General features: G+C 37.5%; 55 protein-coding genes and 1 pseudogene (2 of these 56 running past the window's edge). 31 read left to right on the forward strand and 25 right to left on the reverse strand.

Annotation, left to right across the window (positions count from 1 at the left end):
• From ACG9ZL_RS03840 to ACG9ZL_RS03855, 4 genes are all read right to left on the reverse strand, one after another.
• A protein-coding gene (locus tag ACG9ZL_RS03840) for a hypothetical protein (RefSeq protein ID WP_419359142.1) crosses the window boundary here: on the reverse strand, positions 1-331 show its 5' end (the start). Its footprint begins 641 nt before the window's first position; the window shows 331 of its 972 coding nt (coding positions 1-331); the start codon lies at positions 329-331; the stop codon falls past the left edge of the window.
• Positions 332-788: 457 nt separating this feature from the next.
• Positions 789-1448 (reverse strand): hypothetical protein, encoded by a 660-nt coding sequence (locus ACG9ZL_RS03845; protein ID WP_419359143.1) that lies wholly within the window; start codon positions 1446-1448, stop codon positions 789-791.
• Between the two features lie 15 nt (positions 1449-1463).
• On the reverse strand, positions 1464-1904 hold the full coding sequence (locus ACG9ZL_RS03850) for a ClpXP protease specificity-enhancing factor (RefSeq protein WP_004722950.1): 441 nt from the start codon (positions 1902-1904) through the stop codon (positions 1464-1466).
• A gap of 26 nt (positions 1905-1930) precedes the next feature.
• Complete coding sequence (locus ACG9ZL_RS03855) at positions 1931-2584, reverse strand: glutathione S-transferase N-terminal domain-containing protein (protein WP_419359144.1); 654 nt, start codon at positions 2582-2584, stop codon at positions 1931-1933.
• Between the two features lie 122 nt (positions 2585-2706).
• On the opposite strand from ACG9ZL_RS03855, the gene ACG9ZL_RS03860 reads away from it, so the two are divergent.
• A complete protein-coding gene (locus ACG9ZL_RS03860; protein WP_419359145.1) occupies positions 2707-3171 on the forward strand; it encodes a hypothetical protein in 465 nt (154 codons plus the stop codon).
• Positions 3172-3241: 70 nt separating this feature from the next.
• Here the strand turns inward: ACG9ZL_RS03860 and rpsI are convergent, their stop codons facing one another.
• On the reverse strand, positions 3242-3628 hold the full coding sequence (gene rpsI / locus ACG9ZL_RS03865; protein WP_004647927.1) for a 30S ribosomal protein S9: 387 nt from the start codon (positions 3626-3628) through the stop codon (positions 3242-3244).
• A 12-nt stretch (positions 3629-3640) separates the two neighbouring features.
• Positions 3641-4069 (reverse strand): 50S ribosomal protein L13, encoded by a 429-nt coding sequence (gene rplM, locus ACG9ZL_RS03870; protein ID WP_004722943.1) that lies wholly within the window; start codon positions 4067-4069, stop codon positions 3641-3643.
• 380 nt (positions 4070-4449) lie between these two features.
• On the opposite strand from rplM, the gene ACG9ZL_RS03875 reads away from it, so the two are divergent.
• The 4 genes from ACG9ZL_RS03875 to ACG9ZL_RS03890 all read left to right on the forward strand — a co-directional run bounded on the left by ACG9ZL_RS03875 (position 4450) and on the right by ACG9ZL_RS03890 (position 7698).
• On the forward strand, positions 4450-4824 hold the full coding sequence (locus ACG9ZL_RS03875; RefSeq protein ID WP_419359147.1) for a hypothetical protein: 375 nt from the start codon (positions 4450-4452) through the stop codon (positions 4822-4824).
• Positions 4825-5026: 202 nt separating this feature from the next.
• Positions 5027-5998 carry a 4-hydroxythreonine-4-phosphate dehydrogenase PdxA gene (gene pdxA / locus ACG9ZL_RS03880; RefSeq protein WP_336953321.1) on the forward strand — a complete coding sequence of 324 codons (972 nt, stop codon included), beginning with the start codon at positions 5027-5029 and terminating at the stop codon, positions 5996-5998.
• A 38-nt stretch (positions 5999-6036) separates the two neighbouring features.
• Entirely contained in the window at positions 6037-6849 is an 813-nt protein-coding gene (gene rsmA, locus ACG9ZL_RS03885) for a 16S rRNA (adenine(1518)-N(6)/adenine(1519)-N(6))-dimethyltransferase RsmA (RefSeq protein ID WP_336953320.1), read from the forward strand.
• Positions 6850-7698: a symmetrical bis(5'-nucleosyl)-tetraphosphatase gene (locus ACG9ZL_RS03890; protein WP_419359149.1), complete on the forward strand. Its 849-nt coding sequence runs from the start codon at positions 6850-6852 to the stop codon at positions 7696-7698.
• 130 nt (positions 7699-7828) lie between these two features.
• Here ACG9ZL_RS03890 and ACG9ZL_RS03895 read toward each other — a convergent pair whose 3' ends face one another.
• From ACG9ZL_RS03895 to hflX, 5 genes are all read right to left on the reverse strand, one after another.
• Positions 7829-8275 (reverse strand): DUF2147 domain-containing protein, encoded by a 447-nt coding sequence (locus ACG9ZL_RS03895; RefSeq protein ID WP_336953316.1) that lies wholly within the window; start codon positions 8273-8275, stop codon positions 7829-7831.
• Positions 8276-8327: 52 nt separating this feature from the next.
• A complete protein-coding gene (locus tag ACG9ZL_RS03900) occupies positions 8328-8771 on the reverse strand; it encodes a DUF2147 domain-containing protein (protein WP_336953314.1) in 444 nt (147 codons plus the stop codon).
• Between the two features lie 94 nt (positions 8772-8865).
• Positions 8866-9534 (reverse strand): LrgB family protein, encoded by a 669-nt coding sequence (locus ACG9ZL_RS03905; RefSeq protein ID WP_336953312.1) that lies wholly within the window; start codon positions 9532-9534, stop codon positions 8866-8868.
• A gap of 9 nt (positions 9535-9543) precedes the next feature.
• Positions 9544-9915 (reverse strand): hypothetical protein, encoded by a 372-nt coding sequence (locus ACG9ZL_RS03910; RefSeq protein WP_034610058.1) that lies wholly within the window; start codon positions 9913-9915, stop codon positions 9544-9546.
• Positions 9916-9958: 43 nt separating this feature from the next.
• Positions 9959-11290 carry a ribosome rescue GTPase HflX gene (hflX, locus tag ACG9ZL_RS03915; RefSeq protein ID WP_336953311.1) on the reverse strand — a complete coding sequence of 444 codons (1332 nt, stop codon included), beginning with the start codon at positions 11288-11290 and terminating at the stop codon, positions 9959-9961.
• Positions 11291-11628: 338 nt separating this feature from the next.
• Between hflX and ACG9ZL_RS03920 the strand changes: the two genes are divergently transcribed.
• On the forward strand, positions 11629-12441 hold the full coding sequence (locus tag ACG9ZL_RS03920) for a lysophospholipid acyltransferase family protein (RefSeq protein ID WP_336953310.1): 813 nt from the start codon (positions 11629-11631) through the stop codon (positions 12439-12441).
• Between the two features lie 532 nt (positions 12442-12973).
• Here the strand turns inward: ACG9ZL_RS03920 and ACG9ZL_RS03925 are convergent.
• Positions 12974-14602, reverse strand: coding sequence for a phospholipase D family protein (locus ACG9ZL_RS03925; RefSeq protein ID WP_419359151.1), 1629 nt, complete (start codon positions 14600-14602; stop codon positions 12974-12976).
• A 166-nt stretch (positions 14603-14768) separates the two neighbouring features.
• On the opposite strand from ACG9ZL_RS03925, the gene ACG9ZL_RS03930 reads away from it, so the two are divergent.
• Positions 14769-15779, forward strand: a complete 1011-nt coding sequence (locus ACG9ZL_RS03930; RefSeq protein WP_419328039.1) for a metallophosphoesterase — start codon at positions 14769-14771, stop codon at positions 15777-15779.
• Positions 15780-15795: 16 nt separating this feature from the next.
• Here the strand turns inward: ACG9ZL_RS03930 and ACG9ZL_RS03935 are convergent, their stop codons facing one another.
• Together ACG9ZL_RS03935 and ACG9ZL_RS03940 are read right to left on the reverse strand one after the other, a co-directional pair.
• Entirely contained in the window at positions 15796-16116 is a 321-nt protein-coding gene (locus ACG9ZL_RS03935) for a hypothetical protein (RefSeq protein ID WP_336953306.1), read from the reverse strand.
• A gap of 402 nt (positions 16117-16518) precedes the next feature.
• Positions 16519-17277, reverse strand: a complete 759-nt coding sequence (locus ACG9ZL_RS03940; protein WP_419359153.1) for a ribosomal protein L7/L12 — start codon at positions 17275-17277, stop codon at positions 16519-16521.
• A 209-nt stretch (positions 17278-17486) separates the two neighbouring features.
• On the opposite strand from ACG9ZL_RS03940, the gene ACG9ZL_RS03945 reads away from it, so the two are divergent.
• The 4 genes from ACG9ZL_RS03945 (at position 17487) to ACG9ZL_RS03960 (ending at position 19503) form a co-directional block, all read left to right on the forward strand.
• Positions 17487-17855, forward strand: coding sequence for a ribonuclease E inhibitor RraB (locus tag ACG9ZL_RS03945; protein ID WP_336953304.1), 369 nt, complete (start codon positions 17487-17489; stop codon positions 17853-17855).
• Between the two features lie 136 nt (positions 17856-17991).
• Entirely contained in the window at positions 17992-18438 is a 447-nt protein-coding gene (locus ACG9ZL_RS03950; protein WP_336953303.1) for an SRPBCC family protein, read from the forward strand.
• Between the two features lie 254 nt (positions 18439-18692).
• Positions 18693-19046 (forward strand): DUF488 domain-containing protein, encoded by a 354-nt coding sequence (locus tag ACG9ZL_RS03955; protein ID WP_419359155.1) that lies wholly within the window; start codon positions 18693-18695, stop codon positions 19044-19046.
• A gap of 112 nt (positions 19047-19158) precedes the next feature.
• Positions 19159-19503 carry a zinc ribbon domain-containing protein YjdM gene (locus ACG9ZL_RS03960; RefSeq protein WP_336953300.1) on the forward strand — a complete coding sequence of 115 codons (345 nt, stop codon included), beginning with the start codon at positions 19159-19161 and terminating at the stop codon, positions 19501-19503.
• Between the two features lie 46 nt (positions 19504-19549).
• Here the strand turns inward: ACG9ZL_RS03960 and ACG9ZL_RS03965 are convergent, their stop codons facing one another.
• A complete protein-coding gene (locus ACG9ZL_RS03965; protein ID WP_336953299.1) occupies positions 19550-20110 on the reverse strand; it encodes a LuxR C-terminal-related transcriptional regulator in 561 nt (186 codons plus the stop codon).
• A gap of 473 nt (positions 20111-20583) precedes the next feature.
• Between ACG9ZL_RS03965 and ACG9ZL_RS03970 the strand changes: the two genes are divergently transcribed.
• The 3 genes from ACG9ZL_RS03970 (at position 20584) to ACG9ZL_RS03980 (ending at position 24399) form a co-directional block, all read left to right on the forward strand.
• Positions 20584-21924, forward strand: a complete 1341-nt coding sequence (locus ACG9ZL_RS03970; protein WP_419359157.1) for an MFS transporter — start codon at positions 20584-20586, stop codon at positions 21922-21924.
• Between the two features lie 74 nt (positions 21925-21998).
• Positions 21999-22883, forward strand: a complete 885-nt coding sequence (gene mmsB / locus ACG9ZL_RS03975) for a 3-hydroxyisobutyrate dehydrogenase (protein ID WP_419359158.1) — start codon at positions 21999-22001, stop codon at positions 22881-22883.
• Positions 22884-22896: 13 nt separating this feature from the next.
• The gene (locus ACG9ZL_RS03980; protein WP_419359159.1) at positions 22897-24399 is read left to right on the forward strand and encodes a CoA-acylating methylmalonate-semialdehyde dehydrogenase; all 1503 of its coding nucleotides are present in this window, start codon (positions 22897-22899) and stop codon (positions 24397-24399) included.
• 187 nt (positions 24400-24586) lie between these two features.
• On the opposite strand, the gene ACG9ZL_RS03985 is transcribed toward ACG9ZL_RS03980, so the two are convergent.
• The 5 genes from ACG9ZL_RS03985 to ACG9ZL_RS04005 form a co-directional block, all read right to left on the reverse strand.
• On the reverse strand, positions 24587-25003 hold the full coding sequence (locus ACG9ZL_RS03985; protein WP_419359160.1) for an ExbD/TolR family protein: 417 nt from the start codon (positions 25001-25003) through the stop codon (positions 24587-24589).
• A gap of 19 nt (positions 25004-25022) precedes the next feature.
• Complete coding sequence (locus ACG9ZL_RS03990) at positions 25023-25448, reverse strand: ExbD/TolR family protein (RefSeq protein ID WP_336953294.1); 426 nt, start codon at positions 25446-25448, stop codon at positions 25023-25025.
• A gap of 14 nt (positions 25449-25462) precedes the next feature.
• Positions 25463-26329 carry a MotA/TolQ/ExbB proton channel family protein gene (locus ACG9ZL_RS03995; protein WP_419328033.1) on the reverse strand — a complete coding sequence of 289 codons (867 nt, stop codon included), beginning with the start codon at positions 26327-26329 and terminating at the stop codon, positions 25463-25465.
• A gap of 26 nt (positions 26330-26355) precedes the next feature.
• A complete protein-coding gene (locus ACG9ZL_RS04000; protein WP_419359162.1) occupies positions 26356-27057 on the reverse strand; it encodes an energy transducer TonB in 702 nt (233 codons plus the stop codon).
• A 145-nt stretch (positions 27058-27202) separates the two neighbouring features.
• Positions 27203-29878 (reverse strand): TonB-dependent receptor, encoded by a 2676-nt coding sequence (locus ACG9ZL_RS04005; RefSeq protein ID WP_419359164.1) that lies wholly within the window; start codon positions 29876-29878, stop codon positions 27203-27205.
• A 723-nt stretch (positions 29879-30601) separates the two neighbouring features.
• On the opposite strand from ACG9ZL_RS04005, the gene ACG9ZL_RS04010 reads away from it, so the two are divergent.
• From ACG9ZL_RS04010 to ACG9ZL_RS04035, 6 genes are all read left to right on the forward strand, one after another.
• Positions 30602-32392 (forward strand): ABC transporter substrate-binding protein, encoded by a 1791-nt coding sequence (locus ACG9ZL_RS04010; RefSeq protein WP_419359206.1) that lies wholly within the window; start codon positions 30602-30604, stop codon positions 32390-32392.
• A gap of 82 nt (positions 32393-32474) precedes the next feature.
• Positions 32475-34220: an ABC transporter substrate-binding protein gene (locus tag ACG9ZL_RS04015; RefSeq protein WP_419359208.1), complete on the forward strand. Its 1746-nt coding sequence runs from the start codon at positions 32475-32477 to the stop codon at positions 34218-34220.
• 67 nt (positions 34221-34287) lie between these two features.
• Entirely contained in the window at positions 34288-36297 is a 2010-nt protein-coding gene (locus ACG9ZL_RS04020) for a M3 family metallopeptidase (RefSeq protein ID WP_336953287.1), read from the forward strand.
• A gap of 14 nt (positions 36298-36311) precedes the next feature.
• A complete protein-coding gene (locus tag ACG9ZL_RS04025; protein WP_004722891.1) occupies positions 36312-37250 on the forward strand; it encodes an ABC transporter permease in 939 nt (312 codons plus the stop codon).
• 8 nt (positions 37251-37258) lie between these two features.
• Entirely contained in the window at positions 37259-38398 is a 1140-nt protein-coding gene (locus ACG9ZL_RS04030) for an ABC transporter permease (RefSeq protein WP_419328030.1), read from the forward strand.
• Positions 38399-38409: 11 nt separating this feature from the next.
• Complete coding sequence (locus tag ACG9ZL_RS04035) at positions 38410-40146, forward strand: ABC transporter ATP-binding protein (RefSeq protein WP_419359166.1); 1737 nt, start codon at positions 38410-38412, stop codon at positions 40144-40146.
• 382 nt (positions 40147-40528) lie between these two features.
• Here the strand turns inward: ACG9ZL_RS04035 and rluB are convergent.
• The 3 genes and pseudogenes from rluB to ACG9ZL_RS04050 form a co-directional block, all read right to left on the reverse strand.
• Positions 40529-41422 (reverse strand): annotated as a pseudogene (gene rluB, locus ACG9ZL_RS04040) (23S rRNA pseudouridine(2605) synthase RluB); the annotation flags it as partial.
• Positions 41423-41463: 41 nt separating this feature from the next.
• Positions 41464-42054, reverse strand: coding sequence for an SMC-Scp complex subunit ScpB (scpB, locus tag ACG9ZL_RS04045; protein WP_336953283.1), 591 nt, complete (start codon positions 42052-42054; stop codon positions 41464-41466).
• Positions 42051-42842 carry a segregation and condensation protein A gene (locus ACG9ZL_RS04050; protein WP_336953281.1) on the reverse strand — a complete coding sequence of 264 codons (792 nt, stop codon included), beginning with the start codon at positions 42840-42842 and terminating at the stop codon, positions 42051-42053. The genes scpB and ACG9ZL_RS04050 overlap by 4 nt, the downstream gene beginning before the upstream one ends.
• 673 nt (positions 42843-43515) lie before the next feature.
• Here ACG9ZL_RS04050 and ACG9ZL_RS04055 point away from each other — a divergent pair.
• The 6 genes from ACG9ZL_RS04055 (at position 43516) to ACG9ZL_RS04080 (ending at position 48485) form a co-directional block, all read left to right on the forward strand.
• Positions 43516-43770, forward strand: a complete 255-nt coding sequence (locus tag ACG9ZL_RS04055) for a type II toxin-antitoxin system Phd/YefM family antitoxin (protein WP_234622515.1) — start codon at positions 43516-43518, stop codon at positions 43768-43770.
• The gene (locus ACG9ZL_RS04060; protein WP_419359168.1) at positions 43767-44024 is read left to right on the forward strand and encodes a Txe/YoeB family addiction module toxin; all 258 of its coding nucleotides are present in this window, start codon (positions 43767-43769) and stop codon (positions 44022-44024) included. Before ACG9ZL_RS04055 ends, ACG9ZL_RS04060 begins: the two co-directional genes overlap by 4 nt.
• A 548-nt stretch (positions 44025-44572) precedes the next feature.
• Complete coding sequence (locus ACG9ZL_RS04065) at positions 44573-45550, forward strand: DUF1852 domain-containing protein (RefSeq protein WP_034610135.1); 978 nt, start codon at positions 44573-44575, stop codon at positions 45548-45550.
• A gap of 28 nt (positions 45551-45578) precedes the next feature.
• On the forward strand, positions 45579-46607 hold the full coding sequence (locus ACG9ZL_RS04070) for a methionine synthase (protein ID WP_336953273.1): 1029 nt from the start codon (positions 45579-45581) through the stop codon (positions 46605-46607).
• Positions 46608-46802: 195 nt separating this feature from the next.
• The gene (locus ACG9ZL_RS04075) at positions 46803-47294 is read left to right on the forward strand and encodes a flavin reductase (protein ID WP_004722874.1); all 492 of its coding nucleotides are present in this window, start codon (positions 46803-46805) and stop codon (positions 47292-47294) included.
• A 636-nt stretch (positions 47295-47930) separates the two neighbouring features.
• Positions 47931-48485, forward strand: a complete 555-nt coding sequence (locus ACG9ZL_RS04080; protein WP_419359170.1) for a TetR/AcrR family transcriptional regulator — start codon at positions 47931-47933, stop codon at positions 48483-48485.
• Positions 48486-48840: 355 nt separating this feature from the next.
• On the opposite strand, the gene ACG9ZL_RS04085 is transcribed toward ACG9ZL_RS04080, so the two are convergent.
• A complete protein-coding gene (locus tag ACG9ZL_RS04085) occupies positions 48841-49491 on the reverse strand; it encodes a hypothetical protein (RefSeq protein WP_419359172.1) in 651 nt (216 codons plus the stop codon).
• Positions 49492-49558: 67 nt separating this feature from the next.
• On the opposite strand from ACG9ZL_RS04085, the gene ACG9ZL_RS04090 reads away from it, so the two are divergent.
• The 5 genes from ACG9ZL_RS04090 to ACG9ZL_RS04110 all read left to right on the forward strand — a co-directional run bounded on the left by ACG9ZL_RS04090 (position 49559) and on the right by ACG9ZL_RS04110 (position 56783).
• A complete protein-coding gene (locus ACG9ZL_RS04090) occupies positions 49559-49861 on the forward strand; it encodes a hypothetical protein (RefSeq protein WP_004722868.1) in 303 nt (100 codons plus the stop codon).
• Positions 49858-50865 (forward strand): hypothetical protein, encoded by a 1008-nt coding sequence (locus tag ACG9ZL_RS04095; protein WP_419359173.1) that lies wholly within the window; start codon positions 49858-49860, stop codon positions 50863-50865. Before ACG9ZL_RS04090 ends, ACG9ZL_RS04095 begins: the two co-directional genes overlap by 4 nt.
• 3 nt (positions 50866-50868) lie before the next feature.
• Positions 50869-51288, forward strand: coding sequence for a hypothetical protein (locus tag ACG9ZL_RS04100; protein WP_419359175.1), 420 nt, complete (start codon positions 50869-50871; stop codon positions 51286-51288).
• Between the two features lie 454 nt (positions 51289-51742).
• The gene (locus tag ACG9ZL_RS04105; RefSeq protein ID WP_419359177.1) at positions 51743-53374 is read left to right on the forward strand and encodes a hypothetical protein; all 1632 of its coding nucleotides are present in this window, start codon (positions 51743-51745) and stop codon (positions 53372-53374) included.
• Between the two features lie 166 nt (positions 53375-53540).
• Positions 53541-56783: a hypothetical protein gene (locus tag ACG9ZL_RS04110; RefSeq protein ID WP_334379125.1), complete on the forward strand. Its 3243-nt coding sequence runs from the start codon at positions 53541-53543 to the stop codon at positions 56781-56783.
• 170 nt (positions 56784-56953) lie between these two features.
• Here ACG9ZL_RS04110 and ACG9ZL_RS04115 read toward each other — a convergent pair whose 3' ends face one another.
• A protein-coding gene (locus ACG9ZL_RS04115; protein WP_419359179.1) for a hypothetical protein crosses the window boundary here: on the reverse strand, positions 56954-57671 show its 3' portion. 449 nt of this gene lie beyond the right edge of the window; the window shows 718 of its 1167 coding nt (coding positions 450-1167); its start codon lies beyond the right edge, outside the window; its stop codon occupies positions 56954-56956.

Consider the following 57671-nt stretch of genomic DNA (forward strand, 5'->3'; position numbering starts at 1 on the left):
TCTTATGCAGTAATTTGATGTTGACCCAGTTTTTCAGTGTGAATTCGTCATAAATAGGGATGCAGAGTAAATTATCTTCAGCACTTTCTTTATGTTCACTATGTTTTGAAATTTTCAAATAAGGAATATTTTTATTTTGGATAATATTCTGGATATTATTATTTTCAAAAAACTGCTCATTGATCAAAATACAATTTATATTTTGATCTGAAACACTTGTCCAATTTATACCAATATTGGTTGGTAAAATTTTTCTAAGCCTTATTTTAAGATCGTCAGAGGTGGTTAAACCTAAGCCTGAAATTGCGATATTGATACATTGATTGTTCATAATATCACTTATCTAATATTAAAAAATTAAAGTGTAAACTGTTTTTTAACGGTCGTAATTAGTTTAAGTTAACGCTAGATTTGTTCTTTTTCCAGTAAAATCATTTTTTTAATGTTTAATTGCTTGGCATTTAATCAGTATATTTCTTACATTATTATCCTCCTGTGTAAACTGTTAATTTTTCTTAAAGTTTAGAGAGTTTCATTGCTTTAAATTAACATTAGTTATTATAAAAAATCTATCTCAAAGTTAAATAAATTGCTTAGTTATTTTTATCAATAAAAGCTTAACTTAATAGTGAATTAAATATTTATTATGTTTGTGCATGTTTTATCATTTATAATATTATTACTGTGATTTTAATCACATGAAATGATTAAAATTACTAAAGTATTTTTTACATGAAAAAAAGCGATCATTTCGATCGCTTTTTATAATTTTTGATTATCAAACTAAATTAAGCAAAAAGCTTTGTCGCTGCTTCAAAAAGAATATATAAAACTACAAGTGCTACCACAGGTTCTGCAATTTTAGCCCAGGTTGGATTTGCGGTTTCGGTTACTATGACTTCTTTGTGATCAGCATGAAGATCTACTTTTTGAACATTGACCATTTGATTAAACTCCTTCATCGTTTCATCTAATGATATCTCTTCTTCAGGCACAGGTTGAGAGCCAATCAGTTCGGTTAGTTCGTTTGTTGACCAAACCCAATCTTTTGCCTGACCCGATAGGTGCTCAATTTGACCAATCACCAATTCTCGAAGACCTCGCTTACCTAAACTTCCTGCTGTTTCAAGTTGCTTTAATTCAGCAAGCTGTAGTTCAAGAATTTCCGTTGTTACAGGTTCAAGTATAGATTTATCTAAACTGGATTTATTCTGAGTAGAGGTGGTGAGGTGTCGAGAAATTTCTTGGCTGTATAACTGATCTTGCGAAAGAATTTCTTGATATAAAGCATCATCATCCTTACGCCATAGCGTAATGAGTTTACCCAAGGTTAAAGCATTGAGTTCTTCAATATGTGCAATACGTTGGGCAGGCTCTAATTGAGATAATAGCTGAGGCTTTTGAATCTTTATCTGCTCAGCAAAGTATTGTACGAGATCAAAAGCCATTCAGTTCTCCTTGTTCTATTCTAAAATTCTTAAACTTGGTTTTTTCTTTGGTGCCTCAGTTTTAGTTTCTACTTCTTCACTTGTATTTGATTCTAAAACATCTTCATCAATTTGCACATTGGCATATTCATCTGGATCAAAGAATAATCCTTGTCCATTTTCACGTGCATACAAGCCTAATACCGCATTTATAGGCACATAAATATCTTTGGATGCGCCGCTAAAACGAGCAGAGAAGGTAATTGCTTCATTGGTCATATTTAACATATGTACAGAATGTGGTGCGATGTTCAATACAATTTGTCCATCTTGTACAAATTGTTGTGGTACATCGGTATAGGGTTTAGTTGCGTCAACAAGTAAGTATGGCGTTAAATTGTTGTCGCAAATCCATTCATATATTGCGCGTGCAAGGTATGGTCGAGTTGGGGTTAAGTTCAATTCTTGTTCAGACATTAAAAAATACTCTATTGATTTGCGATCTAGAATTTTGCCAAAAATTCACTATATCTGTGTTTCTCTTTAAAAGTCATCGACTTTAAAAAAGCAGGGCGGCTAAAAATCCGTTGGCAATATAATAAAATTGGACGAGATTGCTGTTTCGGTAATTCAATTCCCATATGTTTTAACCGTATGAAAATTGGCGCTAACATGCAATCTAAAATTGTAAAGTTTTCAGACATAAAATAAGGATAATGTTGAAACAGTGGGGTCAGGGATACCAAAGTATCTTTTAATTGTTTTTGTGCATTCTTTTTTGCGGCTTCATTAAGTGTATCTGGGTGGCGTAGCATAATGTCTGCAAGTTTAAGCCAATCTTGTTCAAAGCGCCAAATATACTGTCTTTGCTCTGCGCGTGGTGCTGGGGCATCCGCATAAAGTTTGTTTTGTCGATAACGGTCATCTAAGTATTCAGAAATAATACTAGTATTAAACAGCTTTAAATCGTTTTCAATCAGCATAGGTAGTTGATTATATGGATTTAAACTGGCTAAATCTTCATCATCTTCTTCGACAATGATTAAGGTATGTTTAATTTGTTTTTCTACAAGAAGAAATCTAATCCAATGTGAACGAAAGTCATCCTCGTGGCTATACAATGTAATCCCTTGTTGAGGCGCATTTTCGACAGGCATATTCCAAAAACTAAGTGAAGTGAATAGAGTAGAATACTAAAAATAGACAATAAAATCATCTTAACTTTAATAAGCTTATGGTGGGTATTGCTATCAAATAGATAGGAAACAAGGATAAACCTATGAATTTAATAAATAAGCACAGTAAATTGGCGTTGGCATTGCTGTTAATGATGGGTATTTCAAATACATATGCAAAGATGCAACCTTTGGATACTCAAGTACAAGAGGCTGCCACTGAAGCAATCGAAGCTGCAGGAGCAGAAGTGGCTGGAGAAGGAACCTTATGTAGTGCTGATGAGGCCTGTGATGTTGCGTCTGCTGCTTCTGAAGAAGAAATGTATGGTGGGATCAAACAAGAATATGTCGTAAAAGGTTGTAAGGTGACGATCTACAATGATGGACCCGTGAAAATGGTCAATGTAAAGACCGATAAGCCGTGTAATGCACCGCTTCCGAAAGATCATAAGTTCTCTAAGGAAACTCGAACTTATCAGGAAAATGGCTGTACGATTACAGAATCAAAAGCTGCCGATGGGATTTCTGACGCTGTCATGGACTGCTCTAAACGAGATAAAACAAAATAACTTCAAATAGTTAACACATAAAAAAACCTCGGCAAATGCCGAGGTTTTTTTGTCCGATTCGGTAAACGAATTAACGTTTAGAGAATTGAGGACGTTTACGAGCTTTACGTAAACCAAGTTTCTTACGTTCAACTTCACGAGCATCACGAGTAACGAAACCAGCTTGACGAAGAGCAGGTTTTAAAGTCTCATCAGAAGCGATCAATGCACGAGTAATACCGTGACGGATAGCGCCTGCTTGACCACCGATACCACCACCAGCAACAGTGATGTAAAGGTCAAATTTTTCAGTAACTTCTAAAAGCTCAAGTGGTTGACGAACAACCATACGAGCAGTTTCACGACCGAAATACTGTTCAAGAGTGCGGTTGTTGATTACGAGTTTACCAGTACCAGCTGATAGGAAAACACGTGCAGTTGCGGTCTTACGGCGACCTGTACCATAGTTAGTAGCCATGTGCTGTATCCCTTAGATGTCCAAAACTTGTGGCTGTTGAGCAGTATGAGGATGCTCAGTACCAGCGTACACTTTCATTTTCTTGATCATCGCGTAACCAAGAGGACCTTTTGGCAACATGCCTTTTACAGCACGTTCGAAGATTTCTTCTGGTTTGTGAGCAACTAATTTTTCAAAATTAGTTTCACGAATACCACCAGGGAAACCAGTGTGGCGATAGTATTTCTTATCAAGTGATTTTTTACCAGTCACTTGTACTTGTTCAGCATTGATCACAACGATGTAGTCACCAGTGTCAACGTGAGGCGTATAAGAAGTTTTGTGTTTACCGCGTAAACGACGAGCGATTTCAGTCGCAAGGCGACCTAAAGTTTTGCCAGAAGCATCAACAACATACCAGTCGTGTTGAACTTCAGCTGGCTTAGCGCTGAGAGTTTTCATTAAACCACTACCTATTATAGTTGGTTTGGACTATGGAATCTGTCCAAACAAAAAGGAGTGCGAATTCTATCTGAAAAGAGTTAGAGTCGCAATTGAAATATTGAATTTCAAGCGCATCATTATATTGATAAACGTAGCCAAAAGCAAAGCTTAGTTTGGATAAAATGTTGTAAGGTTTTCTGATTTATATTGGAATTGTGACAGACTTTATGAATAATAAAAGTGATATAAAGAAAATAAGTCAGGCAAAAATGAAAATAATAAATTCAATAAAATTCCTTCTACTGATAGTGGGTGGAGGCAACTTAAACCTTAGTTTTGCTCAAGCTGATTTTCTGGATTAGGCCTCATCTTTACCGGAACTTCATCCAACTGCTCCTGTGCATTATCAAAATCAAGCTGATCTTGGAGACAGGATTATCTCTGTTCAATGGATGACGGTCGATTTTAGTGAAGAAATTCAATCCGCATATCCTTGCCAAGCGGTTGGATTACTTATTCAAACACAACATATCCCTATTGGTGAGGAAGTCGATGCTGTCGTGCAATGGGGGGATGATGATGATAAAAGCCGAAGTGGCGAATATACAGTCTATGGAAAAGTTGAACCAGACCATCGAGTCAGAATAATCTTTGATCAACATATTGCCCCAGCCAAGTGTGGGAAAGAGGTTGAATCGATGTTTGATTTCTCTGAGATTGATCAACAGCAAGCTCAACCAGAAACTCGGCCAGCCTCTAAAAGTCAGCTCTAAAGCATTTTAAGTTTCCATCATCTAAGTCTGATGAAATATAAAAATTGTTTGCAATGGTCTTATATAGGTGGTTTGAGAAATATTTTTGGTTCATTTTTTACGTGATTTAGTTATATTCGATATAAAAAATGAACTTGAATTGGAAATGATAATTTAGAACCGATGTATACTGTCTATGCAAGGTCTATTAAAAGAGTTCTAGATGCTTCCTTTATATATAACCAGTGGTGAGCCTGCTGGCATTGGCCCAGATATTTGTTTAGATTTGGCAGATCGTATTGATGATCGTCCAGTTGTTGTATTGGCTGATATCAATATGTTGAGGGATCGTGCCAAAATTTTAAACAAAAGTGTTCAGCTCATTGAGTATAAAGGACAGACGGAGCGTTTGGCTCAAGGTCAAGTCTATATTGAACATGTTCCTTTAGCTGTAGATGTTATTTTAGGGGAGTTAAACCCACAAAACTCTGCATATGTGATCGAGCAATTGCGTCGAACTGCGTACTATGCGATGCGCGGGCTGAGTGTTGGTGTTGCTACAGCGCCAGTACAAAAGTCAATTATCAATGATGCAGGGATCCACTTCAGTGGCCATACAGAATATTACCAAGAGTTTGCGGGTGTGGAGCGTGTGGTTATGATGCTTGCAACAAAAACGTTAAGAGTCGCTTTAGTGACCACCCATTTACCATTGCGGGATGTTGCAGATGCCATTACCAAACAACGTCTCCATCAGGTGATTGATATTCTGATTCATGATTTAAAAACAAAATTTAAAATTAATCATCCGCGTATTTTGGTGTGTGGTTTAAATCCTCATGCAGGTGAAGGTGGTTATTTAGGTCATGAAGAAATTGATACGATTAATCCTGTACTTGAAAGTTATCGAGCGCAAGGCATAGACATGAGTTTAAGTATGCCTGCTGATACTTTATTTACTGTGGATCATTTAAAAGGTACTGATGCTGTTTTAGCGATGTATCACGATCAGGGGTTACCTGTGTTAAAATCGCAGGGATTTGGCGAAGCCATTAATATTACTTTAGGTTTACCTTTTATTCGGACCTCGGTCGATCATGGTACTGCGCTCTCCCTTGCAGGTACAGGCCTTGCAAAAAGTTCAAGTTTGCATGTCGCTGTCGATTTAGCACTTGATCTAGCTCGTTCGAATTAAGTTGTAAACAACCTTATTTATCACGTTGGATATTTTTTATGTATCAAATTAATGCCTTAAACCCAAAAGATGAAGGGCATCATACGCGCAAGCGTTTTGGACAAAACTTCTTACATGACCAACGTGTGATTGCCAAAATTGTTCGTTCTGTCGCCCCGCGAGCAGGAGAAAATATTGTTGAAATTGGGCCAGGTTTAGCTGCTTTAACTTCGCCTTTAAATGGTGAATGTGATGCTTTGACTGTGCTAGAGCTGGATCGTGACTTGGCAGCAGGCTTACCGGGTCGAGTACCACATCCTGAACGTCTAACTATCATTGAAACTGATGCATTAAAATATGATTTTACTGAATTATTTCAGGAAGGTCGTCCTTTACGTGTAGTCGGAAACCTACCTTATAATATTTCAACACCTTTGCTTTTTCATCTCTTGGAATTTGGTGACAAAGTCAAAGACATGCATTTTATGTTGCAAAAAGAAGTGGTTGATCGTATTACAGCATCTCCAAACACCAAAGAGTATGGTCGTTTGTCAGTCATGATTCAATACTTTTGCAAACCTACTTTCTTGTTTGAAGTACCACCGGGATCATTCAATCCACCACCAAAAGTAACGTCTGCGGTATTTCGTTTAGAGCCATATGCAACTAAACCGATTGTTGCTAAAAGTGAAAAAGCTTTGGCACGTTTAGTATCGCATGTGTTTACACAACGCCGAAAAACATTACGTAATAGCTTAAAAGGCATGTTGGTTGAAGACGGTTTTGAAAATGCTGGTGTAGATCCAATGGCACGTCCAGAAACCTTAACATTGGCTCAGTTTGTTGCATTATCTGACCAAATGGTGGCTTAAATGGCACTGGAAAAAGTTAGATATAATTATGTGATTGGCGACGTACAAGGGTGTTTTGAAGCACTGAAAGCACTACTCAAAGAAATCCAATTCGATGCTGATCAAGATTTTATTTGGTTTGCGGGCGATTTAATCGCCCGTGGTGAAAATTCAGTGGGTGCAATACGTTTTATCAAAAAATTATGCGAACAAGGCAATGCTGCAACAGTCCTTGGTAATCATGATTTAAATCTGCTGGCGGTTGCACGTGGGATTAAAAAGCTCAAAGAAAAAGACCATATTGCTGATGTCATTCATGCTTTAGAAAGTGATGAATTGATTGATTGGTTACGTAAACAGCCTTTGTGCTTATTTCCCAATGAAAAGACGATTTTGACTCATGCGGGTATTCCGAATATTTGGGATGCGGAAAAGACCGTAGCGTTGGCCAAAGAAGTGGAAGCAGTCTTAGCGCATGATGACTTTACTGTGCTTGATTCATTTCTGAAAGAGATGTATGGCACTGAGCCAGATTTATGGGTAGATGATTTACAAGGTCATGCTCGCTTACGCTGTATTACCAATTATTTAACCCGTATGCGTTTGACCGATGCCCAAGGTCGTTTAGAGTTTAGCTTTAAAGATGCTTTAGATGAGCCGATGCCAGTCGGTTTTCAGCCATGGTTCAAATTTGAATCGCAGACAGCAAAAACTCATCAGATCGTTTTTGGACATTGGGCAGCGTTGCAAGGTGAGCGCATCAATGCTCAAATCCAAAATGTCGATGGTGGGTGTGTTTGGGGGCATCAACTGCTGGCTTATCGACTAGAGGATCAAAAACTTTTCAGTGTAGATAACCCTTTTTTTTGATATGAATAAAGCCACAAGATGTGGCTTTATTTTTTGGCAATGTCACGAGATTCAAGCATAATATCAATGCGCCATTTTAAATGATTTTAATCTTTTAACTGGCGAATTCATCTACCAATTGAAAAGTAAATTATTCTTGTCGAATCCAAGTCTGACTTCGACCAATGAGTGAAATACCAAGATAGCCACGTAAGGTCAGGCGGTTTCCACTTGCATTTAAGCGGGCTTTACCGTGATAAATTTTTCCTCCGCGAGGATCCAGAACTTCGCCACCAATATAGTTGTTTGGATTATTTGGATCAGCTTTTAACTTTTGTAAAATGGTTAAGCCAATAATCGGTTTATTGGTAAAGGGTGCGGGGCAATTGCGGCATTGTGTTAAAACCGTTTCTCCGGGTGCGGGAAAATCTTTAATGATTTTACCGACATAAGTATCATCTTTTTGTTTCTCGATTTGAATATGTGCACGCACATAACCTGTTTTATCATCGACAGTGCGCCATGTGCCAGTAATGTCAGCTGCATGTGTCCAGCTGATCATTCCCAGTAGCATACAACTGAAAATTCCTTTTTTCATAAGCATACCTATTTTCTTTTAAGTTTAAATGTTGTGATCTGTGAATAAGGCCTTATTCACGAATCCAAGTTTGACTACGACCGAGCGCAGACACTCCAACATAACCTCTTAACATCAAGCGATTACCGTTTGAGTTGAGTTTGGCTTTCATGGAATAAATTTTACCTGTAAGTGGATCGATAATTTTTCCACCGACATAGTCTTCATCACTGGTTTGTTTGAGATTTTTAAGAACATCCATACCTAAAATGGGTTTATTGGTATAAGGCGCTGGACAGTCTATACAGGTTTCTTTTGGGGTATAACCAGGACGCGGGGTAATTTTGATGATTTTACCAGTATATGTGCCATTGGCTTCTTTGCGTATTTCAAGCACAGCTTTAGATGAGCCAGTTTTATCATCGATATTTTTCCAAATACCAGTGATATCTTTTGCCATACTGCTACAGCTTAAAACAGAAAATAATGTCCCTAAGATGAACTTATTAAACCTCATTTATTGATTCCTTATCAAAATGGGGGAAAGAATAGTTCATCTTAAGCTGAATAATTACTCTAGGCAATCATGTGAAAAGTAAAATAAATCACATTTATTTTATAAAAAGTATAAAAGTTGGCAACCAGATGGCTGTGAACACCGCATTTACTGCCATTCCAAAGGCTGCATAACGACCTGCAACCGCTCCACGTTGCCAAGCTTGGGCCGTTCCGATGGCATGTGCAGCCAGTCCTAAAGCCAAGCCAGATGCGCGTTCATCATTAATATTACGTAAAATAATCGATGAAAATGCTGCCCCAATCACGCCCGATAAAATTACGATCAAAATCACTAATGTGACTGGTGAGTGCAGTAAAGTTGCAATATTAATTGCAATTGGCGTTGTCACAGCACGTGTGGCAAAGGCCATAATGGTCGGTTCTGACATATGCAGTAAATAAGCTAAGCTCATAGGTAATGCAACAGCACTGATACTGGCAAAGACCAAGATCCCTACGACAGATTTCAGTGGTAAATCATCATAACGCATTGCGGCTAATGGAATAGCCAATGCCACAGTGACATAACCGAGTAGGTGGCTAAATAGACCATTCATATCGGTATTGTATTTTTCGTAAGGAATTTTAAAGATCATTAAAATTCCAATCACAAAAAACATGCCAATAACCAGAAGCGGAATTTGAGGAAAGCGTTTATTAATTGGTTTCGCTGCCAAGTAGGCAATTAGTGTGATTAAAAAACCAGTGATTACACTTAACATATCAGCCTCCTATAGCCACTTCTTCGCCATTTTTGCATAAATCCAGAGTGGAATCAGTGTACTGACAAACATCACAACCAAGAATAAGGGGATTTCTTTTCCCATACTGACCAGCATGATTAATGAACCCGCACATATCGGTAGGAAAGCAAATCCACTTTCTCTCATTAATTTATTGTTGGTATCGACCAGACGGGCAGGGATTTTCTTGAATCTACGCCATAAAACCAACACAAATAGTAGGCTGAGTAGACCTGTTAAATTGCCCAATTCAGGATGATTAAATTGTGACATCACTAACACAGAAGCTTCACGAAAGAAGATGATAAGTCCTATTGTGAAGATCCATGCTTGCCAATCGATACCTTTTAACTGATCCATGTGTGTTTATTTATAAAAATTGATCTTTCACGTTTTAACCGATTTAGCGCTTTATTTCAAACTCTTCTAACGGTCTTTTAAATTGCTCTGCCTTATTTCCAAGTATTTCAACGAGTGGTATATGTGCCTGATTGATGAGCTGTTCCAGTTTTTGTGGTGCCATGGCAACCACCAATTGTAGGTTGCCTTCATCGTCATAATGTTCAGATTCGATGACGTTAAGATCGTAAAGTTGATTTTTTAACTTACCATAAGCGGGTTTTAATTGTAGTTCAAAACGTTGAATTTGGCCCATCAAACATTCATGTACCGCTTTACGTAACAGGTCTAAACCTTGTTGTGTATGGGCTGAAACATAAACACGCTCAGGTTGGTGCGGTTTGGCATAAATGATTTTGGCTTCTTCTCCGCTTTGATCGATCTTGTTATAAACTCTTAATATTGGAACATCTGCGCCAATTTCATTTAACACCGTTTCTACGGCATCAATTTGTTCCATGACATCAGGACTACTCGAATCGATGATATGTAGCAGTAAAGTGGCTTCTAAAGTTTCTTCCAAAGTTGCCTTAAAGGATTCGACTAAAGAATGAGCTAGATTGCGCACAAAACCAACAGTGTCTGCAAGAACAAGCGTGCCAATACCATCCCAATCTAAACGGCGTAAGGTTGGGTCAAGTGTGGCAAATAATTGATCTGCTGCATAAACATCACTATTTGCCAAAATATTAAAAAGTGTTGATTTGCCTGCGTTGGTATAACCGACTAAAGACACAGTTGGAATATTGGCTTTTTGGCGAGCAGCACGGCCTTGAATACGTGTTTTTCGGACTTTTTCTAGACGATCTTTGAGCTGTTCCATACGGATGCGTAATAGACGTCGATCTGTTTCAAGTAAGGTTTCACCTGGTCCACGTAGACCAATACCACCTTTCTGACTGTCTAGATTGCTACGACTGCGGACTAAACGTGATGAAAGGTGATCTAACTGAGCCAATTCAACTTGTAGTTTACCTTCATGGGTACGGGCACGTTGCGCAAAAATATCAAGAATCAAACCTGTACGGTCGATCACACGACATTTTAAAATACGTTCTAAATTGCGTTCCTGAGCGGGCGATAGTGCTTGGTCAAAAATGACCAATTCCACTTCATCTGCCTCAACTTGCTCAGCAATTTCTTCTGCTTTACCTGAACCAATAAAAAACTTAGGGTCGGGTTTAATCCGTTGTACGCTTAAATGCTCTAATATATCCGCGCCCGCAGATTTAGCCAGTAATCGAAATTCTTCTGCATCAAGATCTTCTAAGATTTGAACATTCACACTGACTAAAATGGTTTTTTCACCACCTTGATTTTGATCAAAGTATTCCACAGATTGTAAAACTCAGACATTAGATTAGAAAAATCATTCTAAAGGATATTCTGTGTTAAATCCTTAGCCGTATGCAAAGTATTGGAATAAATTTATAACCATTTGAATTTGTTTTAAAATGTTTATTTATATTTCTCTAGTGATTTTTTAGATGTTCTGAAAAAGCTAGCTGCGCGATTGATACTCCATCTTCTTATAATTTAGGATTGTGCTTATCTGAATATTCATTTAGCAAAGTTAATCAGGGTTAATGTCATCTATGATGAATGCAAGTTGGTTTAGATATGTATACAATAGTGCCAGTTTAATATGAAATACATTTTGTTTAGTGAATATCTATGACTCAACAACAAGCAATCAAAAAGTCAAAACCATCGAAATTAAGCGCTTTATCTAAAGTCTTTTTGTACAGTAAAAAACTGGTATCAGGAACATCTGCTGTTGCAGAAGGCTTTTATCTGGTTTACCGCCATCAACTCTATAAAGATCCCAATAATCCTAAAAATACCCGTTATGTTCAATATTTTTGTCGCCGGCTAAGTGAAGTATTTAATGTTGATGTACGTGTACATGGCGATATTCCTCGTGAACCTGCATTGTGGGTGAGTAACCATATTTCATGGTTGGATATTGCTGTTTTAGGTTCTGGGGCAAGGGTATTCTTTTTAGCGAAAGCTGAAATTGAAAAATGGCCAGTTTTTGGCAATTTGGCTAAAGGTGGTGGAACCCTATTTATTAAACGTGGTTCAGGGGATTCGGTGCGTATTCGAGAGCAAATCGCTGAGTTCTTAAGTAAAGATATTCCAGTTTTGTTTTTCCCTGAAGCAACGACCACCGATGGTTCAAAAGTCAAAAAAGTACATGGTCGGATCTTAGGTGCAGCGATTGAAGCTAAGAAACCCGTACAAGTGTGTGTGATTTGCTATGTAAATCAACATGGGAAATTAGATACCGTGGTGCCTTTTATTGGCGAAACCACATTTGTTGAACATGTTCAAGCTGTGCTGGAAATGCCAAAGGTTGTGGCGCATCTCAAAACCTTTCCTGCGATTGCAACAGAAGGGCATACAGTTGAAAGCCTGACTCAACAAGTGCAAGTGATGATGCAAAAAGGCTTGGAAGATCTACAGAAAGAAGTCCTAACAGATTGACGATCTATTCAAAATGATGTTTCTGACTGTTTTGAATAGCTCAAAAGCTGTCTGCAAGAGTGTGTAGGTTTATAAAATATCTTTATTTTTTATCAGAATAGATAATCATGATTTTTACTCAGCAAGCCAACATATTTGTCTCTGGAGCAGATTCACAACGAGGATTGTTCGAAAAAGCAAAAAATAATAAGTGAGGACGATTGATTCTAGATTCAAAAATACAGTGAAGGCATTATTGTTTCTCAACGATTTTACCAGAGATGGCTATCGCATTTGTCGGCATGGATGCCGCCGTTGGTCAAGGGCGATAAGGATTGCCCCTTTGACAAACATGAGCAAAAACAAAGCACGGCTTTGTTTGCAGCGTAAGTTTTGGCATTGCCCGAGAAAAGTAGAGCATCGCTTATGCAAATTGATCGAAACTTTTCTCAAAATATAAGGCAGTGAATACACCTTATATTATGCGATTTTTCATGAATTGTATTACTTTGCTTATTCAGTGCTTATACCATATCTATGAAACTATTCAGGATTACATAAAGCCCTCAATCGGCAACCAAGAAATCACCTTAATTCCTGCTTTTTGCCACCAATTCATTTTTGGTTCTTTTCTTAAAGTGACAATACCTTGAGGTGTTTCTTTGAGCCAATTGATTTTATTCTGTGAATCTAGAACCAACTTATAAGCATATTTTTTTAAATTATCGTCCATGGTTTTATGTACAGCAATTGCCAACGGTGGACTGTTGATAATGACGCCAATTTCAGTATTTAAGTTGGCTGAACGTGGGTCGAAATTAAATGAACCAATAAATACTTGCTTATTATCCACAGCCATCAGTTTGGCATGCAAGCTAGAACGGCTTAAGCCCTTTAAACTGACTTTGGCTTTCTTTGAGATTTCTTCTGAATTGGCATAGAGATTCTCCTCAGAAACGGCAGGCAGGAACTCATAAAGCTCGACACCATTTTTTAATAAGTTATCTCGATATTTTGCATAAAATGCATGCACCAATGCGACATCATTGGCTTTAAATGAATTGGTCAGGATACGTACTTTGACGCCCTCATCTGCCAGCTCAACCAGTTTCTTTGCGCCTTTTTTTTGCGGAACAAAATAAGCAGAGATCAGATCGACATTTTGAGTTGGGATATCTAAGCGTTTCACCATTTGGAAGTTGAGATGCTGTTCTTTTTTTGCCTTGGCCTGAATTTTATCAGGGGCATCTTTGACCACCTCTGCTTTGACCCAATCAAGTTGAATATTCTGATTGAGCCACTGATCAAAAGCATGCGTACGATTACTTAAATTTAAATAATTTTGAACCGTAATTTCTTGGTAATGGTGGGTTAATTGTTCTTTTAGGCTGTCATAACGTAAGGTGTAGGTACTGTGATTGACAATATTTCTTACCGGATAAGCATAGCTATGATTCCAATATTCATCAAAAGAATGGGTAATATCATCTACCGCTTGGCCTACAAGCATGACATCAACATCTGAAAATTGATAATTGTCACTAACATTGTAATATTGATTACTCATATTACGTCCGCCAATTAATGAAATCTGATTATCAGCAGTAAATGTTTTATTATGCATACGACGATTAATACGTTTTAAATCCAGCACCATATCGATTGGACGAATACTTCTAAAACGGTAAGGGTTAAATAATTTTACTTCTATGTTTGGGTGTTGATCTAAGGCGAGATAAACCCCTTCCATTTGTTTAGCATTATTATCATCGATCAGTAAACGAACTTTAACACCGCGATCTGCGGCTTCAATAATTTTGTATAAAGCCAATGAGCCAATTTTGTCATTGTCCCAAATGTAATATTGCAAATCTAATGTTTTTTGTGCTTTTTCAATCAAATTGATGCGTGCTGCGATTGCTTCCAGCGGATCATACAGAACGTGATAACCAGTTAACTCTGGATTTTGCGCTTTTAATGGGGAAATAATTTGTGCTAAAGGGGTGTCTTTGGTTTCTATATCGTAAGCATATTCGGGTTTAATATTTTCTTGTCGGGGTAGAGTTGAACAGGCAGAAAGGCTGAGTAAGAGGCAAGAACCGATCATCACCCAAAATTTTGACACATGGTGATTGTGAGCTTTTTGCTGTAATTGGGTATTACGATTGATCGTTCTTTGCATAATATTTTCTAAGATTTCTCAGAGCTAGAGTATAATTGCCTGAGGATATATTGACAATTCATTGATGTTTGCTGAAATGCAATCCATTTATGAAATGCCAATATCCCCTTTTCAAAAGATAAATAGAGAGATGACAAGTACATACACAGTACTTGAGAGATTGAATATGTTTCCAACCCTAACCGTTACATCAATTTTTTATCTCTGCTTCATTGTGCTTGCAATATGGGGAATGAGCCAAGCATGGTTAAGTCAATCTAGAACTGAAACGATCCATCCTTTTAAGTCTTTCGTCCATTTACTCGCATTCTACCTATCTTATTTATTAATTCCGTTGTTATTTTTTAGCATTTATGCAGGTTACATCGGAAAATTCTCATTACATGAAAGTATTTTTGTTTTTTTGCTCAGTGCATTACTGATTTATGCTCGTTTTATTGAACCACATACAGTTCATGTTCAGCATATGGGTTATTGTTTGGGTCAAGAGAAAACATTTACTCAACCGATTAAAGTTGCGCTGCTTGCTGATTTACATATCGGACTATTTTCTGGACATGAGCGTCAGCTGAAAACAATTGTCAAAAAAATTAATTTAGCTCAACCCGATTTTGTTGTAGTTGCGGGAGATTGGACCTATGAGCCTGAAAATAAATTGGTTGAAGAGTTGGCGATCTTAAAAGAGATTGAAGCTCCTATTTATTCAGTGAATGGCAATCATGATGAGCAATATCCGGGACCACCGATTCAAGGGTTATTGGCAAAAGCTTTAGCAGCCAATAATGTTATGGATATTGAAGGTAAAATTGTTGAATTTGATGATTTTCGTTTAATCGGTGTGGGTGATTTATGGGCAGGTAAAGCGGATATGCGCTATATGCCTGACTTACCTCAAGACAAACCGTGGTTAATTTTGTCACATAACCCCGATACGGTAGATATGGTTCCGCAATTACCTACACGTCCGCTGATGCTGTCTGGGCATACACATGGCGGGCAAGTTGAATTGCCGTGGTTGACCAGCTATGTGATGAAAAAAGTGTCTATCCTCGGTCATAAACGTGGTTTATATCAGCATGAAAATGCCGATGTATTTGTCAGTGTCGGTACCGGTATGGTGGGTGTACCTTTTCGGTTTAGAGTACCACCAACTATTGATATTATTGAGCTGAGTTAATTTTCATACTGATCAATCATGTTTTAAAATCGTAAAAGGCTGCAATCCCAATCAAAACAAGAAACCCAATCAATAACAGCATGCTGCTGGATATATTCTGATGACTCAAGTCTTCCACCCCTGAGGTTTGAACCGAAGCGTAAGTAGGGCTTGTTGAATCATAAGATGAAGACTTTGCTTGTGATGAGGTATTTTGCGTCTGTCCTTGTATAAAGTTTTCGGCAAATTTGGATAAAGCATCTGGTTGAGTCAAATCGATTTGGAATTGTTTTTTGATCTCTTGCCAGTCGGGATGTTGATCATTGATTTCAATGGTTTTACCATCCTGATGGGGCATTTTCACCGTACTAGATGAAAAGTTGAATTGAAAAGATTTGCTTTCATTTTTTATATTTGGTATTTCGCCCGATAAAATTTGAGGGTTTGCTTTAAAAGCATGAAACGCATCGGGTGATTCATGTAGGATGCGGACTAAATTTTGTGCTGCGGTAGGATCTAGTTGAAGTTGTGCAATAAGGAATTGTTCTGTTGGTTCTATTTAATGGTATTTAAGTAGATCAAGCAATGCTTGTAATTATATTTGATTCAATGGGTAGATGCTTACCCCGAATAATTTAAGTGATCAGAACAAGAGCTTTTAGTCGAAAGGCTTTCTTTTGACTGTTTTAAACTTTATTAGACATTTTGCATTGCATATTCAATCTTATTGCTGTGTTAAATTTTATCGCGGCGTTGCATTTTATTGCTTGATAAAAAATTGATATGCAAGCACAGCAACAATCGCAATAACAATAAGCATAAAAATAGGTAAGCCTTTTTTCTGGGTTTGATCTTCAATACCGACCGGTTGTGTTGTCACGCTGGATGGGCGGGGAATTGAATGAATATTATGTGTCGAATTGACAGCGCTATCACGTGCTTTGGCTTTCATTGCAGCAATGTAGTCAGCAGCCGAATCATATGTTTCACCTTGCGTAAAATGATGCATAATTTCATTCCAGTCAGGATGATGTTCATTTATCAACACTTTTTGATGATCTTGATCTAACACATAGATTTCGCCAGTTTCAAAATTCGACTGAATTGCCTTATAGCGTGGATGCTGACTATCATAAAAATCATCATCGAACTGAAATTGATTGATTGCTAAATGAGGATTTTCAGTGAGCTGTTCTACAAAGTCTTTGGCATCTTTTAGCCCAAGGTTTGAATTTTCCATGACCAGTTTAATCGCTTCAATTTTACGATTTTGTTGAATCAGGACAAGAATGTCTTGTTGTGGAGTTTGCAAGTGTATATCACGAGAAATAACACTTTGGGCAGTATCTGAAAATGCAAAGTCGTATGAGTTTTCTGTCAGGTTTTCTACATAATCCTTCGCGTCTTTCAAGCCTAAGTCTGAGTGGTCTTTGACCCATTTAACTGCTTCAACTTTACGACCTTGTTGAATCAGTAAAAGAATTTCTTGTCGTTGTTGTTGGCTAAAGTCTGGCATCATGCACCTGTCATTATTAGTTTAATCGTCAATGAATATAGGTTAACAATAGATATGAGTTTTATTAATCATAGAATTAATTCAATTTTTATTACAAATTGACGTCAAATAAAAGTAGTAATTTGTGTGCGAATGGGCAATATTTTAAAACTGTCATAAAACTTTGATATTGTAAACTCATAATATTTATAACCTTAAAAGAGGGCTTAGCCATGACTCGTGATTTTGAAAAATTCCCAGAAGATGATAACGGTAATCTACTTTGGCAAATGCACGAAGATGGTGATGATTTGGAAGAGGTACATGAAATCGAGTTTTCTGTGTATTTTAAAACACAAGAACTTGCTGAAAAATGTGCAATTTATCTTTTACACGAAGAGCAAAAAGTTTCACTGTATTTGGACGAAGAAGTACAGCCAAATGAATGGGTGATTACAATTTATGTTCATCTTCTTCCAGACTACGAAGACATTGTGGATTTAGAGCAATGGTTTACTAAAATTGCTGAGCAGTTTGAAGGTGAGTATGATGGTTGGGGATGCACAACCTATATATTTGATGATGAAGACGATGAGGAATAGATGACTGATATTGTTTTAAAAGCATATCCTTGTTGATCTGCTTTTTTAAGTTTCAGACTACTCAAACCATACATATGAAAGCTTTATACAGCGCTAAACTTGATTTTCAACAAGAATAATAGTCAAGGATATGAGTATGAGTAACACGGTAAAATTGCATCGCGTTTTTAGTGCACCACCAGAGCGAGTCTATAAAGCATTCTTAGACCCAGACGCGATTGTAAAATGGATGCCACCCCATGGATTTACCGCAAAACTTTACCAAATGGATGCGAAAGTTGGCGGTTCTTATCGGATGTCTTTTACCAATTTTTCTACAGGTTCAACTCATTCATTTGGTGGAACTTACGCGGAGCTTATTCCAAACCAGCGCATACGATATTTTGATCGCTTTGATAATCCCGAATTAGCTGGAGATATTGAAGTGATCATTGAAATAAAAGGGGTGCTTGTCGGAACTGAAGTCAATATTACCCAGTCAGGCATCCCCAAAGTGATTCCTGTTGAAGCCTGTTACTTGGGATGGCAAGAGTCTTTGCAGTTACTTGGGTTATTGGTCAATCCAACCATTCCAGACCAATAAAATAGTGCTAGTGAAATAATGAAAATAATCGTTTTCGAGAGCAAATGGTGCACCGCTATCCTCAACAATAAGTGGGCAATTCAATCATCGATTGTCTAGATTGCGTAAGCAAGTATAAGATAGTGCTATGTTTTTAGTGCAACAGCTAAGGTGGGGCGTGCATATTTATTGTTACTCCAGTATTACCTTGTGAAAGGATATTTCTCATTATTTAGAATCACTTCGGTTAAGTACAACTCCAGTTTGGAAAAATAATGACGATTTATAGTAAGCGGATTTATGATGCTGTTTCAGAAACAGATGGTAAAAGGATTCTCGTTGATCGCTTATGGCCATGCGGTATCAAAAAAGAAGATGCTAAGATTGACTTATGGCCAAAAGACGTTACACCATCTAATCAACTGAGAAAATGGTATCACGAGGATATAGAAAGCCGTTGGGATGAATTTCAAAAACGATATCGGGTTGAATTATCTCAGGTTACAGTATCGTTAGATGAATTGCGGAAACTTACAGCACAAGGTCCTATAACCTTATTAACGGCGACCAAAAATCAAGGTCGAAATCATGTCAGTGTTTTGCTGGATGTGTTAAATCCTAAAGCTTAGTTTAATGATCGCGGTTGATTTTTAAATTATTCCTTATATTTATTATGGTTTTTAAGTTGATGAAAAATCTTAAAATGCTATGATTGTGATTTGATCCTAAGCTGAGCTTATTATGTCGTTGCCCCATTGTCCGAAATGTAATTCAGAATACACCTATCAAGATAGTGATTTATTGATTTGCCCAGAATGTAGCTATGAATGGAAAGATGGTGAGCAAGTAACAGCAGATGACAACGTGACGATTAAAGATGCTGTTGGAAATATCTTGGCAGATGGCGACTCAGTGACGGTGATTAAAGATTTAAAAATTAAAGGTTCTTCTTCAGTGGTCAAGGTAGGAACGAAAGTCAAAAGTATTCGGTTACTTGTAGACAGTAATGATGGTCATGATATTGATTGTAAAATCGATGGGATTGGTCCAATGAAATTGAAATCAGAATTTGTGAAAAAAGCTTAATTTCTTAGGCTCATACATGATCACAGTATAATGACTGTGATCATTTTTAGTAGCTATCATTTTCTCGAATAATAATTTTTGAGGTTAGTTCTGCTTTGGAGCGAACGCCCAACTTTTTCATTAAATTTGCTTTATGTACTTCTATGGTCCGGTGTGATAGCTCTAATTTCCGGGCAATTTCTTTACAGGTAAACCCATTGACAATCAATTGGGTAATTTCAGATTCACGTTTTGTGAGTTTTTGCTTAGAAGATAACACCTGATCTTTTCGTTCAAAATGCCAGACCATTAATTTAAATGGATCTTCAGGCGTCAATGTTTGCCCATGAGTATGTGTCCAAAAGATTTCGCCATTTTTGTGCTGCATAAAACGCTGATCGGAATAGTAATGGCTTTTTTTTAACAGTAAACTTTGTAATGCATCATTGCCAACTTTTTCATAATCCTCAAGGCTAGGAAAAATTTTCACAATAGATTGCTCGATCAATTCCCCACGCTCATAGCCAAACAAAGTGGCAAATGCAGAATTCATTTCCATCATATGTCTATAACTTAATACAACGATCGGTGCAGGGCTAAAATCAAATGCGATTTTATTATAGTTCATAATAAGCATCCTTACTTAGTATAATAATAAATATAGCGAGCTAGATGGAAATAACAAGTATTAAACCGTTATTTTTTTATAATATGATGAAAATTAAATAGATTATTTTTATATGACTATGTATATAAATTTAGTATTTTAAATACTATGCAATGTATCACATTTTTTATATTTAACTTTAGTCTATATTTAGGTTTTTAATATAACTAGTTGTATTTGCTTTATTTGTTTTATTTTTAAAACTACTTAAGTAATTAAGGGTGTTGACTGAAAAAAGCAATTGATTCACATTGATGATGAGAAGCCTGTAGGTTATTTAGAATTTTTTATCAAAATAAATCAATATTAATCTTGGCTGCTTATTTTAACTTGTTTATGTAAAAAGAATGAGCTCACCTTAATTAATATAATCAGGATAGATTATCTCTAAGGTGATGAATGGATGACAATACTAAAAATTGGGCGAGGTAGCGATGGAGCACATACAAGGATCAGGTCCTCAACAACAGAAAAAATCTTCACACCGTTTAGCAGGTATATCCAGCATGGTGGGAACGACAATTGAATGGTATGACTTTTTTATTTACGGTGCAGCCGCAGCGTTGATTTTCAATAAATTGTTTTTCCCAAATCTTGATCCATTAACAGGCGTACTGGCTGCATTTGCCACATACGCAGTTGGTTTTATAGGACGTCCGTTGGGAGGTATTATCTTTGGTCATTTCGGGGACAAAATTGGTCGAAAAACAATGTTGCTCACTACCCTGATTATGATGGGGATTCCTACCGTTTTAATTGGCCTATTGCCAACCTACGAAAGTATTGGATATTGGGCGACCTTTTTTCTGGTGATTTTACGCTTTGTTCAAGGTATGGCAATGGGTGGCGAGTGGGGTGGTGCCGTGTTGATGGCTGTGGAGCATGCACCTGAAGGCGGTAAAGGCTTTTGGGGGAGTTTACCGCAAGCGAGTGCCGGTGGTGGTTTAATGTTGGCCTCTATCGCACTGGGGTTGGTTTCACTTTTACCCGAAGCAAGTCTATTTAGTTGGGGCTGGCGTTTGCCTTTCCTTGCCAGCATTTTATTGTTAGGTGTGGGGTGGTATATCCGTGTCAAAGTACCTGAGTCACCAGATTTTGAAAAAGTAAAACAACAAGCACAAGAAGTTAAAGTTCCAGCAATGCAGGTCTTTAAAAATCATCCGCGTGAATTACTCACGATTATCTTTGCCCGTGCTGCTGAAAATGCATGGTTCTATATTGCTTCAACTTTTGCCTTAGCCTATACCACAACCAAGTTAGGTATTCCTCGCCAAGACATTTTGTTTGCAACGATTTGTGGTGCAGGCTTAATCATGGTGATGACGCCATTGTGTGGACATTTATCCGATAAAGTGGGGCAGCGGAATATGTTTATGTTTGGTCTAGTGGTCCTTGCATTGTATTGCTATCCGTTCTTTAGCATGCTGGATACCAAAGATCCTGTGTTGGTCTGGACCGCAATTGTTTTAGCAATCGGCGTGGTGTTTCCGATTATGTATGCGCCACAGTCTCAGTTGTTTGCTCGACAGTTCCCTGCCGAAATTCGCTACAGTGGCATCTCGATTTCAGTTCAATTTGCAGGCGTGTTAGGCGGTGGATTAGCGCCATTGATCGCCACCAAACTACTCAGTATTGGTAATGGTAGTCCTCATTTGATTGTTATCTACATCGTAAGTATGGCGATTTTCGCAATCTTCTGTAGCTTGTTTATGAAGCGTGATGATCTCAGCCTAGCGCGACATCGTAAAACGGTTAAAAGCAAATTGTCTGTTTAGAGTAGATGATTGATTTAAAGAAAATCATTGCAATCAATGATCAAATTTACAACACTTAATTTTTAGGAATAAATATGAATATTTCCTTTATTGGTCTTGGGAATATGGGGCTTCCTATGGCTAAAAATTTGCTCAGTGCACAGTGGAAGGTGACAGGCTTAGATTTATCCCCCGAGGCTGTTGCAGCATTTAAATCCTTGGGTGGTGTAGCCGTAGATCACAAGCACGTTCTTCAAGATGCAGATGTTGTGATCACCATGTTACCCAACTCAGAAAGTGTCAGAAATTTTTATCTTGGTGATCAAGGTATTTTAAAAAGTTTAAAAAAGGGTTCGTTGATTATTGATTGTTCGTCGATTGCAGCTTTAACCAGCCGAGAAGTCTCAAAGTTTGCAGAATCTATGGGAGTCGACTGTGTAGATGCACCTGTTTCAGGTGGAACTTTAGCTGCCCAAGCAGCAAGCTTGACCTTTATGGTGGGTGGTTCAAAGCTGCAGTTTGAGCGAGCGAAATCTATTTTAGAGAAAATGGGTAAAAATATTTTTCATGCTGGAGAACATGGTGCAGGGCAGATTGCCAAAGCCAGTAATAACATGCTGCTGGCAATCAATATGATTGGTACCAGTGAAGCTTTGAATCTGGCAATGCGACATGGTTTAGATCCCAAAGTCATGTCTGAGATTATTCAAAACAGTTCCGGGGCAAATTGGTGTGTGGAGAAATATAATCCTGTCCCAGATGTTTTGGAAAATGTGCCTTCAAGTCAAGGTTATATTGCGGGCTTTATGACCGATTTAATGATGAAAGATTTGGGATTATCCCTAGATGCAGCATCCGAAGTCGATGCACAGGTGAGTTTAGGAACATTGGCTCAAACGATTTATAGTAAGCATAGTCAAAGTGGTCATGGAAAGACCGACTTCAGTAGTATTTTTAATTTAGTTTCAGTCGCAACGTGAAGGAAAAATCAGGATGAGTACTTTAATCGGACATTATATTTCAGGTCGTCATATCACAGAAACTCAACATTCAGGCCCAGTATTTAATCCCTCTACAGGTGAAGAAATAGCACGTTGTGCTTATGGCGATGCAACAGTGATTGATACTGCCGTAAAAGCTGCGACATCAGCAAATGCAAAAAAATGGGCAAAAGCTTCACATGCTACACGCTTGCAAGTTCTTTTTAAATTACGTGAGTTAATGATTGCCAAAACATCTGAATTAGCAGAAATCATTGGTCGTGAACATGGCAAAACTATTGCCGATGCAATCGGTGAAATTGGCCGTGCGATTGAAGGAATTGAATTTGCTTGTAATGCCCCACAGATTACTAAGGGCGAATATGCACGTAATGTTGCTGGCGACATCGATGTGTTTTCTGTACGTGTTCCTGTGGGTGTGGTGGGCTGTATTACCCCGTTTAATTTCCCCATCATGATTCCTGCTGTTATGATGGCAATGGCTGTGTCTGTGGGTAATTCAATTGTTTGGAAACCATCTGAAAAAGTGCCTTCGGCTGCATTATTTTTTGCAGAGTTATGGAAAGAAGCTGGTCTTCCAGATGATGTATTTAATGTTGTACAAGGGGATAAAACCGCAGTCGATGCATTACTTGAACATCCTGAAATCGCAGCTGTGAGCTTTGTGGGTTCTACACAGATTGGTGAATATGTTTACCAAAAAGGCACCTCACATAACAAACGTGTTGCCGCATTTACAGGCGGGAAAAATCACATGGTGGTGATGCCTGATGCCGATCTTGAAGCGGCTGCAAATGCCTTTGTTTCAGCAGGGTTTGGATCAGCAAGTCAACGTTGTATGGCGGTGTCATTGCTCATTCCCGTCGGTGCTGAAACGGCAGATCGCTTACGTCAACGTATCGTGGAAAAAATCAATGCATTGAAAGTTGGCGCATATAATGATCCAACTGCAGATTTTGGTGCGGTGATTAGTGCGCAATCGCAACAGTCTGTTTTAAAGGCGATTGATCAATGTATTACAGATGGTGCTGAGTTGGTATTAGATGGTCGTGATTTTAAACATCCAGAGTATTCAAATGGCTATTATATTGGGCCAACTCTATTTGATTATTTGTCTACAGATATGGATTTTTATCAACAAGAGGTTTTTGGCCCAGCGCGAGGAATTTTACGCGTCAATAGTTTAGATGAGGCAATTGCTGTGACCAATAGCCATGAATATGGCAATGGTTCGGTGATTTTTACCCGTGATGGAAAGTCAGCACATCGCTTCTTTATGGAAGTTGAGTCGGGCATGATTGGTGTTAATGTGCCTGTACCACTCCCAGTGAGTTATTTTAACTTTGGTGGTTTGCGACGTTCAAAATTTGGTGAGTCGCATTTATATGGTCCAGATGCCGCTCGTTTCTATACGAAGTTAAAATCTGTTTCACAAAAATGGCCTGATCCTGAAGAACAAGATCAAGCCATTTCTTTGGCATTTAAAATCACTTAATTGATTGAATGCTTATGATCAGCCAGCAGATGCTGGCTTGTTTAGATGTGAGTGAAAGTCAGATATATTGAGTATTGTGTTCTTTATAATGTCGCACTATGAATAAAACGTCTTGAAACATTGCATAGATCAAGGGCTCAAAGCTGCAAGTCGATTGTACTGTGCAGCTTTGTTCATCCCTTAAATATTATTGGCTTGCTGCAATTCCGATTTTTTTAACATTTAATCGTTGTGCGGCTGCCATCACCATTGCTACATCCTTATATTCAGTGAGTTTATCTGGCTGGACTTTAATCGGATCTTGATCTGATTTCTGCGCAACACCAGCAAATAAAACGTCTAGCGCTTGTTTATTTTCAACAGCTTGATCATTCCAAAAGATTTTACCTTGAGGGTCAATACGTAAGGTGACTGGCTCAGGTGGCTTCTCATTGGTAGGTGGTGGTGCACCATTGGGCAAGTCAATATTGATCGCATTATTTGGAATTGGGATGGTGATAATAAACATAATCAACAACACCAGCATCACATCAATAAGTGGTGTCATATTGACATCTAACATCACATCATCATCGTCTTTATTGGCACCGACATTCATAGCCATAAGCTGTTCCTTTTCTCGATTATGGTGCGGCAACTGGTGTCGTGACAAAAGCGATTTTGCCGATACCTGCTTGCTTGGTAGCACTGATTACTTCATCAATCGCTTCAAATTTTGTTACTTGATCACCACGAATATGTACTTCTGGTTGTGGGCGTTTTGCTGCTTCAGCCTGTAAACGATTGATCAATGTATTTTTATCTGCGATATACTTTTCGTTCCAAAAAATATCTCCCGCTTTATTGACAGCGATTTGCACATTAATTGGTTTAGTGACATAAGGTGTATTTTTTTCCTCAGGCAATTTGACTGGAACCGTGTGAATTGCAACAGGGACAGTGATTAAAAATATAATCAGTAAAACCAGCATAATATCCACCAAAGGTGTGGTATTAATCGCAGAAATCACATCATCTTCGTCACTGTCTGAATTGACTGTCATGCTCATAACTGATCCCTCATTTATTTAGCATCACTACTGTTTTTGATCTCACCACTGAGTAAAACAGTATGTAAGTCAGAACCAAAAGTACGTACATTATCCAATACTGCTTTATTGCGGCGGGTGAGCCAGTTATAACCAAGTACCGCAGGCACTGCTACAGCGAGACCGATTGCTGTCATGATCAGTGCTTCGCCTACAGGTCCAGCAACTTTATCAATAGAAGCCTGACCCGAAATCCCAATTGCAGTAAGTGCATGATAGATTCCCCAAACTGTACCGAATAAACCTACGAATGGTGCGGTAGAACCAACCGTTGCAAGAAATGCTAAACCACCACTTAAGTGGCTTTGAATTTTATCAATTGCCCGTTGAATCGACATTGTGACCCAAGTGTTAAAGTCGATACGCTCAAGTAGGTTTCCACCATGTTTTTTGGTTGAGTTAATGCCTTTTTCAGCAATAAAACGGTAGGCACTTGCTTCGCCTAGTGTTCCCGCAGCGCCGTCAATTGATGCAGCATCCCAAAATTTGGCTTCAACCTCTTTACCCTGACGTTTAATTTTTGCCTGCTGAATAAACTTGGTTACCATGATGTACCATGTTCCAATCGACATCAGGACCAAGATAAATAGGGTTGATTTAGCAACAATATCACCTTCGCGCCATAGTGCTTCTAAACCGTAAGGGTTGTGTACAGCTTGTGTTGTTGCTGGTTTAGGTGGTGGTGTATGGGCTTCACTTGTTGTTGTATTTGTTGCCGTTACAGTCGCAGGTGTTGCAGTGGTTTCTTCTGCAAATACACCAGATACAGGCAGTAGGGTGCTTACAGTTAAAATGCCAACTGAAGCAAATAGTCGTACAGATTTGAGCGCTTTATTCATCATTTATCTCCAAATTTTTATTTAATTGATTAATTCAGTACAAATTCATAAGGTATGTCATACCAAGAATCTTGAGGTTCACCATTCTTTAATGCAGGTTTAAACTTACATAAACTAAAAGCTTTCGAGGCAGCTTTATCTAAGCTTTTACTCCCACTCGATTTTTTTACTTTAGCCTCTTTAACCTTTCCATCACTACCCACAAATACCGAAATAAGGACCTCACCTTGTTCTTCGTTTTGTAAAGATTCACGTGGGTAATCAGGGGTTTTACAACCCGCTTCTCCACTCGACACACCGCGTGTTTCACCTGTTGGTTTTGCTTTTGCAGGCTCAGGTTTTGGTGTTGTTTCTGGCTTTGGCGTCGGGGTTGGTGTCGGCTCAGGACTTTCTGAGGTCTTAGGCGTTGCTGTGGGTGTAGCCGGCTGCTTTGGTGTTGCTGTCGGTTTTTCCATTGGTTTTTCAGTCGGCTTTGGATCTGGCGTTTTCAAAACTTTCTGCACCAACTTTGGTAGTTCTGGTGGTTTTTCAATGGGTTTAGGTTTTTCTGGTTCAGGTTTTTTGTCCTGAATAATCAGTAATTCAACAGGTTCATCCGCTGGTTTTTCAACTGTTTTAGATAAACCCGTAATCAAGCCATAGAGAATGATTAGATGCAGTAAGATGACTGCTCCAATCCCGATCAGGCGTTTGGAAGAATTATTTTCTAATTCTGAAAAATTCTTGCCCATTGCTACTCCTGAAATGAGAGACAAACAATAAATAGTAAAAGAGAGACGATAAAAAATTCTGTTCAATTCTTTTGTTTGGCTAAGTGAATGAATCAATTACGCAAACACCATGACAAGGCTTAGATAATGTTTGCGAAATGCCCAATTAGAATTTGTAAGTTGCTCTGACGTAATATGCGCGACCTGTTGGGTCTGCATAGCTAGAGTCATAACCGTATTGGAAGTTATCAGTCACGTTGGATGCAGGTGGATCTTGGTCAAAAATATTTTTGATCCCGCCAGTGAGTTCTAAGTTCTTAAATCCGCTATAAGTGCCCGCAATGTTATAAAGGATGTAATCACTGACTCGGTGGTTATCATATTTGGCTTCACCAATAGAATTTGAGTCTTTATAACCACGGCTAAATTGTTGCTCAAAGATCATTTTCCAGTTGTCATAACTCCAATTGACATTGGCAACATGTTTCCAGCGAGAATAGACTTGCTGGTTATAATAGCTACCTGTACGGCTGACCCATTCCCCGCCTTTTTCTTCTTGTTTGTCATATTTAATGACATAGGTTCCATCAATACCAAAACCAAAACGCCCTGTTTTAGTTACAGGCGTGAGATAGTTCAAACTTAAATCAACTCCTTGGGTTTTAATTCCACCCATATTGATCAAAGTGGTACTCACATATTTGATCCGCCCATCTGCATCACGGACAAATAAACTTGAATATTTGCTTGGGTCAGCAAAAATAATTGAATCGGTAATTGCATCAATCAGGTTGTCTACTTTGATGTTGTAGTAATCTGCTGTAAATACTAGATTTTTGATTGGCTCAAATACCAGTCCAGCAGTATAAGATGTTGACTCTTCAGCTTTTAAGTCGGGATTCCCACCTTGCATACGCTTAAATTGGACATTACATTCAGTTTGGTATTGTGGTGAAGTTGCAGTACCACCGGGGCAGAGCACAGGGTCATTGTATTTCGAACCTGTAAAGGTTTGGCTTTGCGGTGAGTTGATGTCATATAAGCTGGGTGCACGAAAACCTGTGCTGTATGAGGTACGGAACATCAATTGCTTTAACGGTTCCCAACGTAAAGCAACTTTTGGATTGAAGGTATCGCCAAAATCACTATAGTCATCATAACGTGCTGCGAGCTGCGCTTCTAAATTGGCTAAAATCGGGATATGTAATTCTGTGAATACTGCAGATATATCTCGATCACCCTTACTCACAGGTTTATCTGGATCTATACCGCTACCAGGCACTTGTCTGACGATCTCAGCATTAATTTTTTGATCCCAATTTTGTTTGGTAAAACTACCACCTAAGGCAAATCCAACGTCACCCGCAGGCAGTGTATAGATTGGACGAGATACAGTGACATCAAAAGAGGTTGAGTCTAAGCTGGCTTTATTGGTATCCCCATTGACTTCAAAAGATTTCCAAATATTAGCATCGGCTGAAGGGCCAAATGGATTGAGTGAACCGTCGTTTAAAGCAGCTTGAACTTTACTTTGATTGAGGTAACCCGCATTAAAGCTATCGGTTGCTTCACTTTTTGCATAGGTTAAGCCTGCATTGATATCCCAACCATAGGCTTCACCCTCAATTCCTGCAAATGCACGATGTGAGTCATTGGTTGTTTTGCCTGAACGGTTTCCCCCTTGTGAACGCAGATAGAGTTGTAAATCTCCATTGCTGAGTCCATTCACTGCGGGGACAATACCTTTGCCTGGATAATATTGACTTGTCGAAGGAAGCGTGACTGAACGGCTATATACATCAGGCGCAATCGAAGTAGTAACTTCGTTACGTGAGAAGATATATTCTCCAATCAGATTAAATTTATCTGAAAGTTTAAAGGTTCCGCGGCCAAGTGCTGAAATTGTTTCAACTTCTGGAGTAATTCCAATCAGTGCTTGGGTATTGAGATAACATAAGCCGCCATCTGCAGCGACATTTGGTGTGTTATTACAATTTGTATTGCCGTATGGATTTGCCAAAATATTGTTTTTGGGATCAAAAATATTTGCTGGGAAAGCATTTGCTGAGCTGGCATCTAAACCGAGCTCAGGAATTACACCACCACGGCGACTGATCTTGCGGTCTTTTGCCATGATATTGTTGCTTCTACGATAATCGACCACACCGTAAACATTAAAGCCTTGTTCATCTAGATTGCCATAGCCCCCAAAGATGGAAATATCTTGTTTATCACCACCACTGGCTTCGGGCTGAGTCGCTCCCACACTGATGTTGAGACCTTCAAAGGATTTTTTGGTAATAAAATTGATGACACCACCAATTGCATCGGCACCATAAACCGCTGATGCGCCATCACGGAGGACTTCGATACGTTCAACCATTGCCATTGGAATAATATTAAGGTTGGTGGTTGATGTACTAAATGGGCTATAAGCCAGACGACGACCATTCAATAAGACCAGAGTTTTATCTGTGCCTAATCCACGTAAATTGGCTGATGAACCCTCGGTATTACTTGCACCCACATTTTGAGATGTAGAAAAACCAGCTTGGTTAGAACTGACTTTGGTCAGTGCTTCTTCGACAGTGGTTACCCCTTGTTTGGCTAGATCTTCACCTTTAATAATCGTAATGGGTGAAGCACTTTGAGCTGCAACACCTTTAATTGAAGACCCTGTAACTGTGACTTTGGCTACTTTTGTTGGCTGTGTTTTTTCTTCAGTTTCTGCTGCATGCGCTAGCGATAGCCACATCATACTTAGACTAAGCGTACTCAACTTTAGTAAGGTTTTCCCCATCGTTGGCGATCCCAAAGTGCAAACATTTTTGTTTACTTTCATATTTTCAGACATCCGTTTTTTTTTGTACTTAGCGATATTGCTGCATTGCTTTCTAGCAATTCAAGTGCCAACTATCTAATTATATGTTTTAAAAATATACAAAAAAATGATAAGAATTTACGTGACTAGTGTTTAATCTTCTTATTCATCCGTGACTTGATGGTAGAAAAATAAGTTTGGAAGTCGTCTTAATTAATGTTAATACAATATGAAGTTGTGATTAAAAAACACGCTGATGGCTTTAATTATTCTTTATATTTATTTGTTATTTAAAGACTTTAACTAGATCTAATGAATCGTATAACTATTAATTATGACTTTGTTTTTGATATTAATTATTTTAAATCAAAAGATTAAGTGAGTATTTAAAGTGTTTGATAAAATAAGTGATCAATTTTGGAACGTGTGTGTACTTAAATTGTGCATTATGAGTAGTTCTGATAAATGATATCTGAATTTAATATTTAGGCTGGGGTGAAAGATGAAGATAGGATGTCAATCATAGATATTCATAGAATTAATGTGATTTTATTACGGTAAAAATAAATAAAATTTAGAAGGGGTAATCGTAGTGGCATGATATTCGCTTTGCATTTAATACTGTTATATCGTTCAATTTTTCACTATTGTTAATTTAACGTTCTGGTTCGGCACCAAAGCAGCAATCTACAGGATGATGGTGTTGCCAGTATTCTGTTTAAATAATTTGATGAATAAAAATACATAGGTGTGAATTTGGAATTCAAGCTTTTACAATTTGCGTTGTTGGTCGGTGCAATGAGTTACGGGGAAATGGCGATTGCGAAAACGCCTGCACAACCGAATAAAATCCTGAATTTGGCTTTTGAAGCACCAGATGATGGTTTCGATATGGTGAAAACCTATAATTTCTATAGTGGGAATATTGCAGAGGCGATATTTGAACCTTTATTAAAATATGATTATCTGGCTCGTCCTGTGGTATTGGTGCCCAATACGGCACAAGCATTGCCAAAAATAGAACAAGAGGGCAAGGTCTATACTTTTAAAATTAAGCCAGGCATTTATTTTACCGATGATGCTGCGTTTAAAGGCAAACGACGTGAGCTGACTGCTCAGGATTATATTTACTCTATTCAACGTGTGAGTGATCCGGAAAACCATTCGCCTACCTATTCTTTTATTGATGGCAAAATTCAAGGTTTAGAGCAAGTAGTTGCCAATGCGAAAAAGACAGGCAAGTTTAATTATGATGCGCCCATTTCAGGGCTTAAAGCTTTAGACAAATACACTCTACAATTCACCTTAACCCGTGCAGATTATAATTTCCCTTATATTTTGGCCTATGTCACTTTTAGCGGAACAGCGCGTGAAGTTGTTGAGTTTTATGGTGATCGTATCGGGCAGCATCCTGTAGGTACAGGTGCTTACCAACTGAGTAAATACGTGCCACGTAGTAAAATTGAGCTGGTGGCAAACCCTGACTATCGTGGCTTTATTTGGAATTATAAATCGACAGGTACGGCATGGGATAACCAACTTGTCAAAGAGATGTCGGGTAAAAAAATGCCTCAAGTCGGTAAGGTTGTCGTGAGTATTATTGAGGAAGAACAGTCAAGGTGGTTGGCGTTTAAGTCAGGCCAATTGGATTTTGACAAATTAACCTCAAATGCGGTTCCTCAGGCTTTAAACGGCACACAATTAAAACCAGAACTTAAACAACAGGGCATTCAACATTTTCCCAATAAAGACCCTGAAATCACCTATACCATGTTCAATATGAAAGATCCGATTGTGGGAGGTTATAGTCTAGACAAAATAGCGCTACGTCGGGCCATTACGCTGGCATACAACCAACAAGAAGCGATTAAGCAACTTTATAAAGGTCAAGCGGTTAGGGCTGAAATGTTGGTACCAGATGGGGTGCAAGGGCACAATGCTCAATATAGAAGTAGTATTGCCTATAACCCGTTATTGGCCAATAAATTACTGGATCGATTTGGTTATAAGAAAGGCAAAGATGGTTATCGAACTTTACCCAACGGGCAGCCGCTTACCCTGAAATATAATACGGAAAATAGCTCAAGCTCAGTCATTCATTCTGAGTTATGGAAGAAAAACTTAGATGCTATTGGAGTGCGTGTTGAATTTAAGGTCAGTAATTTTGCCGATAACTTAAAAGAAGCCATGCAGTGTAAACATATGATTTGGGGTGGGGCATGGATTGCTGATTTTCCTGAAGGAGAAAATTTTGCCCAATTGCTTTATGGTCCGAACTCAGGCAAAGGAAATTTAAGTTGCTATCAATCTAAAGCTTATGATGCACTGTATCAGCAAGCTTTAACTTTACCGCCACAACAACGAACGCCATTTTATGAAAAAATCAGTCGGCAGATAGAGGCAGATAACCCTTGGATTATTCATAGTACCCGTATTCGTAATTGGCTGTTGCAACCACAAGTTCAAGGCTATAAAGCACATCCAATGATCAATACCGTTTGGCAATACCTTGATGTTCAGCCAGCTAAAAAATAACCTGATGAAGTTGAATAAAATGATGAAGGATGATTTAAATCAAAAGTTAAAGCAGATTGGGGTTAGTGCATTATTGGGGGGCATGCTCCTGACAGTCACAATGAATGTATTTGCCAAAAGTCCAGCGGATCCAAATAAAGTTTTACGTTATGTTTTCCCAGTTGCAGAAACGGGTTTTGACCCAGCAGGTACCCAAGATCTTTATTCTGCACATGTACATAATTCAATATTTGAAGGCTTATATACCTATGATTATTTGGCATCACCCGCCAAATTAGTACCACGTACCGCGGTGGGCCTGCCTGAAGTCAGTGCTGATGGTTTAACCTATACTTTTAAAATTCAAAAAGGTATTTATTTTGCCAAAGATCCTGTATTTAAAGGCAAAGCCCGTGAATTAACCGCGCAAGACTATGTTTATTCTTATAAGCGGTTGTTAGACCCAAGTTTGCACTCGCCCAATAGTTGGTTGTTTGATGACAAAATTCTAGGCATGGACAAAGTGCTTGAGCAAGCTAAAAAAACAGGGAAGTTTAATTATGATCTATCAGTTGCAGGGCTTCAGGCGACAGATCATTATACCTTGGTGATTAAACTGAAACAAGTTGATCAAAACTTCCCAATGCTGTTGGCACATCAACCAGCTGGCGCAGTTGCACGAGAAGTGATTGAACATTATCGTGATCGGTCTGGTTTTGCCATGGCACATCCTGTGGGAACAGGTCCCTATGTCTTGACAAAATGGACACCCGGCTCACGGATTATCCTGAAAGCCAATCCAGATTATCGTGGTTATATTTGGGATTTCAAAGCATCCACACCAGAAGATCAAAAAATTGTAGATGCCATGAAAGGCAAAAAAATGCCGCAAATCGGTGTGGTCGATATTCAAGTGATGGAAGAATCACAATCACGCTGGTTATCATTTAGTAAAGATGAAACTGATTTATTTGTGTTGGATGGTGATCTCAGTGTTCAAGCCATCCAAGACGGTCAGCTTAAACCCGAACTTGCCAAAAAAGGGATTCAACTTTCCCGTATTGCCGATCCTTCAATTGATTATTATTACTGGAATATGCAAAACCCTGTTGTTGGTGGTTTGAGTAAAGAAAAAATTGCTTTACGTCGTGCCATGGCAATGGCCTTTTCACCTGATAATCAAATTAAGATTTTGATGAAAGGTGATGCGCAACGATTACAATTCCCCATTCCTTATGGAGTGATTGGGCATGATCCAAACTATAAAACCAGTATTCCTTATTCCGTCAAAGCCGCCAATTTACTGTTAGATCGTTATCATTATAAGGTTGCTGCCGATGGTTGGCGTACCTTGCCGAATGGTAAACCTTTGCTAATTGAATTAACTGTTTATGGAAATAGTACACGTAGTCAGCAAAGTGCTGAATTTTGGAAAAAGACTTTAGACAATATCAAGGTCAAAATGACCACCAAATCCTTGCCTTTTGCGGAAGGTTTAAAAGCAGAAAAACAATGTAAAACCATGTTTAAGGGATCAGCTTGGATTGCAGATTATCCCGATGCAGATAACTTTATGCAGCTATTTTATGGAAAGAATATCCATTCAACCAATAGTGCCTGCATGAAAATTCCTGAATATGATCGCTTATATGAACAAACGCAAAAATTGAAACCGGGTCCTGAGCGTGATGCTTTATACCATAAGATGGCGCGAATATTAGAAGTGTATATGCCGGTACAAATGGCATCGACCCGTTATCGCAATGCTTTGGCGCAACCGCGTGTCATTGGCTTTAAAAAGCATCCGATTATTCCATCGGAATGGATGTATTTTGATATGAAAAAATAAACTCTATCAAAAGCTTAAAAATAAACAGATTGAAATTTGAAAATGAATAAATGAAAGATTGGAGAAAATGAAAATGAAGCGATTTAAATTAACTACACTCTGTATGTTGTCAATGGGTATGGGGCAATGGGCCTTTGCAGAAACTGAGCGCAGTACTTTACCCAAGTTTCAGGCCAAAGATATCCCTGCCCAATGTGATGCAAAAATTACAGACGTTAAAACCAAGTTGGCTGAATTTGCCAAAGTTAAACTCAAAAATAATGCACCTGCTGGAGCAGTATTGGCAAAGTGGGATGAAATTTTTGCAGAGTTTGAAGATTTTTATGGACCAATTAATTTAGCCAGTAATGTTGACCCAAGCGCGGATTTACGTAAAGCCGCAGAAGACTGTGAAGTTAAAATCAGTCAGTTTCAAACTGAAGTGTATCAAGATGGAAAGCTTTATCAGCAAATTAAAAAAATCAAAGCCAGTGATGAGATTGACCGTAAATATCGCCAAGATATTTTAGATGGTTTTGAAGATACAGGGGTACAACTTCCCGCAGAAAAACAAGCACGTTTAAAAGTGATTTTAGATGAATTGACCAAGATTCAACAAGAATATGCCCGTAACATTCGAGACAATCCTGAAAAATTAGAATTTACTCCAGCCGAATTAAAAGGCTTACCAGAAAGCTATATTGCCAATCTAAAGAAAAATGAAAAAGGCAATTACCTGTTGGGTTTTGACTACCCAGAATACCGTCCTTTTATGGAATTGGCAGACAGTGATGATGCGCGTAAACGTTATCAAATTGCTTATACCCGCCGTGGTACTGAAAAGAATTTAGTGTTGCTTAAACAAGCGATTGATTTACGGCATGAACTTGCACAATTATTCGGTAAAGCCAGTTATGCCGATTGGGCATTGAAAAATCGTATGGCCAAAAATCCTGAAACGGTCAATAAATTCCTCAATGAGGTACATAGTACGGTTGCGCCATTAGAGAAAAAAGAAGTGCAAACACTGCGTGAATTTAAGGCTAAAACCTTAAATATTCCTGTGGAAAAAGCGGAAATTAACCGTTGGAGTGAGGGCTATTGGAGCGAAAAATTACGCCAAGAAAAGTACAAAATTGACCAAGAAAAAATGCGGGAATATTTCCCGACCCAAGCATCACAAGATTGGTTATTTGCAATTTCTTCAAATCTATATGGGATTGAATTTAAGCCTGCCAAGGTTGATGTCTGGCAAGATGAAGTTGAATATTACGATGTAACAGATCAGAAAACAGGTCAGCTTTTAGGTGGTTTATATATCGATAAATTTCCACGTGAAGGAAAGTATGGTCATGCAGCGGTGTGGGGCGTTAAGGGGGGCAGTACCCTAACCCAGCGTAAACCGATTTCAGCCTTAGTCACCAACTTTAACCGTAAAGGTTTAAACAGTGATGAACTGGAAACCTTTGTACATGAGTTTGGGCATGCTTTACACGGAATTTTATCAAACACCCGTTATGCCTCACAATCTGGCACCTCAGTCGAGCGAGATTTTGTTGAAGCACCGTCACAGATGTATGAAGAATGGGCACGCCGTAAAGAAACGCTGTCGACCTTAGCCAATTATTGCAAACCCGCCTGTCCGCGTGTCGACGATGAATTGATTGGCAAATTAAAAGCCGTTAAAAACTACGGTCGTGGCTTATTTTATTCTCGTCAAACTTTATATGCGCAATACGATATGGCACTGCATACCGCAGATGCTTTAAAAACCCAGCCTTTAGAGGTATGGAAAAAACTCGAAAATCAAACCGCCTTAGGGTATGTGCCAACTACAGAATTCCCAGGGCAATTTGGTCATATTATGGGCGGATACCAAGTCGGCTATTATGGCTATATGTGGTCTGAAGTGATGGCCTTAGACATGCTTTCTGCTTTTGGCGATAACTTAAATAATCCAGAGGTTGGAGCACGTTATCGTAAAGCAATTTTGTCACAAGGTGGACAAAAGAAAGCAGAGCAGTTGGTGGTTGATTTCTTGGGCAGAGAACCGGATAACAAGGCATTCTTTCAAGAAATTACCGGTCAACGTGATTAAAAGGAATTAGAACTATGCTGGCATATATCACGCGCCGTATATGGCAAATGATTCCCACCATGTTGGGAGTCGTGTTGCTGATTTTCTTTCTATTTAATTGGGTAGGCGGAGATCCTGCTTATATCCTTGCTGGAAAAATGGCAAATCCTGAACAGATTGAAAATATTCGTCAGCAACTTGGGGTAGACCAACCATATTACGTTCAATTGTGGATTTTTATTAAGCAAATCCTGACTTTTGATTATGGCAATAGTTGGAGTACTGGGGAATCAGTTTCAAACATTATTCTGACCCGTTTGGGTCCATCACTGACCATCATCATTCCACTGACAATTTTACAAACTGTAATTTCAATCATTCTGGCTTTGGCTGTTGCTTCGGTACGTGGTTCGCTGACGGATCGTATGGTGATGTTGTTATGTACCATTGGGATGTCGATCAGTATTTTGGTCTATATCATCGTATTTCAATACGGTCTTGCCTATAAGCTGGGATGGTTCCCTGTACAAGGTTGGAGCGATAGTCTCAGTGAAAATCTATTGCAATACGCACTATTGCCAATCTTAATCATGTTAGTGGTGAGTATTGCACCGACTTTACGTCTATACCGTAGCTTTGTCTTAGATGAAGTCAATCAGGACTATGTGCGTACTGCACGGGCAAAAGGGGTCGGTGAGGGACGTATTTTGGGCGTGCATGTGCTGCGTAATGCATCTATTCCGATTATTACCGATGTGATGTCGAGCCTGCCAGCGTTATTGATTGGAGCATTTTTAATTGAGCGATTTTTTGGTATTCCGGGGATTGGACGAGAAGTCATTATTGCAGTAGAACGAAGCGACTTTCCAGTGATTAAAGCAATCACCGTATATGTTGCTGCTGCGACCATGATTTTTAACCTCATTGCCGATTTGATTTATAAAGTGGTTGATCCACGCGTACAGTTGAAGTAGGTGGGATGATGCTCGGAATTTTATCTAAAAAAGTAGACGTCCAAGACCAACAGACTTCTCCTGGTTTATGGCGATTGGCGATGCGACGTTTAAAAGCAGATCGTATTGCTATGCTGTCGTTATTGGTGTTGCTGTGTTATTTCATCATATTGGTACTCTCCATGACGGGTGTGATTGCATCAAATTGGAATAAAGAAGTCGCCGTGAGTTATGCGCCACCTACATTTATAGGGGCAGATCAAAACACGCAAGATTCTGAAAAAAAAGCCACACCTGTAGCAGCTTTACCTGAAAATCCTGTTGATCCTTTAAAAGATGTGATCAAAGAACTAAATACTGAAATTGCAACAGAACAAACTTCAGGTGGTGAGATTGACTACTACGGTATTCAAGATCCGCTTGCAGAAGATATGAAAGCCATTGATCAGCAATTGGGTGGGCATTTACTTGATCAGCAAAGCGAACTCAAACAAACCTTGCCTTTTGGTGCTGATAAATGGGGACAGGATGTAGTACTAAAAACCATTAAAGGTGCAGAAACGTCTATTATTGTGGGCTTGATCTCGGCATTGCTGGCAGTGGTAATCGGCACATTCTTAGGGGCAATCGCTGGTTATTTTGGTGGTTGGGTCGATGATGTTCTGAACTGGTTTTATAACATTTTTACCTCGATACCTTATCTATTGTTGGTGTTGGCGATTGCTGCTGTACTGCAACAAAAGGGTATTCTTTCCATTGTTTTAATTCTTGGATTAACGGGTTGGACTGGGGTATTTCGTTTAATTCGTGCCGAATATATGAAACATAATTCACGCGAGTATGTACTGGCAGCCAAAGCAATTGGTGTCAGTAATACCCGAAGGATGTTCGTGCATATTTTCCCAAATGTAAGTCATATTGCTTTGGTTCAGATGTCGATCTTGGTGGTTGCATTTATTAAGTCTGAAGTAATTCTAAGCTTCTTGGGCTTTGGTGTACCTGTGGGAGTGGTGTCATGGGGTAGTATGTTGAATGAAGCACAAAGTGAGCTAATTTTAGGCAAATGGTGGCAATTGGTGGCAGCTTCAGTAGCGATGGCCGTGCTTGTGACCGCATTTTCAATGTTTACAGATGCATTGCGTGATGCATTAGACCCTAAACTAAAATAAGGAGCATAAAGATGTCAGAACAACAAGCGACACCTCCTGTACTACTCAGTGTTGAAAATCTGAGTGTGAGTTTTAAGGGTGAAAATAAGCAATTTATTGAAACTGTAAAAGGCATTTCATTTCAGATTCCTACCAATACCACCGTGGCCCTGGTTGGCGAATCAGGAAGTGGCAAATCTGTAACTTCCCTAGCAACCATGGGTTTATTACCCAAAGGCCAATCTCGTATTGCTGAAAACAGTAAAATTATTTTTGAAGGTAAAGACTTACTCAGTTTAAACAGCAAACAAATGCGTGCAATATGTGGTAAAGATATTGCTATGATTTTTCAGGAACCGATGTCATCACTTAATCCTGTGTTTACGGTGGGTGATCAAATTGCTGAAATTATGCGTATTCATTTAAATATGGGGCGTAAACAAGCCCGACAACGCACTTTGGAGCTACTCACTGAGGTTGGAATTCCATCCCCTGAAAGCAAGATTGATGCTTATCCCAGTCAACTGTCTGGCGGTCAACAGCAACGGGTCATGATTGCCATGGCAATCGCCTGTGAACCTAAATTACTGATTGCTGATGAACCGACCACTGCATTAGATGTCACCATCCAAAAACAAATATTGGATTTGTTGGAGGCTTTACGTAAGCGCCGTCAAATGTCGATGTTGTTTATTACCCATGACTTGGCATTGGTGAGTGAAATTGCTGATGAAGTGATTGTGATGCGTCATGGTGAAATTCGTGAACAAGGTTTAGCAAAGGCTGTTTTAGAACAGCCACAAGATGCCTATACCAAAGCATTATTATTATGCCGTCCGCAACTTTCGCATCGTCCATATCGCTTACCAGTCATTAGTGATTTTATGCAAGTTCAAGATGTACCTGAGACTGAGGCGGTGAGTTTGCCTGAGGTGGATTTTGCGGAGCGTAAGCGAGGCCTTATTGGCGGTGAAGAAATTATTTTAGATGTACGTGATTTAAAAAAATCATTTTTTAGTCGTAAAGGGCTATTTGGCAAAGATGAATTTCAGGCAGTCAAAGGGGCATCCTTCCAACTGGCGAAAGGTAAAACTTTAGGGCTCGTCGGGGAGTCTGGCTCAGGTAAAACCACCATTGGTTTATTGTTGATGCGCTTGCAACAAGCTTCTGGTGGCCAAGCTTTGTTTCAAGGTAAAGATATTTTGGCAATGTCTGAAAAAGAGTTTGCCCAGTATCAACGTAAGATTCAAATTATCTTTCAGAATCCTTATGCCTCACTTAATCCGCGTTTTACCGTGGGGCAAATTTTGATGGAACCGATGCAAGTTCATAAAATTGGCGCAAATGATACTGAACGTAAAAAGATGGCTTTGGAATTACTGGAAAGAGTAAGCTTACCTGCGCAAGCCTTTGATCGTTATCCGCATGAGTTTTCTGGGGGGCAACGTCAACGTATTGCAATAGCACGCTGTTTAACTTTAAAACCTGAAATTTTAATCTGTGATGAATCCGTCTCAGCACTTGATGTATCGGTTCAAGCACAAGTCCTGAACTTACTTCAAGATCTGCAAGATGAATTTGGCTTAAGTTATATTTTTATCTCACATGATTTGTCTGTGGTGAAATATATTTCGGATCAAATTATGGTGATGAACCACGGTGATATCGTTGAAATCGCCAATTCGGATGAGTTATATCAGTCACCACAGCATGACTATACCAAACGCTTATTGAGTTCAATTCCGCAAGGAACCAGACAGGTGATTTAGATTTTTACTGTGTAAAAAGCCACTCGATTGAGTGGCTTTTTAGTGTCAATAAATAAGTGTTAAAGACTTAGAATTTTTTAAAACCTTTTGTCACAACAAACGGTTTTTTCTTTTCAGGTTGTTCGCTACGTTCTTGGCGATCTGAACGATCTAAACGTTCGTTTGGATTATAGCGACCTTCTGAACGGTTACGGTTTTGTTGATTGCCATAACGGTTTTCAGAACGGTTGCTATTAAAACTATTACCACGGTTGTCCGCACGGTCATTGTTGTAGCTGTTGCCACCAGAACGTGCTTTATTAAAGCGGTTGTCTGAGCGTTCATTGCGATTGTCAGTACGGTTTTCAGTGCGGTTTTGACCATATTGGTTTGCACTTGGCTGAGAATCACGACGATCATTTTGATGGTTGTGAGCTTCTTCACCTTCGCTATCACGACGTTGTTGACGCAGGAATCCACCGCGACGCGCAGCCATAGGTTTGTCTTGCATACGTTCGGTACGACGTTTTGCCATACCAAATAAACCTGTACCTTGACGTGGTTTAAGTTCAACAGCTTTGGTTAAATTATCGATATCAGTTTTATCAAGTTCCATCCAACGACCTGTACGAAGTTCACGAGGCAAAATCACAGTGCCGTAACGAGTACGGAGCAAGCGACTTACTTTTAGACCTTGTGATTCAAAAATACGGCGAACCTCACGGTTACGACCTTCTTTTACAACGACTTGGTACCAGCGATTGATTCCTTCACCACCAATTTCAGAGAAAGATTCAAATTTTGCTGGACCATCATCTAAAACAACGCCATTTGTCATGTTGTTTTTGATTTGAGGCGTTACTTCACCCATGACTCGAACTGCATATTCACGTTCGATTTCATTTGAGGGATGCATTAAACGATTGGCAAGTTCACCATCATTTGTAAAAAGTAATAAACCTGTTGAGTTGATATCTAGACGACCTACCATCACCCAACGGTCATTGGAAATCGGGGGTAAGTTATCAAACACAGTCGGGCGAGATTCTGGGTCATTACGAGAACAGATTTCACCTTCAGGTTTGTAGTAAATCAATACACGACGACGAATTTCGTCTTCAATTTGGAACTGAACTTTACGACCATCGATGCGAAGCTCATCACCTGGTTCAATACGTTCGCCCACTTGAGCAACCTGCCCATTGACACTTACACGACCAGCGGCAATGACCTCTTCCATATAACGGCGAGAGCCCAAACCCACTCGTGCGAGTACCTTTTGCAATTTTTCACTCATGACAGCATAACCTTAGAAATAATCATCAACAGTGCACCTATTTAAGACTTGGCAGCTTGCGCATCCAAAATCATAAAAGCTTCCTTGGCATCCTGTAGGGGAGGCAATTGATCTAAAGACACTAGACCAAAAGCATTTAAAAATTGTGGCGTTGTCACTAACAACGCGGGTCTACCTGGGAGTTCTCGGTAACCAGATTCTTTAATCCAGTTCCAATCAAACAAAGTCCTGAGTATTTGACTATTATTTGTAACCCCTCGTATTTGCTCAATATCAGCACGGGTTACTGGCTGATGATAAGCGATCACTGCAACAGTTTCTAACAGTGATGGCGATAATCGAGTCGGTCGATCTGGCCAAACTTGCGCAATCACGTTGCGGTATTTTGCCCGCACTTGAAAACGATAACCTTGAGCTGTTTCGACAAGTTCGATTGAACGACCATGTTGTAACACAGACAATTGCTGTAAATACTGTTGCAACTGTTGTTTAGAATACTGATTTTGAAATGCTTCTCTTAAGCGAGCAAGCGATACAGGGGCATCACTTGCAAAGATAATCGCTTCAAGTTGCATCAGAACTTCGTGATGTAATTCATCAACATTAAAGGCATTATTTTGATCAATGGTCATGCCGTTGCTCCTTGAATTGCAAGCGGGGCTTCAACACCAGAAGAAATAATTTGGACTTTTTGCTGACGAGTCAGCTCCAAGATTGCCATAAATGTAACCACCATGCCCATTCGACCTTGGTTTGGCTTGAGTAATTCTTGGAAACTGAGAACTTCTCCAGATTCAATCATATATTCGATATAAGCAATGCGTTCTTCAAGAAGTACAGGTTCTTGTTCAATCTTATGGGTTACGGGTTCAGGACGGTTAAAAATGCAATATAAGGCATCTTTTAGCATCTCAACGTCATAACCTTCATACACTTTTGGAATATGACCAATTGCAATATGTGTCGCAAAAGTATCTCGGTCTAAAACTGGCATCTGGCCTAAACGTTCAGCTGCTTTTTTAATCCGTAAATAGGTTTCTAAGCGATCGATTAATTCCTGTTTTGGATCTTTTTCAATATGAATAGTTTTTGGTTTTGGCAATAACAAGCGAGATTTTAAATCTGCCAATAATGCTGCCATCACCATATAGTCTGCGGTTAGCTCGATATTTAACGATTTCATACTGTCCATATAAGACAAATATTGTGTTGCAATCGGAGCAATATCTAACTGTAAAAGATCGAAACCATTTTTTTGAATCAGATAAATTAAAAAGTCGAGTGGTCCTTCGAAATGTTCAAGCAGAATTTCGAATGCAGCAGGAGGAATATATAAATCCTCTGGAATTTCTTCTTGCCATTCATCCAATACACGGATGTTGGAAATGGATTCCATAGGATGCTGAGTTGCTTGAGTCATTACAGTTTATTAGCCACGCGAATTTTCAAAGGCATGTTTTATTCGTGTTACCACTCAATAGGCACATAGGAGAGGGTGGTGACGAATTACAAAAAGATATTTGGCTTATTTTAATGGAAAAGTTAAGAGGAATACATTGTTTAATTATAAAAACCATAAAAAAACCTGAAAATAAATAGGGAATATTTTGTTTTATGATGATTAAACTAAGCTAAGTTTATAATTTTTAATGTAAATTTTTATATTTTTTTAATAGAAAATTTATCCATATTTTAATAGCATAATGTGAAGTGGATCAACTTTATATGTTGGGTGGGTTTGAATTGTTAGATTTTTTTACCCTCAACCTATCCTTTGAAAAATGATACTAGCTCTATTATTGCATGCTTAAAATTATAATTTTGCCCAAAATATTACGATGTTATTTAGTTGATTTAGGATATAACTGGATGGCGTATAAACTTCTCAGCAAAATCGTTTTAAGACTATAAATATGAAGCAAATTAGCCAAAGATAAGTTGTATATTCTTATATAAACATCTTCCTTATTTTAGTTTGAACGATGTGGTGAATTTGCTCAAAACAAATAAAGTAGTTACTGAATAGATTGAATAATTTATAACCATGTACTAAAATAAGTACAATAAATTGTACTCAAACTAAAGGTGCAGCAATGAAAGTTGTAACTTATTCTGATCTTCGAAAGAACTTAGCAACTGTACTGGATGGGGTCATTGATGATCACTCTCCTGTATTGATTACTAGACAGAACAATCAAACGGCTGTATTGATTAGCTTAGACGATTTCAATGCCTATGAAGAAACAGCACATCTTCTTAAAAGCCCTGCGAATGCAAAGAGATTGCGTGATTCAATTGCTCAGATTGAAGCAGGTAAAACAATGAATCGTGAGCTGATTGAAGAATGATTCTAAGTTGGAGTGATCAAGCTTGGGATGATTACCTATATTGGCAAGCTACAGATAAGCAAACACTAAAAAGAATTAATGCATTGATCAAAGACATTAAACGTTCACCTTTTGATGGAATTGGTAAACCTGAACCCCTCAAACATGATTTAGCAGGCTATTGGTCAAGGCGTATTGATCAAGAAAATCGCATCGTTTATAAGGTTACATCAGATTCAATTATCATTGCGATGTGTCGCTATCATTATAGTTAACTGTAAAATTAATAAATAAATGCGTGACAGCATATAAAAATTTGAAATTATTAAAATCTTTGAATAGGTGACTTTCACACATCATCTCCACAATCTAAAAAATACTTTCGATCTTCATTTCTTCTCAATTTCCTAATCCAAGAAATAAGCCAAATAGCAACCAACACAATAAAGCCCAACACATTGGTAATCAGATCAGTTTTTTTATATACACTTTTAACAGCATTTTTGCTTACTCATTTCTTGAGTTTTATCATATAGCCCAGCCTCACAATCCATTTATTCATGTTACTCACCCCTAAACATGAATTTGTTTCACTTTTTTGTGAAATTATATCATTTTTATTCATGTAAGGATTACGGTATAAATTACACCAAGCGCTTCACGATAGACAAAATTATCGTTGATTCTGAATTGAGCAACCAAGTACAAGTCAGAAAATACGGGAAATACTATTGGCTGGATAGATCCAAAGAGAAATTGGATGGTTCAGAAAGAGCATGAAAAAAATTCAGGTTTATTTCAGAAATTAGGGTATCAGATCATCATGAGTAAAGATTTTACATTTACGATTAAGAGCATTAGTTTCGACGAAAACTATCATCCCTCTAATAATACGCGTATCACAACCAACTTTGCCAATTTAGCAAGAGGTGAGAGTCGCCATGACAATCTGCGCAATACCCTAACGATGATTGACAATCGTTTTAATGCCTTAGCGCATTGGGATAATCCAGAAGCAGATCGTTATTCTGTTGAGTTAGAAATCATTTCAGTTGATATTGATATCGAAGGCAACGGTGAGACTTTCCCTACGATTGAAATATTGAAAACCAATATTGTTGATCACAAAAATAATCAACGTATTGAAGGTATTGTGGGCAACAATTTTTCTTCTTATGTGCGTGATTATGATTTTAGTGTATTGCTGTTAGAACATAATAAAAATAAAGATCAATTTAGCCTGCCAGAAAACTATGGCGAGCTTCATGGGAAGATTTTCAACGCATTTGTAAATTCAAATGCGTATAAAGAAAACTTTAAAAAATCACCTGTGATTTGTCTTAGTGTTTCAAGTAGCAAGGTGTATCACCGTACTGCAAATGTGCATCCAGTATTGGGTGTTGAATATCTACAAGATGAATATTCGTTAACAGATGAATACTTCGGAAAAATGGGTTTGCAGGTTCGTTATTTTATGCCGCCTAATAGTGTTGCGCCTTTGGCATTTTACTTCCGTGGTGATTTGTTGAGTGATTACACTAACCTTGAGTTGATCGGTACTATTAGCACCATGGAAACTTTCCAGAAGATTTACCGACCTGAGATTTACAACGCAAATTCTGTGGCAGGTAAATCTTACCAACCAAGTTTAAAGCATCAGGATTATTCACTAACTCGTATTGTGTATGACCGAGAAGAGCGTGGCCAGTTGGCGATTAAGCAAGGGAAATTTACTGAAGAGCAGTTCATCAAGCCATACAAACATATCCTTGAGCAGTGGTCTGCAAATTACGTTGCTTAATTTACCTAGATAGACAAGATTATTGATTATGAAAATATTATTACCAACTTCAACTGCTGGCAGCTTACCAAAACCTTCTTGGCTTGCTGAGCCTGAAAAACTTTGGTCACCTTGGAAATTACAAGATGAGCAATTAATTGAAGGCAAACAAGATGCTTTACGCTTGTCATTGCAAGAGCAACAACACGCTGGGATCGATATTGTCAGTGATGGTGAACAAACGCGCCAACACTTTGTCACCACGTTTATTGAACATCTGAATGGTGTGGACTTTGAGAAGCGCGAGACTGTACGCATTCGTAATCGCTATGATGCAAGCGTACCAACTGTTGTCGGTGCGGTATCTCGTCAAAAGCCTGTTTTTGTTGATGATGCCAAGTTTTTACGTCAACAAACCAATCAACCGATTAAATGGGCGTTGCCTGGTCCAATGACCATGATTGATACGTTGTATGATGCGCATTATAAAAGTCGTGAAAAACTTGCTTGGGAATTTGCCAAAATCCTCAATGAAGAAGCCAAAGAGTTAGAAGCTGCGGGTGTGGATATTATCCAATTTGATGAACCTGCATTTAATGTGTTTTTTGATGAAGTCAACGACTGGGGTGTTGCGACTTTAGAAAGAGCGCTTGAAGGGCTTAAATGTGAAACTGCGGTGCATATTTGCTATGGCTATGGTATCAAAGCCAATACAGATTGGAAAAAGACTTTAGGTTCAGAATGGCGTCAATATGAAGAAGCATTCCCTAAACTTCAACAATCTAAAATTGATATCGTGTCTTTAGAATGCCAAAACTCTCGTGTGCCAATGGATCTGATCGAATTGATCCGTGGTAAGAAAGTAATGGTTGGTGCTATTGATGTGGCAACCAATACCATTGAGACAGCAGAAGAAGTTGCCAACACATTACGAAAAGCACTTCAGTTTGTCGATGCGGATAAGCTTTATCCATCGACTAACTGTGGTATGGCTCCTTTATCTCGTGAAGTTGCAAGAGGCAAACTTAATGCTTTAAGTGCTGGCGCAGAAATCGTTCGTCAAGAACTTAGCCGCTAGTATTCAACGATATTGTGGTGTAAAAAGGGTGACCTGTTTGGGTGAATGGATATCCAAGACCCAACTGGAAACCCTGATCACAATTTAGAGAACGTCAGTTCTACTGAGAAACTCATCCAGATGCAGTGCCTACATGACGGAATAGCAGGGTAATGCTAAATCTAAAAAAGTACGGTTCAATTTAGGAACAATGAAATGATTGAAGCAACAGACTTTAGAAATGCAATGTCTTTGTTGACCAGTGCAGTCAGTGTCATTACCACGACAGGTTTGTCTGGTCGTTATGGATTTACTGCGTCTGCCGTATGTAGTGTGACGGATTCGCCTCCGACTTTATTGGTCTGTATGAATAAAGCGGCGAGTTCTCATGTGCATTTTGTTGAAAATAAAATTTTAACTGTAAATGTTTTAAGTGCACATCATCAGCATATTTCTAAAGCGTTTTCGTCTAAATTAAGCCCAGAAGAACGATTTAAACATGGCGTTTGGACAGAATTAGAAACTGGCGCACCGGTTTTAGATGATGCTTTGGTGAATTTTGATTGTGAGATTGAGCAAATTCAGGAAGTTGGAACACATACGATTTTTATTTGTCGTATCGTGGCGATTCAACAAAGTGAACATGATCAAAGCTTAGTTTATTTTAATCGTTCTTATCATCATGTTGGGCAGACCGAGGTTGCTTAAAGCCAGTTGCTTTTGCGTTTACCCCTTATGCCAGAGCTAAAAAATAATAAGGCGTGTTGATCTGTTGAATTGACCGAATAGGCTTGTTTAAAGCAATCATAATCAATTATTTAATTACTTGAAAAATAATAATAATTTTAATTTTTTGCACAAAATATGACATTGACACCCAAAAAAACTCCGATTATTCTTTGCTGGCTGGCCTACATTGCCAGTCGGTTTTAGCAGACCGCTGCCTAAGTGCATTGAAAAAACTTGTTTTTTTGATGTAGACTCGTTCGTCCCCCTTTTGTTGCGGTTGGACGGGAGGGGGACACCTTCGGGTGTACTGATTCTTAGGTTCAGTCTGCTAACCCTCTTTCGTTCTGCCACCATAATTTTTATACATTGGCAGAATTTTGAATTGTTCAGGAGTTGGCCATGTATTTTATTCATACCCCATCAGATTAGTGTTTAGTACGGTTGAACAGCCTTTGGGTTTTTTGGCATTGGCTGGTTATACCTCAAAATATCAACAATAAAACTTGAGATTCATTCTGGTTACCTTTTGAAGCCGTTGCATGCTTTTTTGCTTATAACAAGATCGAGAGTGACTTTATCTTATTTAATTAAAAAAATGATTTATATGGAAAATATATGTCAAATTTATATATTTCATTTCTAGCTTTAAGGGTGCTCGAGTCCTCCCGAAAACTCTTTAATACATACGGTTTTCATCATGTCGGGATAAACCGTATTGTTGAATCTGCTAAAACTACCAAAGCAACGTTTTATAAATACTTTCATTCTAAAGAAAGTTTGATTGAGAGGAGTTTAACCTTTCAAAAAGCCACATTGAAAGAAGAAGTGTTTGTGCTAATTTATAGGCGGAAAGACCTTACCGTTTTTGAAAAACTTAAGCGAATTTTCTTTTTACATGCCGATGTTGAAGGGCTGTACCATTTATTATTTAAGGCTATTTTTGAAATTGAAAAACGCTATCCCAATGCTTATCAAATCGTGGTTGAATACCGAAGCTGGTTAATTGATGAAATTTATAAATTGCTTTTAACCAGCAATGTGAATGCCTCAAAACAAGATGCACATATGTTTTTGTTTGTGATTGATGGGGCAATGGTTCAGCTTCAGGGTGAAAATAGTGTGGATGATCGAGAAAGGTTAGTGGGGTGTTTTTTGGATGGGTTGGGGTAGTGTTGTTTGGGGGGGCTTAGTTGTAGATATGTCCCTATATTTTATGTTGTTTCTCACTAATTTTAACAACGAAATTAAAAGATCATAAATTAAAAGATTCAATTATTTTACTATTTTATTGATTGGACTTTCATTTAAGTGAGTCTAGTCTGACATTGCTATATCAGATTAGACTCAATAATGATGTTTTCCCTAAAATTGAAAGCGTATTTAGATTTCTAGGTTATCCTTTGAATACAGCTGTCAATAGCCGTCTTCTAAAATCACGACTACAGTACTGTGAGCTTTGATCTGAATGAGTCATAACTTTCGTTGAACGAGGTAATTATTTATTAGTGCATCAAGAGAACAGATTTCATAAATTTCTAATTGTTTGTGTAAAGCCTTTTCCATTTTTTTTATTTTGAATAAATAAATCGAAAGTACTGGTCATTGATTTATCAAATGAATATTGTCTTTTATAAAAGTATTTCAATAATTCCATGTGATAGTTGTAAAAATCTTTGAATAATTCAAATGATTGGACATTTTTTAAGTAATTTACAAATTGCTGGTAAATTGGATCATCTGGCAATCCTGCAAATAATGAAAAATGTGCGTGCATAGGTTTAACAGTTTCATATTCAATAGAGTCTTCTTTAATGGATAGGTGAATGAGTTCCACTTTACCTTCAGTATAAACCGAGAAAAAAGCACAGCCATATATTTGAGCAGCAGGAAATCCCAACTGTAGATACATTACTCTCGCTATTCTAGAAGTTAAAATTAAATCTAGCTCTGATTCGGGTTTATTTTCTTTTAGAATTAACTGTTTGTAAAACAGATCCATTAAAATAACATCACCTGATGTGACTATAGCGCCATGTTTCCAGTATCGTATTTTTTTATATCCATCATGATGAATACGAGGTGGTAGACCAGTTGATGGTTCACATTCAATAGTTAATCTCTGGTCACTAGCTAAAAAAAGATAATTGTTTAAATTAATTGCAACAATTAAAGTCATTGATAAGTTATATTAAAGTTTTGTATATTCTGACTATAACATAAACATAATTAAAGTGAATGCAATTATGGCTGGAAAATTTGAAGTTAAAGCGGGACAACATATTTTTAAATCTGGTGAACAGGTGGTTGCTCATTTTCCTATTTTGCCCTTGCCTAATGATGGTAAGTTCAATTTAAGTGTCCAATTAACTGATGCAGAAAATATTCCTTATAAAAATAAGGCGTACTTTGCAGTGACTGAATCTGGTGCGCTTATAGAAGGCGTAACTGATGAAGAAGGTTATACCAAACCTATTTATACAGAGCAGCAAGAGATTGTTAATTTCCACTTATTAGATAAATATACTTACACTGAAGAAGAACAATGACAAAAGCCTACGCAAGATTGAAAATTAAAGAAAGTAAGAATATTTTAAATTTCAGTAAATTTAGTTATGTTGCTAATTTTGTAACTAGTGCTGGAAGAGTAGGAACTACAAATAAAGTTGCTATACAAGCAAATGGCTTAGGGGGGGAGGTTTCATTTGACTTAAATCCCAAAGAAGTACCAGACAAAACTACAGTTTCATTTAAAATATTTCTTCCATCTGGGACACAATATAATCCTAGAATTGTTATTTACGGTCATACTTATATAAAAGAAGCTAATTCTAAGCCTCTGATAACAGAATATGATCTAAAATTATTTCAGGATAAAACCCTAAAAGAAGATGAACACAGGGTTCCTAATCGAATTATTCCGACGACTTATCCAGTGCCTGAAGGTTTAAGAATGGTTGCCTATCTTAGAAATGAAATTAAAAGTGCAGGAGCTAATAATGGCATAGATCCGCAAATTGTTGCATCTATTGTATTTGAAGAAAAAATGCATGGAGTTTGGGCTTTTAGGAAAAATCTTTTGTCTTTTTATCTAAATCTAGGAGAAGTATATCCTCATAATAGTTATGGTTTTGGCGAAATGCAATTAGGATTAGCTGCTGAATTGATGAATATAGATAAAAGAAATCCTGATTGGTTGTATGAAACATTTGTTGTCATTTGTACAGATGCAACAGTTGCGATGGATTTGGTTGCAAAAAATGTAGTGCGTGGTGGAAAAATTTTAGGTAGAAAGCTTACCTTGCAAGAATCAACCGTTTTTTATAATGCAGGGGAAAAGGCTCTAAATAGTTGGATAAAAGGTGAAATTCCAAAAAAACGATTAGAAAATGCAGTATATGCACGATCATGGAAATGGCAAGAAGCTATAAAATTGGCTCTTAACGGTGATGTTATTGCGATTCCCGATGGATGTGAAGGAACTTGTCGCGCTGATCCAGAAAGGCAAGTTGAAACTTGGAAGTTTGACCCATCATTAAAATTGAGTTTATAAGTCATGATTAAATATTTAGCAGTAGTATTCTTATTTTTATCTGGTGTAGCTGGATATACAATTGATAAGTTTGGTCAAGATTTATGTGTTTACGAATATATAGCTGTTAACACAGTTACCTATTTTAAAGAACTAAACGGAGTATCGGCGAATGATCCATCCATGCTTGGTATGTGTGGTGTTTTATCAATAATACTAGCAATCATATTGATTTTTATAAAAAACAAATACATTTATGTTGGATTAATATTTATACTGTTAGTGTTGGAATTGACTCTATTAAACATGATCGAAACTGTGTCATATAAAGAAATTATTTACGATTCAATAGTTAAATGTTCAAATTTTTCTGTTTTAGTTTGGCTTCTTTGCCAGATTGCTTTTTTAATTCTAAGTGGAATATATCTGGCTAAAAAACAATAAATTAAATACTCCTATCGGAGGGTATTTTGCTAATAGTATTAAAAATGACTGTTTATTGTACTATTTTGGGGGTGCATCTGTGGGTTGAAAAGAATTTAGCTTAAATTTAACCTGACAGTCTCAATCAAATATCGATAACTGTCAGATCAGGCTTGAGCTACTACATATAAATTCTTTTATTTGTTTATGTTCTTGTTTGTTTTCGAGTAAATTTTTAATCTTTTCTAAAGCTGTCCGTAAAGCATAATTATTAAAAAAATTTTTACAAACTCTATGTGGGTTTTCTTCCCATCTTCTTTTGCCCCCACGCTCTTTTGAATCTTATGTATCTTAATAAAGCAGCTTGTGACCTAGATCTATTTCAAGCATGGCTAAAAATCGAGGCCACGTCAGTTTCCCAGTCTAACTGAGGGACTATGTGTCCATTATTTTGTCTAGGATCACTATTTATAAGATGAAGTTTGCTAAATGGAAGCCAGAGCGGTTTAGTGAGTTTGGGAATAAACAGTTTCAGATCGTAGATTCAGTAATTAATGACGAACAGGATACATTGATTTTTTCTATTAAGTCTTATCTACCCGTAGGCTGGACAAGTTCTAAGGAGCTTTTTGATGAATCATGGGATTTATATATTGCTTTCTATGACAAGGATACAGATTTACTTTTTATCCATTCCTCTTCGAAAGATGGATTAGTCAAGAGATTAATGCAACTAATCGCGGAAGATGCTATTCAGATCAAAGGAGAATATATATTTAGAGCATTGGCTCATTTAAAAAGATTAAAGCTTCAAAATGTTGGTCTTAATAAAAATAAGAAGGGGCTACGTTATTCCATGCATACGGGAACAGAAATTAATGATCAAATTCCCGACATAGAGGCAAATAGAGCAACTAAATCGAATATTTTTGGTAAAGGGTATGAAAATGGTCAGCTTGTAAGTATTGGCTGTTCATATAAAGGTAAAATTTGGGCAATGGATAGTGATTCTTTAGACCAGTGGGTAGCATGGTGCAAAGGAGTGGGTACTAAAATACTAGACGATACTATTAATACAAATGATGTTATGAAAACAGCCATGCAAACTGAGGAGTTGGAAGAGTTTCCAAATGTTCAGGTACTTGCTGTTGAATGGCCAATAGAAATTCTTAGAAAAAATGAATCGAAAATAATTGTTAAAACGACTAAATGGCAAGAATCATTAATAAATTGTGACCTAATTTTTAGTGATGAGCAGAATTTAGATCTGAAAGAGCTTAAGTTCTGTTTAAGAACACAATATGGACTTAGTAAAATTTCCATGAGGATTAAAAGTCGTGGAGAAGTAGTCTTCCATTCAGAAGATAGTCTGGAGATCAAAATAGGCGAACAATTATATTCAATTGCGGAGTTCTTTGAGGAAAATCCTCCGACGCTCTTTTTGAGAGATACTTCAATAATCGATGGTGGTTTTAGATATTACCCTAATGATAATTATGCTTACAAATATGACATTAATAATACGGAAGACTGGGACTGGCAGGGTGTTGATATATCCGTTGAATCACAAACAGAAAGTAAGCTAAAGCATTCAATTCAATATTCTACGATTAACAAAGTTATGAATGACTATGATTTTATTTTTGATGATGATGGCGCAGGTGAAATTGCTGATATCGTCGCAATAAAGAATATTGATGATAATAAACTAATCATAGACTTATTCCATTGTAAATATTGTTCTAAAAAAGATGGAGTAGCTAAACCAGGTGCGAGAATTGATGATGTATACCAAGTTGTAGGGCAAGCAGAAAAAAGTGTTAAGTGGTTTGCAGATAAAGAAAGATTAATTTTGCGTTTAATGGAAAGAGAACGAGATCGTTTGAGCCAAGGTAAAGCTTCTAGAATCGATAAAGGAAAGTTCGAGGACTTAATCAACTTAGCAAAAATTGCAAGGTATGCTGACTTTCAGCTAGGTATTGCTATTGTTCAACCTGCAATTTCCAAAAAGAAGATTTCTGATGATCAATTGACTGTGATTGGTGCTACGGCTGCATATATAGATGAAATTAGTGGTGTAAAGCTACGAGTAATAATTAACCAATAATATTTTTTAGCTCAATTATTTTATTATTAACGGATTGATTGGTGACCAAAAAAATTGTCACCAATCTAACTCAAAGGTGTCTATAAAATTAGTGACTATTAAATAATTGATTTAAAATCTATGTAAGATATTATAAATTAAATAAAATTTTAATATTTGGTGTGTGATGCAATATTCAAAAGAGTTTTCTGCCAAAGAGTTTTTAAAAGATAGAAGACCAGAAGAGTTTTCTAGCTCTATTGTAGTTGAATCTGGAACATTGGATCGGGTTCAGTTAGAGCATTATCTAGCTACACTTAATATACGTAGCCAAGAACTAGAATTTGAAACATTTGCAAAAAAAATATGTGAAAAGATTATTTGTCCAAATCTTTTGGAGCAAACAGGACCTGTTGCTGGTGGTGATGGAAAAACAGATACTCAAACATTTCCTGTATCATCACAGAACCAATTATTGTGGTATGAGGGGGTGAATGAGGGAGCTCACAAGGAGCGTTGGGCGTTTGCTGTAAGCACCCAAAAAGATTGGAAATCCAAGTGTAAAAAAGATGTTAAAAAAATTATCGAAACAGATAGAGGCTATTTAAAAATATTTTGTATAACCAATCAATCAATTAAAGCTGATCAAAGAAGCAAACTAGAAGATGAATTAAATAAGCAATATTCAATAGATATACGTATTTTGGATTTAAGTTGGATATTAGATCAAATTTATAAGAATCAGTTAGAGTTTCTAGCAATTGCTACACTAAGTATTCCTACATCTTATAAACGGGAAATTGAGTTAAGTGCTGATGATTATCAGAAACAAAAAGAATTAGATAGACTTAATAAGCTCATTAAAGAAACAGTGGATCCATCTAAGATTTCATTGGAGCAAGTAGATTATTTCCTAGAGGTAGCTATTTTGAGCAAGGAATTAGAATTAGCTATAATTAATACTCAGGGTCTATTTGATAGGGCTATACGAGTTGCCAAGAAGTTCGGCACATCGAATCAACAATTAGAAGCTTATTATCAGTATGCTTGGGCTGCTCATTGGTGGTTTGAAGATTATTCAATATTTGAGGATAACTTAGAGCTAACCTTTGAAAGTCTCAATGGTAATACAAACTCAGAAAGTTGGGAAAAGCTAGTAAATTTATTAACAATTTACTATGGAAGATATAGTTACTCAGACGATATACAGCGCAATGTAGATATAGACAATATTTGTCAACATACCATCAGCGTATTGGATGAGATATCAAAAGATGAAAGTCGTCCAAGTAATTCATTGATGGCATCTATTCACTTAGATTTATTACAATTAATTTTTAAATTCCAAGATGATGAATATTGCAAAGAATTATTAATAAGAACTCTGAAAAATTGTCAATTAGGAAGTAACTTAATAGGTTTTCCTTTTGAGAAATTTTTTAATCTATTTAAACAGTTAGATATAATTTTTGATAAGTATGAAGAGTACGAAGATCTTTTAGATTATTTCACTGAGCAAGCAGGTTTACGACTTAGTGAGGTCAAAACAGCGGAATTGCAACTTAACCGTGGTTTAAAGCGGTTAAAAGATAATAAGCCTTACCTAGCGATTAAATTTTTAGGTAAAGCTTTTGCAGGTTTAAATAAAAAAGAAACATATGATGAAATGGCTTATGCAAATTTATTATTATCTGAAGCATATTCAGAAGTTGGTCTTAAATGGGCAAGTAGAGGAAGTTTATTATTTTCAGCATCCCTTCTAGCGAATTATTTTCATAAAGAACAATTGATTTTACCCTCAGCTATAAAAGTGTATTGGCAACTTGCATGGAAAGAGTTGGAGTTGGGAAGGATTCCCCAATCCTTACATTGGGCAGAATTAGCCTTTTTAAGTTCAAATGCTATTGATGATAATTATATTAGTCAGGATAAAATAACTATTTTTGATGGTTGTATTGCACATTTATTATTAAATTGTTCATTGGAACAAATTAAAGAATTCGAATATTTACCTGATTTTCTAGATAAGCTTGGGTTTTTCTCTTCATATGGAGTCTTAATCTACCTTTTAGGTTATGAAGATAAATTCAAAGAAGAGTTTGAAGTTTCAGATATTGATGATCATGAAAGTACTCTTATATTGATAAGAGATGCAGATATTGAGCATCCTACATCCAAAATTTTACCGACATTAGGAAAGTCTAATTTTTACACAACAAAAGTAGCAGGATGTGAGTTTAAAGTTCATTTCCCAAATCGCTCTCCTTATATTGAATTATCAGAATCTATTTTGACTACAATCGAAAACTTTTTTTCGACAAATCCAATTGAGAATATTCTTACCAAAATTAGCTCGTTAAGCATGAATATTATCGGAGACGATGATGAAAATTGCACCATAACACATCAGTTTAATAAATCTCCGAAAGGATGGGGGGTAGATATTTTCTGTTCTTCTTTTCAATGGGAGTATTTAGATCAAAATAGGCAAAAGATATTTTTTGAATGGTCTGTCCAATTCATAATAGAATGTTTGGTTAAGGTCTATCATATTCCTGATATTGATAATTTTTTAGAATCATCTTTTAAAAATGACTTATCAATTACAAGATCAATTGCTTTTAGTACATGTTTTGGTGCGATTTATAATGTTATGGGAAGAGATGCTCATAAAAATTTCGTAGATTGCCTTAATGGTAATAAAGGAACTAGATTCGAACTAATTAGAAAATTACCATGGGATGAGAAAAATCCTAAAAATATACAAAATGAAGCTAAAAAAATCCAGATGGGGGATCAAAAAAATGCTCCAAATTTTGAAAACTTAGATTCTATACGCCATGATCAAATTGCTATTACTACTCTTATAAAACCTGAATTATGGGATGAAGCAGGATGGTACGGTTTAGCTTTTATGTGTGTCGTGGATAGCCCTCCTATTATCTGTTTGATTTTTAAGAAAGCAGGAGGGGAAAGTGTCTTTATGGATTTATACGAGCAATTAGGTCAGGTTGATAATTTGGAAAGACTTAGGTTTTCTATAATAAGGGGGATATCTAAAGATAATCCATATCATTATAGAGTTTTGATATCAGAAAATATTATGACTAATGATAAATATAAACTTATGACTATGCTTAGCCGTATTCATGAGATGACGCCCACTACTAATCAAAATTGGAGTAACTTTGAAAAAGAATATGAGAAATATGGCTCATACAAGTTAAGTTTTGGCGCATTTTTTAATGGTCAATTTTATCCATATCCAGAGTTTGAAAAGTTTTCTATTGAAAAGAAAGAGCTTATTATTAAAAATGCTTGGGAAGTTGGGGTTAATGATATCGAAAGAATAGTATTAAGACCTGATGACGAGCCTTTAATTCCAAGAGAGATTGAATATATTCCTTTTTTTGAACTTTTTGAAAAGTGAATATAAAGTTAATGGACTGCATTTAAATATGCATGAAGTGTACTAACTAGAACTTGATCTGATAGTTACCCATTTTTATTGTGCCTGTCAGATCAAGTCTCACTTAACACAATTGCCCATTTAATTGATTTCCCATGTTTTTATATTTATCATAACTTTGAACTCAGTCTTTAATAATCTTCTTTAAGGTAACTCTTTAGCCGATTTTGCACTAATTTTTCAGTTATATTCTCCTTGTAGCTAAAGTAGATAATCTCCAAACCATTCGCTTTACTGAGTTGAAGCTTTTCCTTATCCCTTTGCTTTGTCCGTTTTAACCCTTCTTCTCCACCGAACAGATCGATAGCTATATAATGTTGTTGCCCTTGGTACTCAATCGCTAAATTTAGCTCAGGGATATAGACATCAAACCTTTGTCGATTCAACCAACTTGGTGATGTTTCTCTTTGAACTGAGTATTGCGGAAATAGCAGATTGATATAGTTGAACAATAGGGTTTCATTGACCCACTTTTCGCCTATTCTTGCTACACCTTTTAAACCTCTGATGTAGTTTTCCGCATCTCTTTCACTGATACCTTCCTGTAAAGCATGTTTAGCAATATACGCACCATATCTGGCCTTAAAAGCTGAGCCATACATTTTGTGGCAATAGATTAAATCTGAATTGGTATTGGTACAGATGTGGCAAATCGAATCTTTAAAAGATTTATATTCTAACGAATGTTTAAGGTGAGTGTGTAGTATCACCTGACGAACTTGAGCTTTAGCAAGAGTATCCTTAAAACATGAGCAAAAGAAACTTTCCCCTGTTATTTTGTTATAAAAAGTTTGTCGCCATTCCCAAACACCCAATTTAGACGGTAATAACTCAATCGGTGGTGTTATT

The sequence above is a fragment of the Acinetobacter legionensis genome, from assembly GCF_048551735.1.
Taxonomy (GTDB): Bacteria; Pseudomonadota; Gammaproteobacteria; order Pseudomonadales; family Moraxellaceae; genus Acinetobacter.

What these genes read in the sequence shown, in the direction of transcription:
- ACG9ZL_RS04030 (WP_419328030.1), top strand. Translation starts at nt 37,259, where the DNA reads ATGCTCGGAATTTTATCTAAAAAAGTAGACGTCCAAGACCAACAGACT.
- ACG9ZL_RS03990 (WP_336953294.1), bottom strand. Translation starts at nt 25,448, where the DNA reads ATGAGCATGACAGTCAATTCAGACAGTGACGAAGATGATGTGATTTCT.
- ACG9ZL_RS03900 (WP_336953314.1), bottom strand. Translation starts at nt 8,771, where the DNA reads ATGAGGTTTAATAAGTTCATCTTAGGGACATTATTTTCTGTTTTAAGC.
- ACG9ZL_RS03855 (WP_419359144.1), bottom strand. Translation starts at nt 2,584, where the DNA reads ATGCCTGTCGAAAATGCGCCTCAACAAGGGATTACATTGTATAGCCAC.
- ACG9ZL_RS04080 (WP_419359170.1), top strand. Translation starts at nt 47,931, where the DNA reads ATGTCAAATTTATATATTTCATTTCTAGCTTTAAGGGTGCTCGAGTCC.
- ACG9ZL_RS04070 (WP_336953273.1), top strand. Translation starts at nt 45,579, where the DNA reads ATGAAAATATTATTACCAACTTCAACTGCTGGCAGCTTACCAAAACCT.
- ACG9ZL_RS04105 (WP_419359177.1), top strand. Translation starts at nt 51,743, where the DNA reads ATGAAGTTTGCTAAATGGAAGCCAGAGCGGTTTAGTGAGTTTGGGAAT.
- ACG9ZL_RS03935 (WP_336953306.1), bottom strand. Translation starts at nt 16,116, where the DNA reads ATGCCCCATCAGGATGGTAAAACCATTGAAATCAATGATCAACATCCC.
- ACG9ZL_RS04065 (WP_034610135.1), top strand. Translation starts at nt 44,573, where the DNA reads ATGAGTAAAGATTTTACATTTACGATTAAGAGCATTAGTTTCGACGAA.
- rplM (WP_004722943.1), bottom strand. Translation starts at nt 4,069, where the DNA reads ATGAAAACTCTCAGCGCTAAGCCAGCTGAAGTTCAACACGACTGGTAT.
- ACG9ZL_RS04075 (WP_004722874.1), top strand. Translation starts at nt 46,803, where the DNA reads ATGATTGAAGCAACAGACTTTAGAAATGCAATGTCTTTGTTGACCAGT.
- ACG9ZL_RS03920 (WP_336953310.1), top strand. Translation starts at nt 11,629, where the DNA reads ATGACTCAACAACAAGCAATCAAAAAGTCAAAACCATCGAAATTAAGC.
- scpB (WP_336953283.1), bottom strand. Translation starts at nt 42,054, where the DNA reads ATGACCATTGATCAAAATAATGCCTTTAATGTTGATGAATTACATCAC.
- ACG9ZL_RS03895 (WP_336953316.1), bottom strand. Translation starts at nt 8,275, where the DNA reads ATGAAAAAAGGAATTTTCAGTTGTATGCTACTGGGAATGATCAGCTGG.
- ACG9ZL_RS03985 (WP_419359160.1), bottom strand. Translation starts at nt 25,003, where the DNA reads ATGGCTATGAATGTCGGTGCCAATAAAGACGATGATGATGTGATGTTA.
- pdxA (WP_336953321.1), top strand. Translation starts at nt 5,027, where the DNA reads ATGCTTCCTTTATATATAACCAGTGGTGAGCCTGCTGGCATTGGCCCA.
- ACG9ZL_RS03965 (WP_336953299.1), bottom strand. Translation starts at nt 20,110, where the DNA reads ATGAACTATAATAAAATCGCATTTGATTTTAGCCCTGCACCGATCGTT.
- ACG9ZL_RS04055 (WP_234622515.1), top strand. Translation starts at nt 43,516, where the DNA reads ATGAAAGTTGTAACTTATTCTGATCTTCGAAAGAACTTAGCAACTGTA.
- ACG9ZL_RS04035 (WP_419359166.1), top strand. Translation starts at nt 38,410, where the DNA reads ATGTCAGAACAACAAGCGACACCTCCTGTACTACTCAGTGTTGAAAAT.
- ACG9ZL_RS04060 (WP_419359168.1), top strand. Translation starts at nt 43,767, where the DNA reads ATGATTCTAAGTTGGAGTGATCAAGCTTGGGATGATTACCTATATTGG.
- ACG9ZL_RS03925 (WP_419359151.1), bottom strand. Translation starts at nt 14,602, where the DNA reads ATGCAAAGAACGATCAATCGTAATACCCAATTACAGCAAAAAGCTCAC.
- ACG9ZL_RS03960 (WP_336953300.1), top strand. Translation starts at nt 19,159, where the DNA reads ATGTCGTTGCCCCATTGTCCGAAATGTAATTCAGAATACACCTATCAA.
- ACG9ZL_RS03890 (WP_419359149.1), top strand. Translation starts at nt 6,850, where the DNA reads ATGGCACTGGAAAAAGTTAGATATAATTATGTGATTGGCGACGTACAA.
- ACG9ZL_RS04020 (WP_336953287.1), top strand. Translation starts at nt 34,288, where the DNA reads ATGAAAATGAAGCGATTTAAATTAACTACACTCTGTATGTTGTCAATG.
- ACG9ZL_RS04085 (WP_419359172.1), bottom strand. Translation starts at nt 49,491, where the DNA reads ATGACTTTAATTGTTGCAATTAATTTAAACAATTATCTTTTTTTAGCT.
- ACG9ZL_RS03860 (WP_419359145.1), top strand. Translation starts at nt 2,707, where the DNA reads ATGAATTTAATAAATAAGCACAGTAAATTGGCGTTGGCATTGCTGTTA.
- ACG9ZL_RS04000 (WP_419359162.1), bottom strand. Translation starts at nt 27,057, where the DNA reads ATGGGCAAGAATTTTTCAGAATTAGAAAATAATTCTTCCAAACGCCTG.
- ACG9ZL_RS04005 (WP_419359164.1), bottom strand. Translation starts at nt 29,878, where the DNA reads ATGAAAGTAAACAAAAATGTTTGCACTTTGGGATCGCCAACGATGGGG.
- ACG9ZL_RS03955 (WP_419359155.1), top strand. Translation starts at nt 18,693, where the DNA reads ATGACGATTTATAGTAAGCGGATTTATGATGCTGTTTCAGAAACAGAT.
- ACG9ZL_RS03970 (WP_419359157.1), top strand. Translation starts at nt 20,584, where the DNA reads ATGGAGCACATACAAGGATCAGGTCCTCAACAACAGAAAAAATCTTCA.
- mmsB (WP_419359158.1), top strand. Translation starts at nt 21,999, where the DNA reads ATGAATATTTCCTTTATTGGTCTTGGGAATATGGGGCTTCCTATGGCT.
- ACG9ZL_RS03995 (WP_419328033.1), bottom strand. Translation starts at nt 26,329, where the DNA reads ATGATGAATAAAGCGCTCAAATCTGTACGACTATTTGCTTCAGTTGGC.
- ACG9ZL_RS04015 (WP_419359208.1), top strand. Translation starts at nt 32,475, where the DNA reads ATGCTCCTGACAGTCACAATGAATGTATTTGCCAAAAGTCCAGCGGAT.
- ACG9ZL_RS03845 (WP_419359143.1), bottom strand. Translation starts at nt 1,448, where the DNA reads ATGGCTTTTGATCTCGTACAATACTTTGCTGAGCAGATAAAGATTCAA.
- ACG9ZL_RS03940 (WP_419359153.1), bottom strand. Translation starts at nt 17,277, where the DNA reads ATGATGCCAGACTTTAGCCAACAACAACGACAAGAAATTCTTTTACTG.
- ACG9ZL_RS04110 (WP_334379125.1), top strand. Translation starts at nt 53,541, where the DNA reads ATGCAATATTCAAAAGAGTTTTCTGCCAAAGAGTTTTTAAAAGATAGA.
- ACG9ZL_RS03850 (WP_004722950.1), bottom strand. Translation starts at nt 1,904, where the DNA reads ATGTCTGAACAAGAATTGAACTTAACCCCAACTCGACCATACCTTGCA.
- ACG9ZL_RS04050 (WP_336953281.1), bottom strand. Translation starts at nt 42,842, where the DNA reads ATGACTCAAGCAACTCAGCATCCTATGGAATCCATTTCCAACATCCGT.
- rpsI (WP_004647927.1), bottom strand. Translation starts at nt 3,628, where the DNA reads ATGGCTACTAACTATGGTACAGGTCGCCGTAAGACCGCAACTGCACGT.
- ACG9ZL_RS04025 (WP_004722891.1), top strand. Translation starts at nt 36,312, where the DNA reads ATGCTGGCATATATCACGCGCCGTATATGGCAAATGATTCCCACCATG.
- ACG9ZL_RS03905 (WP_336953312.1), bottom strand. Translation starts at nt 9,534, where the DNA reads ATGTTAAGTGTAATCACTGGTTTTTTAATCACACTAATTGCCTACTTG.
- ACG9ZL_RS04090 (WP_004722868.1), top strand. Translation starts at nt 49,559, where the DNA reads ATGGCTGGAAAATTTGAAGTTAAAGCGGGACAACATATTTTTAAATCT.
- ACG9ZL_RS03950 (WP_336953303.1), top strand. Translation starts at nt 17,992, where the DNA reads ATGAGTAACACGGTAAAATTGCATCGCGTTTTTAGTGCACCACCAGAG.
- ACG9ZL_RS04100 (WP_419359175.1), top strand. Translation starts at nt 50,869, where the DNA reads ATGATTAAATATTTAGCAGTAGTATTCTTATTTTTATCTGGTGTAGCT.
- ACG9ZL_RS04095 (WP_419359173.1), top strand. Translation starts at nt 49,858, where the DNA reads ATGACAAAAGCCTACGCAAGATTGAAAATTAAAGAAAGTAAGAATATT.
- ACG9ZL_RS03930 (WP_419328039.1), top strand. Translation starts at nt 14,769, where the DNA reads ATGTTTCCAACCCTAACCGTTACATCAATTTTTTATCTCTGCTTCATT.
- rsmA (WP_336953320.1), top strand. Translation starts at nt 6,037, where the DNA reads ATGTATCAAATTAATGCCTTAAACCCAAAAGATGAAGGGCATCATACG.
- ACG9ZL_RS03945 (WP_336953304.1), top strand. Translation starts at nt 17,487, where the DNA reads ATGACTCGTGATTTTGAAAAATTCCCAGAAGATGATAACGGTAATCTA.
- ACG9ZL_RS03910 (WP_034610058.1), bottom strand. Translation starts at nt 9,915, where the DNA reads ATGGATCAGTTAAAAGGTATCGATTGGCAAGCATGGATCTTCACAATA.
- ACG9ZL_RS03980 (WP_419359159.1), top strand. Translation starts at nt 22,897, where the DNA reads ATGAGTACTTTAATCGGACATTATATTTCAGGTCGTCATATCACAGAA.